The sequence below is a fragment of the Pseudomonas onubensis genome, from assembly GCF_965653655.1.
Taxonomy (GTDB): domain Bacteria; phylum Pseudomonadota; class Gammaproteobacteria; order Pseudomonadales; family Pseudomonadaceae; genus Aquipseudomonas.
In genome coordinates, this window is record NZ_CBFHAZ010000027.1 from 1 (window position 1) to 57,671 (window position 57,671).

Annotated in this window: 50 protein-coding genes and 2 pseudogenes (1 of these 52 running past the window's edge); 23 read left to right on the top strand and 29 right to left on the bottom strand. The window is 60.8% G+C overall.

The annotated features are described in order from the left end of the window. Window positions 1–95: 95 nt before the first annotated feature. From ACTD9P_RS11755 to ACTD9P_RS11795, 9 genes and pseudogenes are all read left to right on the top strand, one after another. Complete coding sequence (locus tag ACTD9P_RS11755; protein WP_438867852.1) at window positions 96–1,031, top strand: alpha/beta hydrolase; 936 nt, start codon at window positions 96–98, stop codon at window positions 1,029–1,031. Window positions 1,032–1,135: 104 nt separating this feature from the next. Next, window positions 1,136–2,107: a prolyl aminopeptidase gene (pip, locus tag ACTD9P_RS11760; protein WP_138817228.1), complete on the top strand. Its 972-nt coding sequence runs from the start codon at window positions 1,136–1,138 to the stop codon at window positions 2,105–2,107. Further along, a complete protein-coding gene (gene dtd / locus ACTD9P_RS11765; protein WP_438867853.1) occupies window positions 2,104–2,541 on the top strand; it encodes a D-aminoacyl-tRNA deacylase in 438 nt (145 codons plus the stop codon). The genes pip and dtd overlap by 4 nt, the downstream gene beginning before the upstream one ends. A gap of 324 nt (window positions 2,542–2,865) precedes the next feature. Further along, a complete protein-coding gene (locus ACTD9P_RS11770; protein ID WP_438867884.1) occupies window positions 2,866–4,554 on the top strand; it encodes a glucan biosynthesis protein G in 1,689 nt (562 codons plus the stop codon). After that, window positions 4,547–7,191, top strand: a pseudogene (gene mdoH, locus ACTD9P_RS11775) (glucans biosynthesis glucosyltransferase MdoH). Before ACTD9P_RS11770 ends, mdoH begins: the two are co-directional and overlap by 8 nt. Window positions 7,192–7,303: 112 nt before the next feature. Next, on the top strand, window positions 7,304–8,104 hold the full coding sequence (locus ACTD9P_RS11780) for a transporter substrate-binding domain-containing protein (protein WP_438867854.1): 801 nt from the start codon (window positions 7,304–7,306) through the stop codon (window positions 8,102–8,104). Between the two features lie 220 nt (window positions 8,105–8,324). Next, window positions 8,325–9,122 (top strand): transporter substrate-binding domain-containing protein, encoded by a 798-nt coding sequence (locus ACTD9P_RS11785; protein WP_056860639.1) that lies wholly within the window; start codon window positions 8,325–8,327, stop codon window positions 9,120–9,122. Window positions 9,123–9,249: 127 nt separating this feature from the next. Then, window positions 9,250–10,209 carry an amino acid ABC transporter permease gene (locus tag ACTD9P_RS11790; protein WP_219266444.1) on the top strand — a complete coding sequence of 320 codons (960 nt, stop codon included), beginning with the start codon at window positions 9,250–9,252 and terminating at the stop codon, window positions 10,207–10,209. Then, window positions 10,202–10,936 carry an amino acid ABC transporter ATP-binding protein gene (locus tag ACTD9P_RS11795; protein ID WP_438867855.1) on the top strand — a complete coding sequence of 245 codons (735 nt, stop codon included), beginning with the start codon at window positions 10,202–10,204 and terminating at the stop codon, window positions 10,934–10,936. Before ACTD9P_RS11790 ends, ACTD9P_RS11795 begins: the two co-directional genes overlap by 8 nt. A gap of 161 nt (window positions 10,937–11,097) precedes the next feature. Here the strand turns inward: ACTD9P_RS11795 and ACTD9P_RS11800 are convergent, their stop codons facing one another. From ACTD9P_RS11800 to ubiE, 12 genes and pseudogenes are all read right to left on the bottom strand, one after another. Further along, on the bottom strand, window positions 11,098–13,005 hold the full coding sequence (locus ACTD9P_RS11800; protein ID WP_438867856.1) for a methyl-accepting chemotaxis protein: 1,908 nt from the start codon (window positions 13,003–13,005) through the stop codon (window positions 11,098–11,100). Between the two features lie 135 nt (window positions 13,006–13,140). After that, window positions 13,141–14,013 carry a methyl-accepting chemotaxis protein gene (locus ACTD9P_RS11805; protein WP_438867885.1) on the bottom strand — a complete coding sequence of 291 codons (873 nt, stop codon included), beginning with the start codon at window positions 14,011–14,013 and terminating at the stop codon, window positions 13,141–13,143. Then, a pseudogene (locus ACTD9P_RS11810) lies at window positions 13,999–15,057 on the bottom strand (methyl-accepting chemotaxis protein); the annotation flags it as partial. The gene ACTD9P_RS11805 and the pseudogene ACTD9P_RS11810, both read right to left, overlap by 15 nt. A 123-nt stretch (window positions 15,058–15,180) precedes the next feature. Next, window positions 15,181–15,888, bottom strand: a complete 708-nt coding sequence (locus ACTD9P_RS11815; protein WP_438867857.1) for a 16S rRNA (uracil(1498)-N(3))-methyltransferase — start codon at window positions 15,886–15,888, stop codon at window positions 15,181–15,183. Then, window positions 15,885–16,676: a twin-arginine translocase subunit TatC gene (gene tatC, locus ACTD9P_RS11820; RefSeq protein WP_438867858.1), complete on the bottom strand. Its 792-nt coding sequence runs from the start codon at window positions 16,674–16,676 to the stop codon at window positions 15,885–15,887. Before tatC ends, ACTD9P_RS11815 begins: the two co-directional genes overlap by 4 nt. Further along, window positions 16,673–17,074, bottom strand: coding sequence for a Sec-independent protein translocase protein TatB (gene tatB / locus ACTD9P_RS11825; RefSeq protein ID WP_438867859.1), 402 nt, complete (start codon window positions 17,072–17,074; stop codon window positions 16,673–16,675). Before tatB ends, tatC begins: the two co-directional genes overlap by 4 nt. A gap of 10 nt (window positions 17,075–17,084) precedes the next feature. After that, window positions 17,085–17,363 (bottom strand): twin-arginine translocase TatA/TatE family subunit, encoded by a 279-nt coding sequence (locus ACTD9P_RS11830; RefSeq protein WP_056860633.1) that lies wholly within the window; start codon window positions 17,361–17,363, stop codon window positions 17,085–17,087. A 25-nt stretch (window positions 17,364–17,388) separates the two neighbouring features. Then, window positions 17,389–17,721 carry a phosphoribosyl-ATP diphosphatase gene (locus ACTD9P_RS11835; RefSeq protein WP_017138590.1) on the bottom strand — a complete coding sequence of 111 codons (333 nt, stop codon included), beginning with the start codon at window positions 17,719–17,721 and terminating at the stop codon, window positions 17,389–17,391. A 2-nt stretch (window positions 17,722–17,723) separates the two neighbouring features. After that, entirely contained in the window at window positions 17,724–18,116 is a 393-nt protein-coding gene (gene hisI / locus ACTD9P_RS11840; RefSeq protein WP_058423690.1) for a phosphoribosyl-AMP cyclohydrolase, read from the bottom strand. Between the two features lie 41 nt (window positions 18,117–18,157). Beyond that, window positions 18,158–19,762 (bottom strand): ubiquinone biosynthesis regulatory protein kinase UbiB, encoded by a 1,605-nt coding sequence (ubiB, locus tag ACTD9P_RS11845; RefSeq protein WP_138817217.1) that lies wholly within the window; start codon window positions 19,760–19,762, stop codon window positions 18,158–18,160. Beyond that, window positions 19,759–20,382: a ubiquinone biosynthesis accessory factor UbiJ gene (locus tag ACTD9P_RS11850; RefSeq protein ID WP_219266449.1), complete on the bottom strand. Its 624-nt coding sequence runs from the start codon at window positions 20,380–20,382 to the stop codon at window positions 19,759–19,761. Before ACTD9P_RS11850 ends, ubiB begins: the two co-directional genes overlap by 4 nt. Continuing rightward, window positions 20,382–21,152, bottom strand: a complete 771-nt coding sequence (ubiE, locus tag ACTD9P_RS11855; protein ID WP_003171186.1) for a bifunctional demethylmenaquinone methyltransferase/2-methoxy-6-polyprenyl-1,4-benzoquinol methylase UbiE — start codon at window positions 21,150–21,152, stop codon at window positions 20,382–20,384. The genes ACTD9P_RS11850 and ubiE overlap by 1 nt, the downstream gene beginning before the upstream one ends. A 145-nt stretch (window positions 21,153–21,297) precedes the next feature. Between ubiE and ACTD9P_RS11860 the strand changes: the two genes are divergently transcribed. The 3 genes from ACTD9P_RS11860 to ACTD9P_RS11870 all read left to right on the top strand — a co-directional run bounded on the left by ACTD9P_RS11860 (window position 21,298) and on the right by ACTD9P_RS11870 (window position 23,103). Beyond that, window positions 21,298–21,573: a polyhydroxyalkanoic acid system family protein gene (locus ACTD9P_RS11860; protein WP_017138585.1), complete on the top strand. Its 276-nt coding sequence runs from the start codon at window positions 21,298–21,300 to the stop codon at window positions 21,571–21,573. Between the two features lie 105 nt (window positions 21,574–21,678). Next, complete coding sequence (locus tag ACTD9P_RS11865; protein WP_017138584.1) at window positions 21,679–22,101, top strand: phasin family protein; 423 nt, start codon at window positions 21,679–21,681, stop codon at window positions 22,099–22,101. Window positions 22,102–22,113: 12 nt separating this feature from the next. Beyond that, window positions 22,114–23,103: a phasin family protein gene (locus ACTD9P_RS11870; protein WP_438867860.1), complete on the top strand. Its 990-nt coding sequence runs from the start codon at window positions 22,114–22,116 to the stop codon at window positions 23,101–23,103. An 86-nt stretch (window positions 23,104–23,189) separates the two neighbouring features. Here ACTD9P_RS11870 and ACTD9P_RS11875 read toward each other — a convergent pair whose 3' ends face one another. From ACTD9P_RS11875 to ACTD9P_RS11900, 6 genes are all read right to left on the bottom strand, one after another. Continuing rightward, window positions 23,190–23,705, bottom strand: coding sequence for a fimbrial protein (locus ACTD9P_RS11875; RefSeq protein ID WP_438867861.1), 516 nt, complete (start codon window positions 23,703–23,705; stop codon window positions 23,190–23,192). 17 nt (window positions 23,706–23,722) lie between these two features. Continuing rightward, window positions 23,723–24,670, bottom strand: coding sequence for a fimbrial protein (locus ACTD9P_RS11880; protein WP_438867863.1), 948 nt, complete (start codon window positions 24,668–24,670; stop codon window positions 23,723–23,725). A gap of 28 nt (window positions 24,671–24,698) precedes the next feature. After that, the gene (locus ACTD9P_RS11885; protein WP_438867864.1) at window positions 24,699–27,230 is read right to left on the bottom strand and encodes a fimbria/pilus outer membrane usher protein; all 2,532 of its coding nucleotides are present in this window, start codon (window positions 27,228–27,230) and stop codon (window positions 24,699–24,701) included. A 160-nt stretch (window positions 27,231–27,390) separates the two neighbouring features. Further along, window positions 27,391–28,158: a fimbrial biogenesis chaperone gene (locus ACTD9P_RS11890; protein ID WP_438867865.1), complete on the bottom strand. Its 768-nt coding sequence runs from the start codon at window positions 28,156–28,158 to the stop codon at window positions 27,391–27,393. Continuing rightward, window positions 28,155–28,937, bottom strand: coding sequence for a fimbrial biogenesis chaperone (locus ACTD9P_RS11895; protein WP_438867867.1), 783 nt, complete (start codon window positions 28,935–28,937; stop codon window positions 28,155–28,157). Before ACTD9P_RS11895 ends, ACTD9P_RS11890 begins: the two co-directional genes overlap by 4 nt. Window positions 28,938–28,992: 55 nt before the next feature. Continuing rightward, on the bottom strand, window positions 28,993–29,571 hold the full coding sequence (locus tag ACTD9P_RS11900) for a fimbrial protein (RefSeq protein ID WP_438867868.1): 579 nt from the start codon (window positions 29,569–29,571) through the stop codon (window positions 28,993–28,995). Window positions 29,572–29,910: 339 nt separating this feature from the next. Here ACTD9P_RS11900 and ACTD9P_RS11905 point away from each other — a divergent pair, with 339 nt between their 5' ends. Then, window positions 29,911–30,606: a response regulator gene (locus tag ACTD9P_RS11905; RefSeq protein ID WP_438867869.1), complete on the top strand. Its 696-nt coding sequence runs from the start codon at window positions 29,911–29,913 to the stop codon at window positions 30,604–30,606. Between the two features lie 7 nt (window positions 30,607–30,613). On the opposite strand, the gene ACTD9P_RS11910 is transcribed toward ACTD9P_RS11905, so the two are convergent. From ACTD9P_RS11910 to ACTD9P_RS11955, 10 genes are all read right to left on the bottom strand, one after another. Further along, window positions 30,614–31,234 (bottom strand): TetR/AcrR family transcriptional regulator, encoded by a 621-nt coding sequence (locus ACTD9P_RS11910; protein WP_438867870.1) that lies wholly within the window; start codon window positions 31,232–31,234, stop codon window positions 30,614–30,616. Window positions 31,235–31,261: 27 nt separating this feature from the next. Next, entirely contained in the window at window positions 31,262–32,944 is a 1,683-nt protein-coding gene (gene phaC / locus ACTD9P_RS11915) for a class II poly(R)-hydroxyalkanoic acid synthase (RefSeq protein ID WP_438867871.1), read from the bottom strand. An 88-nt stretch (window positions 32,945–33,032) separates the two neighbouring features. Next, window positions 33,033–33,878: a poly(3-hydroxyalkanoate) depolymerase gene (phaZ, locus tag ACTD9P_RS11920; RefSeq protein WP_017138580.1), complete on the bottom strand. Its 846-nt coding sequence runs from the start codon at window positions 33,876–33,878 to the stop codon at window positions 33,033–33,035. Window positions 33,879–34,053: 175 nt separating this feature from the next. Beyond that, window positions 34,054–35,733 carry a class II poly(R)-hydroxyalkanoic acid synthase gene (gene phaC / locus ACTD9P_RS11925; RefSeq protein ID WP_438867872.1) on the bottom strand — a complete coding sequence of 560 codons (1,680 nt, stop codon included), beginning with the start codon at window positions 35,731–35,733 and terminating at the stop codon, window positions 34,054–34,056. A gap of 249 nt (window positions 35,734–35,982) precedes the next feature. Next, the gene (locus ACTD9P_RS11930) at window positions 35,983–36,360 is read right to left on the bottom strand and encodes a gamma-butyrobetaine hydroxylase family protein (RefSeq protein ID WP_438867873.1); all 378 of its coding nucleotides are present in this window, start codon (window positions 36,358–36,360) and stop codon (window positions 35,983–35,985) included. A gap of 149 nt (window positions 36,361–36,509) precedes the next feature. Next, complete coding sequence (gene hslU, locus ACTD9P_RS11935; protein ID WP_138817210.1) at window positions 36,510–37,847, bottom strand: ATP-dependent protease ATPase subunit HslU; 1,338 nt, start codon at window positions 37,845–37,847, stop codon at window positions 36,510–36,512. Window positions 37,848–37,884: 37 nt separating this feature from the next. Then, window positions 37,885–38,415 carry an ATP-dependent protease subunit HslV gene (gene hslV / locus ACTD9P_RS11940; protein ID WP_010563201.1) on the bottom strand — a complete coding sequence of 177 codons (531 nt, stop codon included), beginning with the start codon at window positions 38,413–38,415 and terminating at the stop codon, window positions 37,885–37,887. Between the two features lie 295 nt (window positions 38,416–38,710). Further along, complete coding sequence (locus ACTD9P_RS11945) at window positions 38,711–39,412, bottom strand: SPOR domain-containing protein (RefSeq protein WP_438867874.1); 702 nt, start codon at window positions 39,410–39,412, stop codon at window positions 38,711–38,713. Window position 39,413: 1 nt separating this feature from the next. Further along, window positions 39,414–41,150 carry an arginine--tRNA ligase gene (argS, locus tag ACTD9P_RS11950; RefSeq protein WP_438867875.1) on the bottom strand — a complete coding sequence of 579 codons (1,737 nt, stop codon included), beginning with the start codon at window positions 41,148–41,150 and terminating at the stop codon, window positions 39,414–39,416. A gap of 186 nt (window positions 41,151–41,336) precedes the next feature. Further along, the gene (locus tag ACTD9P_RS11955; protein ID WP_438867876.1) at window positions 41,337–43,556 is read right to left on the bottom strand and encodes a primosomal protein N'; all 2,220 of its coding nucleotides are present in this window, start codon (window positions 43,554–43,556) and stop codon (window positions 41,337–41,339) included. A 228-nt stretch (window positions 43,557–43,784) separates the two neighbouring features. On the opposite strand from ACTD9P_RS11955, the gene rpmE reads away from it, so the two are divergent. Continuing rightward, window positions 43,785–44,018 (top strand): 50S ribosomal protein L31, encoded by a 234-nt coding sequence (rpmE, locus tag ACTD9P_RS11960; RefSeq protein WP_005784030.1) that lies wholly within the window; start codon window positions 43,785–43,787, stop codon window positions 44,016–44,018. Between the two features lie 288 nt (window positions 44,019–44,306). Beyond that, on the top strand, window positions 44,307–45,575 hold the full coding sequence (locus tag ACTD9P_RS11965) for a malic enzyme-like NAD(P)-binding protein (RefSeq protein ID WP_138817205.1): 1,269 nt from the start codon (window positions 44,307–44,309) through the stop codon (window positions 45,573–45,575). Window positions 45,576–45,738: 163 nt separating this feature from the next. On the opposite strand, the gene ACTD9P_RS11970 is transcribed toward ACTD9P_RS11965, so the two are convergent. Then, a complete protein-coding gene (locus ACTD9P_RS11970) occupies window positions 45,739–48,201 on the bottom strand; it encodes a penicillin-binding protein 1A (protein ID WP_438867886.1) in 2,463 nt (820 codons plus the stop codon). 219 nt (window positions 48,202–48,420) lie between these two features. Here ACTD9P_RS11970 and pilM point away from each other — a divergent pair, with 219 nt between their 5' ends. The 8 genes from pilM to gltB all read left to right on the top strand — a co-directional run. Continuing rightward, window positions 48,421–49,077, top strand: coding sequence for a type IV pilus biogenesis protein PilM (gene pilM, locus ACTD9P_RS11975; RefSeq protein WP_438867877.1), 657 nt, complete (start codon window positions 48,421–48,423; stop codon window positions 49,075–49,077). Then, complete coding sequence (locus ACTD9P_RS11980; protein WP_438867878.1) at window positions 49,074–49,625, top strand: PilN domain-containing protein; 552 nt, start codon at window positions 49,074–49,076, stop codon at window positions 49,623–49,625. Before pilM ends, ACTD9P_RS11980 begins: the two co-directional genes overlap by 4 nt. Continuing rightward, window positions 49,622–50,608 (top strand): pilus assembly protein PilP, encoded by a 987-nt coding sequence (locus ACTD9P_RS11985; protein ID WP_438867879.1) that lies wholly within the window; start codon window positions 49,622–49,624, stop codon window positions 50,606–50,608. The genes ACTD9P_RS11980 and ACTD9P_RS11985 overlap by 4 nt, the downstream gene beginning before the upstream one ends. Window positions 50,609–50,677: 69 nt before the next feature. Continuing rightward, a complete protein-coding gene (locus ACTD9P_RS11990; RefSeq protein WP_438867887.1) occupies window positions 50,678–52,006 on the top strand; it encodes a type IV pilus secretin PilQ in 1,329 nt (442 codons plus the stop codon). A 4-nt stretch (window positions 52,007–52,010) separates the two neighbouring features. Then, a complete protein-coding gene (aroK, locus tag ACTD9P_RS11995; RefSeq protein WP_017138567.1) occupies window positions 52,011–52,529 on the top strand; it encodes a shikimate kinase AroK in 519 nt (172 codons plus the stop codon). A gap of 123 nt (window positions 52,530–52,652) precedes the next feature. Next, window positions 52,653–53,753, top strand: coding sequence for a 3-dehydroquinate synthase (gene aroB / locus ACTD9P_RS12000; RefSeq protein ID WP_438867880.1), 1,101 nt, complete (start codon window positions 52,653–52,655; stop codon window positions 53,751–53,753). Window positions 53,754–53,763: 10 nt separating this feature from the next. Next, window positions 53,764–55,332: an AAA family ATPase gene (locus ACTD9P_RS12005; RefSeq protein ID WP_438867881.1), complete on the top strand. Its 1,569-nt coding sequence runs from the start codon at window positions 53,764–53,766 to the stop codon at window positions 55,330–55,332. 349 nt (window positions 55,333–55,681) lie between these two features. Beyond that, window positions 55,682–57,671: the beginning of a glutamate synthase large subunit gene (gltB, locus tag ACTD9P_RS12010; protein ID WP_438867882.1), read on the top strand. Its footprint extends 2,456 nt past the window's final position; the window shows 1,990 of its 4,446 coding nt (coding positions 1–1,990); it begins with the start codon at window positions 55,682–55,684; its stop codon lies beyond the right edge, outside the window.

Here is a 57,671-nt window from a genome sequence, read left to right on the forward strand (position 1 = left end):
CGGTGTATCAGTCAACTGATGAGTTGGTTGACCCACCGCATTCGCGAGCAAGCCCGCTCCCACAGGTTGATCTCCATTGTTAGAGAAATTTATGTATGTCCGAATACCCTATTTCTTCGCCGATGCGCGACTTCATCGCCAAAACCGAATCCTTCACCAGTGACGACTCGTCGCTGGCAGGCTTGCGCCACAACTACGACCGTATGTGCCAGGCCTTCACGCCACCCAAGCCAGAAGGGTTGCAGCTGTCGGACTTTTCCTTGGGTGGCGTCGGCGTGCGCAGTTACCTGCCCACGGCTCCAGCGCCGACTGAAGGCTGGCCCTGCCTTCTTTATATGCACGGCGGCGGTTGGGTGGTCGGCGGGTTGGGCTCCCACGACTTCATCTGCTTCGAACTGGCCAACGCGCTGCAAGTGCTGGTAATCGCCATCGACTATCGCCTGGCGCCTGAGTACCCGTTCCCGGCGGCCTACGACGACTGTCGCGCCGTGTGGCAGGCAATCCAGGCCGGGCAGGGGCCGCACGCCGTCAACCGGCAACGTCTGGTTGTGATGGGCGACAGCGCGGGCGGCAATCTGGCGGCGGCGCTGTGCCTGGGCCTGCGCGACGATGGCCAGCCGCTGCCCGTGGCCCAGGTGCTGATTTACCCCGGTTTGGGCGGTCCGGCCGATTTGCCCTCGCGCCGTGACTGCATGGACGCGCCGCTGCTCAGCACGGCCGACACCGACTGCTACCTGGCGCTGTACCTGCAAGGTACGGGCGCGCCATCGGCCTATGCCATGCCTTTGCTGGCGGAGTATTTCGGCGGTTTACCCAAGGCGTTGATCGCCGTGGCCCAGTTCGACCCGTTGCGCGATGACGGCATGCTCTATGCCGAGCGGCTGCGGGCGGCGGGCGTGCAGGCTGTGCTGTATCCCGGCAAAGGCCTGGTCCACGGTTGCTTGCGCGCGCGCGGCCAAGCCCCGGAGGTGGATCAGCTTTATAACTATCTGCTGCATTACCTCAGGAGCGAAGGGCTGACACAGGTCTAAGTATTCAAGGACATGCTCATTGCACAATTCGGGTTTATGATGCCAGACGGCAAGAATAATAGACGTCCCCTCAGGGATGAACCCGACACCCTACGGAGCGCGCAATGCAGACTTGGTACCCGCAGATCAAACCCTACGCCCGGCACGATCTGGCAGTCGATGACACCCACACGCTGTACGTCGATGAAAGTGGCTCCCCCGAAGGCTTGCCTGTCGTCTTCATCCACGGCGGCCCCGGCTCCGGTTGCGACGCCCAGAGCCGCTGCTATTTCGACCCGAACCTGTACCGCATCGTTACCTTCGACCAGCGTGGCTGCGGGCGTTCTACGCCGCGCGCGAGTCTTGAAAACAACACCACCTGGGATCTGGTCGCCGACCTTGAGCGCATCCGCGAACACCTGGGCATCGACAAATGGGTGCTGTTTGGTGGCTCCTGGGGCTCGACCCTGTCGTTGTCCTACGCGCAAACCCACCCCGAGCGTGTGCTTGGCCTGATCCTGCGCGGTATTTTCCTGGCCCGCCCGCAGGACATTCACTGGTTCTACCAGGAAGGCGCCAGCCGCATGTTCCCGGATTACTGGCAGGACTACCTCGCCCCGATCCCGGCAGACGAGCGCCACGACCTGGTTGCCGCCTACCACAAGCGTCTCACCGGCAACGACCAGATCGCCCAGATGCACGCGGCCAAAGCCTGGTCCGGCTGGGAAGGGCGCATGCTCGGCCTGTGCCCGAGCCCGCAGCACGTTGAGCGTTTCTCCGAGCCGCAGCGCGCCCTGTCGATCGCGCGTATCGAGTGCCATTACTTCACTAACAACTCCTTCCTGGAGCCCAACCAACTGATCCGCGATATGCACAAGATCGCCCATCTGCCTGGCGTAATCATCCATGGCCGCTACGATATGATCTGCCCGCTGGATAACGCCTGGGAGCTGCATCAGGCCTGGCCCAACAGTGAGTTACAAGTGATTCGCGAGGCCGGCCACGCCGCGTCCGAGCCGGGCATCACCGATGCGTTGGTCCGCGCGACCGGCGAAATGGCACGGCGCCTGCTTGATCTGCCGCCAGAAGAAGCATGAAGGGCCTGTTGCAGCGGGTGCGTGGCGCCCGGGTCGAGGTCGCGGGTGAAATCGTAGGCTCGATAGACCAGGGTTTGCTGGTGCTGGTCGCCGTCGAACCTTCAGATACACCCGAGAGTGCCGATAAACTGCTGCACAAGCTGCTTAATTATCGGGTGTTCAGCGACGATGAGGGCAAGATGAACCTGTCGTTGAAGGATATCGGCGGCGGTTTGCTGCTGGTGTCGCAGTTCACCCTGGCGGCGGATACCAAAAGCGGGTTGCGGCCGAGCTTCTCCACAGCGGCCCCACCGGCCCTGGGAGCGGTGCTTTTTGAGCACTTGTTGTTACAAGCGCAACAATTGCATGGCAAGGTGGCGTCAGGGCGTTTTGGCGCGGATATGCAGGTGCACCTGGTCAATGATGGCCCTGTGACATTCCTCTTACAGACATGAATGTATTAAAAACGACTTTAATGCCTAAAAACGCAGGGTTTCACTACAAATACTTCGTTGTCCCTGATGCGTTGTATCGCGGGCTACTAGATAATCGCGCGCTATGGGGATCAGCGTAAATTGGTCCATTTTTGACTTAGGTAGAGACTTGTCCGACAAACCATTGGGGAATCATTTTGCCCCAGGGGAGTCGGAACAATGCTCGCCAACCTGGCATATAGATAGCTGGCCGTTGGTTTTTTGATCTGTTTTCGGCGAGGGTTGCTCGTGATTGTTAGTCCCTGTAATGCACCAAAATTGTCTGCCAAACGGTTACGAAACGCACTGGTAACGGGCTCTGCCCTGTTTTGCCTGTTCGGCGCGGGTCAACTGTGGGCATTCAGTCTGGATGATGTGTCGGCCAAGGCAAAAGAGCTGGCCGGGCAGAAATACGAAGCTCCGCGCAGCAATCTGCCGAACGAATTTCGCGAAATGAAATTCGCGGACTACCAGAAGATTCGTTTCCGCAACGAAAAAGCCGAGTGGGCCGATCAGAACACACCGTTCAAGCTGTCCTTCTATCACCAGGGCATGCACTTCGACACGCCGGTGAAAATCAACGAAGTGACCGCCGACAGCGTCCAGGAAATCAAGTACGACCCAAGTCGTTTCGATTTCGGCGACGTGAAATTTGATCCTAAAGCCACCGAACAACTGGGTTATGCCGGTTTCCGTGTGCTGTACCCGATCAACAAGGCCGACAAGCAAGACGAAATCATGACCATGCTCGGCGCCAGCTACTTCCGCGTCGTCGGCAAGGGCCAGTCCTATGGCCTCTCGGCCCGTGGCATGGCAATCGATACCGCATTGCCGTCCGGTGAAGAATTCCCGCGTTTCACCGAGTTCTGGATTGAGCGTCCAAAACCGGGCGAGAAACAGTTGGTGATCTTCGCCCTGCTGGATTCGCCACGCGCCACCGGCGCCTATCGCCTGACCCTGCGCCCTGGCAGCGACACCATTGTCGACGTCAAATCCCAGATGTTCCTGCGTGACAAGGTCAGCAAACTGGGGATCGCCCCGCTGACCAGCATGTACCTGTTCGGCGCGAACCAGCCGTCCAAGGTGCTCAACTACCGCCGTGAACTGCACGATTCCAGCGGCCTGTCGATCCATGCCGGCAATGGCGAGTGGATCTGGCGCCCACTGAACAACCCTAAACACTTGTCGGTCAGCAACTTCGCTGTCGAAAACCCGCGTGGTTTCGGCCTGCTGCAGCGTGGCCGCGACTTCAGCCACTACGAAGACCTGGACGACAACTACGACAAGCGCCCAAGCGCCTGGATCGAGCCTGAAGGTGACTGGGGCAAGGGTTCTGTCGACCTGGTAGAGATTCCGACCGCCGACGAAACCAACGACAACATCGTTGCGTTCTGGAGCCCGGCCGAGCTGCCGAAAGTCGGCGAGCCGCTGGATGTCAGCTATCGCCTGCACTGGACCATGGACGAGAAAGAGCTGCACCCGGCCGACAGCGCCTGGGTCAAGCAGACCTTGCGTTCCACCGGTGATGTGAAGCAGTCGAACCTGATCCGCCAGCCTGACGGCAGCGTGGCCTACCTGGTCGACTTCGAAGGCCCGTCCCTGAAGAACCTGCCAGCGGATGCGCCAGTGCGCAGCCAGGTGAGCGTGGGCGACAACGCCGAAATCGTTGAAAACAGCGTGCGCTATAACGAGCACACCAAAGGCTGGCGCCTGACCCTGCGCATGAAGATCAAGGACGCAGGCAAGCCTACCGAAATGCGTGCTGCACTGGTCGAAGACATCGTGAAAGCTGAGCCTGAGAAGGTCTCGACCCAGGTGCTCAAGGCCGACAAGCTGCTGGCCAAGCAACACGAAAAACAGGCCAGGAAAGACGCCAAGGAAGCGAAAGACAAGGACGCCAAGCAGCCAGAGGCTGCCCCTGCCAATCCGGAGCCGGAAAAGACCGAACACGTCCTGACCGAAACCTGGAGCTATCAGTTGCCTGCCGATGAGTAATTCTCAAGCCACGCCAGAGACTCTGTCCGAGTACCTGGCGCACCTCCCGATGACCGCAGAGCAGCGCGCCGAACTGGCGGGCTGCAGCTCCTTCAGCGAGCTGCACGAACGCCTGTCGTCAAAGACGTTCGACGCACCCACTGAGGCTGCCCAAGCTTCGGTCGGCCGTCGGTTGACGCTCAATACCGCCGAGGAACTGCAAGACGCCGAGATGCTGGCGCTTGACGCCAACGGTCGGGTTTGCCTGAAGGCCACGCCGCCGATCCGTCGGACCAAAGTGGTGCCGGAGCCGTGGCGCACCAATATCCTGGTGCGCGGTTGGCGCCGGATGACCGGTCGCACCAACCCTCCGGCGCCGCCGAAGGACGAGCGTGTACTGCCGGCCGCGCGCTGGCGTACCGTGGGTTCGATCCGCCGTTACATCCTGTTGGTGCTGATGCTCGGCCAGACCATTGTTGCCGGCTGGTACATGAAAGGCATCATGCCGTACCAGGGCTGGTCGCTGGTCGACTTCGACGAAATCCGCAACCAGACCCTGCTGCAAACCGCTACCCAGGTGCTGCCTTACGCCCTGCAAACCAGCATCCTGATCATGTTCGGGATTCTGTTCTGCTGGGTCTCGGCTGGCTTCTGGACTGCGCTGATGGGCTTCCTGGAGCTGCTGACCGGCCACGATAAATACCGGATCTCCGGTAAAAGTGCCGGTGACGAGCCGATTCCAAAGGACGCCCGCACCGCGCTGGTGATGCCGATCTGCAACGAAGACGTGCCCCGGGTATTTGCCGGCCTGCGCGCTACCTTCGAATCGGTGGCCGCCACTGGCGACCTGGACCGTTTCGATTTCTTTGTGCTCAGCGACAGTAACGAAGCCGATATCTGCATCGCCGAACAGCAAGCCTGGCTCGATGTGTGCCGCGAAGCCGGTGGTTTCGGCAAGATCTTCTATCGCCGCCGTCGCCGTCGCGTAAAGCGCAAGAGTGGCAACCTCGACGACTTCTGCCGTCGTTGGGGCGGTGAATACAAGTACATGGTGGTACTCGACGCCGACAGCGTGATGAGCGGCGAATGCCTGACCAGCCTGGTGCGCCTGATGGAAGCCACGCCGGATGCCGGGATTATCCAGACCGCGCCGCGTGCGTCGGGCATGGACACCCTGTATGCGCGCATGCAGCAGTTCGCCACCCGTGTTTATGGCCCGCTGTTTACCGCCGGCCTGCACTTCTGGCAGCTGGGTGAATCCCACTACTGGGGCCACAACGCCATCATCCGTATGAAGCCGTTTATCGAGCACTGCGCCCTGGCGCCGTTGCCGGGTAAAGGCGCGTTTGCCGGTGCGATCCTCTCCCACGACTTCGTTGAAGCCGCGCTGATGCGCCGTGCCGGCTGGGGTGTGTGGATTGCCTACGACCTGCCGGGCAGCTACGAAGAACTGCCGCCGAACCTGCTCGATGAACTCAAGCGTGACCGTCGCTGGTGCCACGGTAACCTGATGAACTTCCGCCTGTTTCTGGTCAAAGGCATGCACCCGGTGCACCGTGCGGTGTTCCTGACCGGCGTGATGTCCTATTTGTCGGCGCCGTTGTGGTTCTTCTTCCTGGTGCTGTCGACGGCGTTGCTGGCGGTGAACACCTTGATGGAGCCGCAGTACTTCATGGCGCCGCGCCAGTTGTACCCGTTGTGGCCACAATGGCACCCGGACAAGGCGGTGGCGCTGTTCTCCACCACCATCGTGCTGTTGTTCCTGCCTAAATTGCTCAGCATCATCCTGATCTGGGCCAAGGGCGCGAAAGAGTTCGGTGGCAAGTTCAAGGTGACCCTGTCGATGCTGCTGGAGATGCTGTTCTCCATGCTGCTGGCGCCGGTGCGGATGATCTTCCACACCCGTTTCGTGCTCGCCGCGTTCCTGGGCTGGGCCGCGACCTGGAACTCGCCGCAGCGTGACGACGACTCCACGCCATGGAGCGAGGCGGTCAAACGCCACGGCCCGCAAACCCTGCTGGGCTTCCTGTGGGCGCTGCTGGTGGTGTGGTTGAACCCAAGCTTCCTGTGGTGGCTGATCCCTATCGTCGGCTCGCTGATGCTGTCGATTCCGGTGTCGGTGATCTCGAGCCGGGTCAAGCTGGGCCTCAAGTCTCGCGACGAGAGCCTGTTCCTGATCCCTGAGGAATACAACCCGCCGCAAGCCTTGCTGTCGACCGAGCAGTACACCCACGAAAACCGTTGGCACGCCCTCAATGACGGGTTTGTGCGCTCGGTGGTCGACCCGCAGCAAAACGCCCTGGCCTGCGCCTTGGCGACCTCGCGTCACCGTGAGGCGGAGCCGATCGAACACTTGCGTCAGGAACGTGTGCGCCACGCGATGAAAGTCGGCCCGGCCGGCCTCAACAATGGCGAGCGCCTGGCGTTACTCAGCGACCCGGTAGCCCTGGCTCGTCTGCATCAGCAGGTATGGAGCGAAGGCCACGCCGAGTGGCTCGGTGCCTGGCGTGCTTCGGTCAAGGCTGATCCGCACGCGCCATTGCTGCCGCTGCAACCGCTGTCTTCCCGGGCCCAACCGGCCTGATTCCGACGCCCCCGAGGGCTCACCTCGGGGGCGTTAGATGCGCTGTTCCTACAGCGTTCAGAACATCCTCCTAATTCCACTAACCCCTTGTTATTTCGAAACAAAAGTCCTTTGTTCGAGGCGTATTGCCGTGCCTGTCGCTGGGGTAGCATCGCCCTCCAAATTGACTAGGTCGCAGGGGAATTCATGATCAAAAGGTATTGTTTGGCAGTGCTGACCGGCATCGTCGTACTGGTTTACGCCGGCTGGCTGAGCGCCGGTGCCCTGGATGATGCGGTTCGGCGGGGCGTGCTTAAAGTCGGCACCACGCCCACCTATGTGCCTTTTGAAATGAAGGACAAGCAAGGCCGCATCGTCGGCTTCGAAATCGACTTGTTGCAGGCGATGAGCCGCGCCCTGGGCGTCGAGCTTGAACTGGTCGCCGTGCCTTACACCGAGTTGTTGCCGGGGCTGATGGCGAAGAAATTCGACCTGATCGGCAGCGGCATGACGGTGACGCAGGAACGCAACCTCAAGCTGAACTTCAGCGACTCCTTTATCGTGGTCGGCCAGACCGTACTGCTGAACCCCAGCCTTGCCGGCAAGATTGCCAGCATCGAAGACCTGGACGAGGCGGGTTACCGCATCGCCGCGACTGAAGGCACCACCGGCGAAGCGGCGGCGCAACGGTTTCTGGGCGCCGCGCGCCTGAGCAGTTTCGCAACGCCCGAAGAAGGCGTGCGCCAAGTGGTGGAGGGCAAGGCCGACGCTTTTGTCCATGACGCGCCCTACAACCTGATCGCGATGGCCAGGCCGGAAAACCATCAGCTCTTTGCCCTTGAGCAGCCATTTACCTTTGAACCCCTGGCGTTCGGCCTGAAAAAAGGTGACTACGACAGCCTCAATTGGATCAACCACTTCCTCAATCAAATTGCCCAGGATGGCACCTACGATCGGTTGCACGACAAGTGGTTCAAGGACACCGACTGGATGGCGGAGATCGACTGAGCGTCATAAATGCTTACACATCAATCAATTGCCGAGCTTTTACGCTGATGTGTCTAGTTCCTGCACTGTGCTGCACCGTTGTGGGGCTTTTCCGACATACGCCGATAACATTTGCCCGTGAAACCTTTGTGACGGGCAACGAGTGGGTTAGGATCGCACCCCGAATGGGTGCAGCCCTTTTGCGCGCCGGCCTTATAAGAATCTTTCAGGGGACTTGATGATGAAAAAGTATCTTTCGATGCTGATGCTTGGCGTCACCGCGCTGGTCGCGGCCACTGCGGCGCATGCTGGCGCCATCGACGATGCGGTCAAGCGCGGCACGCTGAAAGTCGGCATGGACCCGACCTACATGCCGTTCGAAATGACCGACAAGCGCGGTGAAATCATCGGCTTTGAAGTCGACATCCTCAAGGCCATGGCCAAGTCCATGGGCGTCAAGCTGGAGTTGGTGTCCACCGGTTATGACGGCATCATCCCGGCCTTCCTGACCGGCAAGTTCGACATGATCGGCAGCGGCATGACCCTGACCCAAGAGCGCAACCTGCGCCTGAACTTCAGCGAACCCTTCATCGTGGTCGGCCAGACCCTGCTGATTCGCAAAGACCTGGAAGGCACGATCAAGTCCTACAAAGACCTCAACGACGAGAAGTACCGCCTGACCTCCAAGCTCGGCACCACCGGCGAGATGGTTGCCAGGAAGCTGATCTCCAAAGCCAAGTACCACGGCTATGACAACGAGCAGGAAGGCGTGCTGGACGTGGTCAACGGCAAGGCCGATGCCTTTGTGTATGACGCGCCGTACAACGTGGTCGCCGAGAAGAAAGTCGGCAACGGCAAGCTGGTGTTCCTGGAAGAACCCTTCACCTTCGAGCCCCTCGCGTTTGGCCTGAAAAAAGGCGATTACGACAGCCTCAACTACATCAACAACTTCCTGCACCAGATCCGCAACGACGGCACCTACGATCGCATCCATGACAAGTGGTTCAAGAGCTCCGAGTGGCTCAAGGACATGGAATAAGTTCGGCGTAGTACCGAGTCGCGCCCTTCGCGAGCAAGCCCGCTCCCACATTGGAATGCATTCCAATGTGGGAGCGGGCTTGCTCGCGAAGGCGGCATGACAGGCGACACAAATCCTGGAAAGTGAAATGAAACAGAAAAAAGCCCAATGGCCCTGGCACCTGCTGACCGTGGTCGTGCTGGTTGGCCTGGCCGGCGCGTTGTACTACGCCACTTCGTTGATGTCCTACGAGTGGCGCTGGAACCGCGTGCCGCAGTACTTCGCCTATCAGGCCGAAACCTCCCAGCGCGCCGCCGACATCTCCACTGTCATTGAGCTGGTGCGTAACGGCGACGTCGCCGAAGTCACCTTGCGCAACGACGCAGGCACCGAGCAAAAGCTGACCGTGGCCGACAACAGCCTGCAAGTGTCGCGTGGCGACGACGTGGCTGAAGGCGATGTTATCGGCGTCACCCGGCATTGGGCGCTGGGCCCGCTGATGTGGGGCTTGTGGACCACCTTGTGGTTGTCGGTGGTCTCCGGAATTCTGGGCTTGGCGATTGGTCTGGCAACCGGCTTGTGCCGCCTGTCGAGCAACCCTACCTTGCGCGATCTGTCGACGATCTACGTCGAACTGGTGCGTGGTACGCCGCTATTGGTGCAGATTTTCATTTTCTACTTCTTCATCGGCACCGTGCTCAACCTGTCCCGCGAATTTGCCGGGATTGCGGCGTTGTCGCTGTTCACCGGCGCTTACGTGGCGGAAATCGTCCGTGCCGGCGTGCAGTCCATCACCCGTGGCCAAAACGAGGCCGCTCGCTCCCTGGGGCTGAGCGCCAGCCAGTCGATGCGTCACGTGGTGTTGCCGCAAGCGTTCAAGCGCGTGCTGCCGCCGCTGGCCGGGCAATTTATCAGCCTGGTGAAAGACACTTCGCTGGTTTCGGTGATCGCGATTACCGAGCTGCTCAAAAGTGGCCGTGAAGTGATCACCACTTCGTTCTCGCCCTTTGAAATTCTGTTCTGTGTGGCAGGCCTGTACCTGCTGATCAACCTGCCGCTGTCGAAAATGGCCAGCCGGCTTGAGCGGAGGCTCGCGCAAAGTGATTGAAGTCCGCGATCTGGTAAAAGTCTTCGACACCCGTGGCCAGGTAGTGCGCGCGGTAGACCACGTGACCACCCAAGTCGCCAAGGGCGAAGTGCTGGTGGTGATCGGCCCGTCGGGTTCGGGCAAGTCCACGTTCCTGCGCTGCCTTAACGGCCTGGAAGCATTCGACTCGGGCTCGGTGAGCATCGACGGCTTGCAACTGGCCGACCCCAAAACCGACGTGAATGCCTATCGCCGTGAAGTCGGCATGGTGTTCCAGCACTTCAATTTGTTCCCGCACATGACTGTGCTGGAAAACCTGTGCCTGGCGCAAAAAGTCGTGCGCAAGCGTGGCAAGCGAGAGCGTGAGGCCAAGGCTTTGGCGCTGCTGGAAAAGGTCGGTATTGCGCAGAAGGCCAACGAGTTTCCATCGCGCTTGTCCGGTGGCCAGCAACAACGGGTAGCCATTGCCCGCGCGTTGGCCATGGAGCCCAAGGTGATGCTGTTTGATGAGCCCACCTCGGCGCTGGACCCGGAAATGGTCGGCGAAGTGCTGGACGTGATGAAGACCCTGGCCCTGGAAGGCATGACCATGGTCTGCGTCACCCACGAGATGGGCTTTGCCCGTGAAGTGGCAGACCGCGTGCTGTTCTTCGACCACGGCAAATTGCTCGAAGATGCGGCCCCGGCCGAGTTCTTCGATGCGCCCAAAGACCCGCGCGCCCAGACCTTCCTGCGCCAAGTCCTGTAATGGAAGTATGAGCTTCCTGTGGCGAGCGAGCTTGCTCGCGCTGGGGCGCGAAGCGGCCCCAAAAAATCACCGCGATTTATCCAGCAGAACGCGTTGGCAGGGTTCAGGGCTGCTTCGCAGCCCAGCGCGAGCAAGCTCGCTCGCCACAAGGGCCGTGAGTATCAAAGCCTGAATTTACCCACCAACGTCTGCAAATCCAGGCTCAACCGGGTCAACTGAACACTCGCCGCGGCCGTTTCTTCACTGGCCGCGGCGGTTTGTTCGGTTACATCCCGCACTTTCAGCACACTGCGATTGATCTCCTCTGCCACCGCGCTTTGCTGCTCGGCGGCGGCGGCAATTTGCGGGTTCATTTCCTGGATGATCGACACCGTGCGGGCAATCGCTACAAGTGCCTCGCCTGCGTCGCGGGTCAAGCCGACGCTGTTGTCGGTCAAGCTGCGGCTGTTATCCATGATGTCTGCGACCTGCTGAGTGCCGTTATTCAAGCCTAGGATCAGCCCCTCGATTTCTTCGGCCGACTCCTGGGTGCGCTGGGCCAGGCTTCGCACTTCGTCGGCCACCACCGCGAAACCCTGGCCGGCGCTGCCTGCGCGTGCCGCTTCGATGGCGGCGTTCAGGGCCAGCAGGTTGGTTTGCTGGGACACTGACTTGATAACGTCGAGCACGCTGCCGATCTTCTGGCTTTCGTGTTGCAGCGCAATCATCGCTTGGCTCGAACGTGCCATCTCGTGGGCCAGATGGCCGATTTGCTGCACCGCCTGGGTCACCACTTTTTCGCCGGCGCTCGCCTCCTGGTCCGCTTCATTGGCCGCGACGGACGCCTGCTCGGCGTGCCGGGCGACTTCCTGGGCGGTGGCGAGCATTTCATTCATTGCTGTGGCGACCTGATCGGTTTCATCCTTCTGGTCGTTGACCCCGGCGCGGGTCTGCTCGGTGACGGCCGATAGCTGCGTTGCGGCACTGGCGATCTGCCGTGCACTGTCGCCGATACCGCTGATCAGGTTGCGCAGGTTGCGGGTCATTTGCCCGATGCTTTGCTGTAACTGGCCCAGCTCATCACGGCGGTCCTCTTGAATGTCCCGACTCAGGTCGCCGTCAGCGATACGGTGGGCGGCCGTAAGGATGGCGCGCAGTGGCACGACTATTTGCCGGGCGATCCACCACGCGGCCAGTACACCGAGCAGCAAGGCCGCCACGGTGACGCTGATCAGCCGTGTGCGGGTCTGCTCGGCTTCGCCGTCACGCTTGGCGTTCTGGCCTTCGCTCAGTTGATGGCTTTGTTCGCGCAGCTCATTGAGTTGCTGCTCAAAGCGGTTTTGCATGGTTTCGGTGTTGAGCTGAGCCTCCTTGAGTGTGGTCAACTGTTGGCGATAGCTGGCCAGGTCAGCCTTGAGCAGCGCCGCGTCCACGGGCAGTGCGGTCACCGCCGCTTGTGCCACATTCAGGGCTTCGAGCGCCTGGGTGAGTGCGTCGGTGTAGGCTTGTAGCGACTCGGCCGCCCAGGCAGGGCTCTGGGCGCGATCCTCTGCCTGTTCCATGGCCTGGCGCAGGTTCTCGATGGCATCCAGGGCCCTTTCGTCTTCCTGGTTGGGCAAGTCGCTGGCGAACTGAGCAAGCGTGTCGCTGGCCTGCAGCGCGGTTTTCTTGAGGGCCGGGCGGACGTTCTCACGTTGCTCGATCAACGCAGGCAAGGTCGCCAAAGCTGTCTTGAAGTTTGCCACCAGGCGTGTGGCGTCCTGTAACCGCTGCAGGTCGGCCGGGTCCTTCAGGCGGTTTGAAAGGTCGGCCAGGTGTCGGTCGATCTTTTCAATCTGCGTGGTCATTTTGGCCAGGCTGGCGGCGTCCGTCAGGGTGCGGTACACGATCCTGTCGGCGCGCATGGCCTCGGCGTCCAGGGCCAGTTGCCCCAGAGTCGTCAGGCTGGTTGACCGATAAAGCACGTCGTTCAAGGCCTGCCAGCCGGTCGCGGCGATCAGGATGCTTAATATCAGCACTTGGCCAAAACCCAGTGCGAGCTTGAGGCGGATGCTGGCATTGACCAGCAGGCGGGTCAGCCGAGGGAACATGGTGAACCTCCAAATCAGATAGCGTTTCGCAACAGCTGAAACGCTAAATCGATTCGAGGTTGGGGCGGGCTGATAACCGTGTAGGAAATTTCACAAGTTACGGCGGCCTTGGTCCGGCCGCCGCGTAGGTGCGGGTCAGATGCGGAAGCGCCCGACCAGAGACTGCAAATAGATCCCCAAACGTGCCAGTTCGGCACTCGAGGCGGCAGTTTCCTCGCTGGCCGAGGAGGTCTGTTCAGACACGTCGCGCACATTCAGCACGCTGCGGTTGATTTCCTCGGCCACCGCGCTCTGTTGCTCGGCAGCGGTGGCAATCTGCGAGTTCATCGCCTGGATAGTCGAGACCGTGCGCGTGATATTGCTCAGCGCGTTGCCGGCGCGACGGGTCAACTCGACGCTGCTGTCGGTGAGGCCACGGCTGTTGTCCATGATGGTCGCCACCTGCTGAGTGCCGTTTTGCAGGCCGACGATCAACTCTTCGATCTCTTCGGTGGACTTCTGCGTGCGCTGGGCCAGGCTGCGCACCTCATCGGCCACCACCGCAAAGCCGCGACCGGCCTCACCGGCCCGCGCTGCCTCAATCGCCGCGTTCAGCGCCAGCAGGTTGGTTTGTTGGGCCACCGACTTGATCACATCAAGCACGCTGCCGATCTTGTCGCTTTCACGCTTGAGGTCGCCCATGGCCACCGTGGAATTACCCACCTCAGTGGCCAGGCGCTCAATCTGCGCGATGGCTTCACCGACTACCTTGTCGCCTTCACGGGCTTGTTGGTCTGCCGCCACGGCGGCTTCGGAAGCTTCTTCGGCGTTGCGCGCCACTTCCTGCACAGTGGCGGCCATTTCGTTCATGGCGGTGGCCACTTGATCGGTCTCGACCTTCTGGCTGTTGACCCCGGCGCTGGTCTGTTCGGTCACGGCCGACAGCTGCTCGGCGGCGCTGGCGATCTGAGTGACGCCGTCACTGATCCCTCCGATCAGCTCGCGCAGGCCGACGGTCATGCTTTGCATGGCGCGTTGCAACTGGCCCAACTCGTCCTGGCGGGCGGAATTGAGGTTATGGCTCAGATCGCCCGAGGCCACGCGCTCGGCGACTTTGAGGGTTTGGTTGAGCGGGATCACGATCTGGCGGGTGATGGCCCAGGCGGCGACCATGCCGAAGATCAGCGCCAGTACCGTGGCCAGCAGCAACAGTTGTTTAGCGTGGGCGGCATCGGCATCGCGCACGGCGGTCTGGGAGGTGGTGAGTTTTTCGCTGTGCCCCAGCAGGATATCGCCCTGGGCAGTCATGACTTTCAGCGCGGCCGCGCTGGCCACTTGGGAGTCGCGGTACTGGCTGACGGCGGCGCGGTAGGCTTGCAAGGACACGCCAGCCTCTTGCAGGTTGGCCTGGTATTGCTCAGGCAGCTTGCCTTGCAGGTCGGTGATTTTCTTCAGGGCATTGTCGATGGCATCCAGCGCCGGTTGCTCGGCCTCGGTCTTGCCGCTGTAGGTGTAGCCGCGTACCTGGAAGCGCGATTGCTGGATCAACTTGCTCAGGTCGACCACGCTGTTGAACTGCGTGACGCTGTCGCCTTGCAGCAGGGCCGCTTCGATTTCGTTGATCTTGGCCACGGCGTTGTCGGCGGTGTCGCCGAGCTTGCTGCGTGCGCCCTCGCGCTTGAGGCCGGCCAGCACCATGGCGCCGAAGGCCTTTTTGTATTGGCCCAAGGCTTCCAACTGTTGCTCGACCAAGGCTTTGTCGTCGGGTTGCTCGATCAGCGTTTCGGCGGTTTTGAGGCCATCGTCCAGTTGCTTCAGCAGGCTGTTGACCGCGTCGGTGCCTTGTTCGCCCCGGCGCATTTCAAAGTCCAGGCGCGCCAGGCGCAGGTCTTTGGTCAGGCCGTTGAGGCTGGAGATAAAGCCCAGCTTGTCGCCGCGACTGATCACGTCGCCCAAGCCGGTCCAGCCGGTGAAGGTGGTCAACAGCGTCAGGATCAACACCAAGCCAAAGCCAATGCTCAGCTTGCGATTGACGCTCACATTCCCCAGTTTTTCGGCTAACCAACGATACATGCTGCGATCTCCTTTGGAACAAGGCTTGGACTTATTCAGAGGCTATCGGCTGCGCAGGAAGTTTCTGTAGGAGTTGATCGTTCCCACGCGGAGCGTGGGAACCATCGGGGTCTGTAGGTCGTGTCAGAACAACCGGGCGAGCAGGGCGGTCACGGCGGTTTCTACGCGCAGGATGCGTGCACCCAACTGCACCGGTTGCAAGCCGGCCTTGGCCAGCAGCTCCACCTCGTAGGGAATCCAGCCGCCTTCGGGGCCGATGGCGAGGGTCACCGGCTCATCCAGGCCACGCGGGCAGGCCGGGTAATCGCCGGGATGGCCGATCAGGCCCAGAGTCCCTTCGGTCATGGCCGGCAGGCGGTCTTCGACGAACGGCTTGAAGCGCTTTTCGATGACGATCTCGGGCAGCACCGTGTCCCGCGCCTGCTCCAGGCCGAGGATCAGTTGCTCGCGCACCGCCTCCGGCTCCAGAAACGGGGTTTGCCAGAAGCTCTTTTCGACCCGGTAACTGTTGACCAGTACCACCTTTGGCACGCCCATCGCCGCCACGGTTTGCAGCACCCGGCGCAGCATCTTCGGGCGTGGCAGGGCCAGCAGCAGGGTCAGCGGCAGTTTGGTCGGTGGTGGCTGGTCGAAGCTCACGTGCAGCTCGGCTTCACCGGCTTCCAGGCGCAGCAGTTGCGCATTGCCCATCAGCCCGCCAATCCGGCCGACCCGCAGGTTGTCGCCCACCACAGCGCGGTGGACTTCCTGCATATGCACCAGGCGCCGATCACGCAGGACCACCCGGTCGGCCGCGATAAAGTCGGCCTCCTCAAGCAACAGCAGGTTCACGGTTGCGTCGCTGGCGGCTGGTCGTCGTCGGCGGGTTGGTCATCCGGGTGATCGCCGCGCCTGGTGATCAAGCTGCTGAACAGGATGCCGATCTCAAACAGCATCCACATCGGCACCGCCAGCAAGGTCTGCGAGAAGATGTCCGGCGGCGTGAGAATCATGCCGACCACGAAGCAGCCGATGATCACGTACGGGCGCACTTTCTTCAGGTATTTGACATCGACCACGCCGATCCACACCAGCAGTACCACGGCCACCGGGATTTCGAAGGCCACGCCAAAGGCGAAGAACAGCGTCATCACGAAGTCGAGGTAGCTGGTGATGTCGGTCATCATTTCCACGCCGGCCGGGGTGGCGGCGGCGAAGAATTTGAAGATCAGCGGGAACACCAGGAAATACGCGAAGGCCATGCCGGTGTAGAACAGCAGGATGCTCGACACCAGTAACGGCACCGCAATGCGCTTCTCATGCTTGTACAGGCCCGGTGCAATAAAGCCCCAGATCTGGTGCAGGATCACCGGGATCGCCAGGAACAGCGAGACCATCATGGTCAGCTTCAATGGCGTCAGGAACGGCGACGACACGTCGGTGGCGATCATCGTCGCGCCGGCCGGCAGGTACTGGCGCAAGGGCGTGGAGACGAAGGTGTAGATCTGCTGGGTGAAGGCGAACAGCCCGGCAAAGATGATGAAGATGGCCGCTACGCAACGCAGCAGGCGAGTCCGCAGCTCGGTGAGGTGCGAGACCAGCGGCATATGCTGGTCGTTTTCCGGTTTATCAGCGCTCATGGGGCTCGCGGCGGCAATGAAGGGTCATGGGGAGCGGGCGACGCCACAGGCGTCGGCGCTGGCTCAGTCGGGACGGGCGCGGGTGGCGGCGCTTCGGCGGCCGGAGCAATGCTGTTTTCGATCACAGGTTCCACCGGTTTGGCGGGTTCCTGAACCGGCGATAGAATTTTGCGCGCCTCTTGCTCCAACGACAGGATATGTTCGTTGTGCAACTGGCGGCGGATCTCGTCGGCGCCGATTTCCCGTTCAACTTCCTGTTTGATGGCGTTGAAACTGCGTTTCAGGCGCCCGATCCACAGGCCGGCCGTGCGTGCGGCACCGGGCAGGCGTTCCGGCCCGAGTACCAGCAAGGCCACGAGGCCGACGAGCAGCAGTTCAGAGAAGCTGATACCAAACATTAGTCAGTGCTCACGAGTCTTTGCGGGTCGGCTCTTGGACTTTCTCAGCCTGCACGTCGAAGGTGCGACGCTCGGTGATCGGCTGGGTGGCCTGCGGGTGAACTGGCTGGGCCGGAGGCACTGGGTTGGCCATTGGGTCGGCCGGCTTTTCATCGTCGTTCATGGCTTTACGAAAGCCCTTGATCGACTCGCCCACGTCAGTGCCCAGGTTCTTGAGTTTCTTGGTGCCGAACACCAGTACCACCACCACCAGAATGACGATCCAGTGTTTCCAGTCAAAAATGCCCATGCTGCAATTCCTCTGTAAAAGTTATTCAGGCGGACGGGCGCGAGGCCTTTTCGGCGTGCCCGGACAAGCCGAAGCGACGGTCCAGTTCATCCAACACGGCCTGTGGGTGCTGCCCGAGTTGGGCGAGCATGACCAGGCTATGGAACCACAAGTCTGCGGTCTCGTAGATTACATCACTGTAATCACCGCTGATTTGCGCATCCTTGGCGGCAATAATCGTCTCGATCGACTCTTCGCCAAGTTTTTCCAGAATCTTGTTCAAGCCCTTGTGGTACAGGCTGGCGACATAGGAGCTGTCGGCGTCCGCGCCTTTGCGGTCTTCCAGCACCTGGGCCACTCGGTTCAGGGTATCGCTCATGTTCAGTGTCCTGCGGAGTAAATGGCGTGCGGGTCTTTGAGCACCGGCTCCACAACCTTCCACTCGCCGTTCTCGAACACGCGATAGAAGCAGCTGTGACGGCCGGTATGGCAGGCTATATCGCCGATCTGCTCGACCATCAGGATCACCACGTCGGCGTCACAGTCGATACGCATCTCGTGCAGGGTCTGCACGTGCCCGGACTCTTCGCCCTTGCGCCACAGTTTGCCACGCGAACGTGACCAGTAAATGGCGCGCTGCTCAGTGGCGGTGAGGCTCAAGGCCTCGCGGTTCATCCAGGCCATCATCAGCACGCGCCCGGTCTTGTAGTCCTGGGCAATGGCCGGCACCAGGCCGTCACTGTCCCACTTGATCTCGTCCAGCCAGTCTTTCATGTTCGGCTCCGGCAATTTGCGACAGTGTATAACCGGATCGGCTATCGGCGCACGATCAGATAAACACCCACGGCGACCATGATGCCAGCCGGCCAGTGGCCCAGCTGGTTCAACGGCCCGCCAATCGCCAGCATCACACCACCGACCAGGTGCGCGGCGCCCAGCAGGCGCAGGAACCAGTCGTCCTTGCGCTTCTGCCACGGCGGCGCCGGGTCTTTGGCGTGGGGCTGGGACATGCGCTCCAGCAGGTCGCGGGTCATGTTGGCCAGGTGCGGCAGTTGTTCGAACTGGCTGTGCAGGTTGCCCAGCAGGGTTTTCGGGCTGACGCGCTCGCGCATCCAGCGTTCCAGGAACGGCTGCGCGGTGTTCCACAGGTCCAGGTCCGGGTACAGCTGGCGGCCCAGGCCTTCGATGTTTAGCAAGGTTTTTTGCAGCAGCACCAGCTGTGGCTGCACTTCCATGTTGAAGCGCCGCGCGGTCTGGAACAGGCGCATCAGCACCTGGCCGAAGGAAATATCTTTTAACGGTTTTTCAAAGATCGGCTCGCACACGGTGCGGATCGCCGCTTCGAATTCGTTGAGCTTGGTTTCGGCCGGCACCCAACCCGAATCGATGTGCAATTGCGCCACGCGGCGGTAGTCGCGCTTGAAGAAGGCGAACAGGTTACGCGCCAGGTAATCCTGGTCTTCCGGTGTCAGGCTGCCGACGATGCCGCAGTCGATCGCAATGTACTGCGGGCTCCACGGGTTGACGGTGCTGACGAAAATGTTGCCCGGGTGCATGTCGGCGTGGAAGAAGCTGTCGCGGAACACTTGGGTGAAGAAAATCTCCACGCCGCGCTCGGCAAGCATCTTCATGTCGGTACGCTGGTCGGCCAGGGTCGCGAGGTCGGTGACCTGCACGCCGTAGATGCGCTCCATCACCAGTACTTTGGGGCGGCACCAGTCCCAATACACTTGCGGCACGTACAGTAATGGCGAGCCTTCAAAGTTGCGCTTGAGCTGGCTGGCATTGGCCGCTTCGCGCAGCAGGTCGAGCTCGTCGTAGATGGTTTTTTCGTAGTCGGCGACCACATCCACCGGGTGCAGCAGGCGTGCGTCGGCGCTGAAACGTTCGGCGGCGCGGGCGAGGATAAACAGCCACGCCAGGTCCTGGCCGATGATCGGCTTGAGGCCGGGGCGAATCACCTTCACCACCACTTCTTCGCCGGTCTTCAATTGTGCAGCATGAACTTGCGCCACCGAGGCCGAGGCCAGTGGCTCGACGTCGAAACGGCTGAACACCTCACTGATTTTCTGGCCCAGCTGCTCTTCGATCAGCTTCATCGACTGCTGGGAATCAAACGGCGGCACGCGATCCTGCAACAGCATCAGTTCGTCGGCGATGTCTTCGGGCAGCAAGTCGCGACGCGTGGAGAGGATCTGCCCGAACTTGATAAAGATCGGCCCCAGGTCCTGCAACGCCAGGCGCAGGCGCGCGCCACGGCTCAGCTCCAGCGGTTTGCGCGGGAACCAGCGCCACGGCAGCACATAACGCACGGCCAGCAGGAACCACGGCAACGGCAGGGCGAACAGCAGGTCATCGAGGCGGTAGCGGATTACGACGCGCTGGATACGAAACAAACGGCGGACGGCGAGCAGCTTCATGCGTTATCGCTTGGATCAAGGGAACGGCTCAGGCGCTCGAAGCGTGCCTCAAGGCGTTCCAGGTCGATTTTGGCCTTGTCGAGTTCGCGAAAGCGCGCTTGCGCTTCCCGTTCTCCGACCAGGGTGCGCGATTCTTCGCTCAGGTATTCGGCAAGGTTCTGGTTGAGGCTGGCGAACCCTTGCTGGTACCAGCGCGAGCGGCTGCGCAGGTGCCCGCTGATCAACTGGGTGGCCACCGGGCCGATCCAGCGTGACAGCTCGTATTCCCAATCCAGTTCCAGGTCTTGCAGCACGGCGGCCAGGTCCATCAGCACGGCGCTGTCGCCTTCCAGCTCCACTTCGGGGCTGTGCAGGATGGCGGTCTTGTTGCGGCTCAGCGCCAGGTGCAAGAGGCTCGAGGCGGGCGCGCGCAGGGTGCAGTCGGCCTCGGCGGCCCAGGCGCCGGCGAGCAGCAGGCCTTCATCGCTGGGCAGGATAAACAGCTGCAAGGCAGGGCTGGTGCAGTCGACGGCAATGACTTTGCCGTTCAAGTGCGCGAGCCGCGCCAGGGCGGTGCTGTCCAGGCGCAGGACACGGTTGATGCCGTGTTCGACGCTGGCGAGGAGGCCGGCGAACAGCATCAGGGCTTGATGCCGCGGTGCAGGGCGACGATGCCCGAGGTCATGTTGTGGTAGGTCACGCGGTCGAAACCGGCCTCTACCATCATCGACTTCAGGGTTTCCTGGTCGGGGTGCATGCGGATCGATTCGGCCAGGTAGCGGTAGCTCTCGGCGTCATTGGTGATCAGCTTGCCCATCAACGGCATGAAGGCGAACGAGTAGGTGTCGTAGACCTTGGACATCAGCGCGTTGGTCGGCTTGGAGAACTCCAGCACCAACAGGCGACCGCCCGGCTTGAGTACGCGCAGCATCGAGCGGATCGCGTCCTCTTTATGGGTCACGTTGCGCAGGCCGAATGCGATGGTCACGCAGTCGAAATGGTTGTCCGGGAACGGCAGCTTTTCAGCGTCGGCCTGTACAAACTCGATATTTCCGGCCACGCCTTTATCCAGCAGGCGATCACGGCCGACCTTGAGCATTGAACCGTTGATGTCCGCCAGCACGACCTGGCCGGTCGGGCCAACCAGCTTGGAGAACTTGGCCGCCAGATCGCCCGTGCCGCCGGCGATATCGAGCACGCGGTTGCCGGTGCGTACACCCGACAACTCGATGGTGAAGCGCTTCCACAGGCGGTGCATGCCGCCCGAGAGCACGTCGTTCATCAGGTCGTACTTGGCCGCAACGGAATGGAACACCTCAGCGACTTTTTCCGCTTTCTGGCTTTCCGGAACGTTCTTGAAGCCGAAGTGAGTGGTGGGTTCGGCATCGCTGCCTTTGCGCTGATCAGTCATATCGCTGTCACCAAAAGAGAATGCGGGACATGATAATCCCCACCGCCTGCTTTGTCTTGGCAAGGCTGAAGGTAAGATAGGTGTTCATCGAGACCTTTTGCCGCATGGCAGGTGTTCTGAGTCGATATAAAGAGGAGTCATTGCGATGGCCCGTATTACCGTTGAGCGTGCACATTCCCTGGGTAAAGAAGGCGCGCGCGCGAAGGCCGAGAAGTTGGCGCACAAACTCAAGGAGCAATATGGCCTTGAGTCATCATGGTCGGGCGATAGCCTGAACCTCAAGCGTTCGGGGGTTAAAGGCACGGTGTTAGTCGCCGATGAATCGCTGCGTATCGATGTGGAACTTGGCCTGTTGATGTCGGCCATGAGCGGCACCATCAAGTCCGAAATCGAGAAAGCCCTGGATAAGGCGTTGGCCTGATCGATGTGTTCTTAGGGTGCCGATTCTAATTTTCCAGCCTACTTTGTGCCCAAGCCCTCAACTCCTGCGGGCCGTTCCTCGACCCTAATCTGCGTGAGGTGCACCATGGCCAAAGTTATTTTGAAGAAAAAAATCGACCTTCAGTCCACTGCCCTGAGTGACGTTAAAAGCTATGCCCGCAAGATCTGGCTGGCAGGACTTGGCGCCTATGCCAAGGTCGGCAGCGAAGGTGGCGAGTACTTCAAAGAGCTGGTCAAGACCGGTCAACATGTTGAAAGTAAAGGCAAAAAAGTTGTGGTTGAACAACTTGATGCCGCCAACAGTCAGATTGACCAAGTAAAGAGTAATGTCTCCAGCGTCAAAGGTTTGGTTGAAGTTCAACTGGATAAAGTTGAAAAAGCTTTTGACACACGTGTTGCAAGTGCCTTGAATCGGATCGGCATTGCGTCTAAACATGACGTGGAGACACTCTCTGCTAAGCTCGAAGAGCTGACGACATTGCTAGAACGTGTCGCGCGTAAACACTAAGGAGACATCGGGATGGCTGTTAAAAAGACTACTCAGAAAGAAGGCAGCTCGTGGATCGGGGAGGTTGAAAAATATTCCCGTAAGATCTGGCTTGCTGGTTTAGGCGTGTACTCGAAGGTTAGCAGTGACGGCGGCAAATACTTCGAGACCTTGGTCAAGGACGGCGAAAAGGCCGAGAAGTTGACCAAGACCACGGTTGGTAAAAAAGTTGAAGCGGCCAAGGCCACTGCCGGCTCCGCCAAGTCGAGCATTTCTGACACTTGGGGCAAGTTGGAAGAAACCTTCGACAAGCGTCTCAACAGTGCCATTTCGCGACTGGGCGTGCCCAGCAAAGCGGAACTGAAGACGCTGCACAGCAAGGTCGATACCCTGACCAGGCAAATCGAAAAACTCACCGGCGCTAAAGTGGCTCCGGCCAAAACCGCCGCCGCTAAACCGGCTGCCAAACCTGCGGCTAAAACTGCGGCGGCTAAACCGGCGGCCAAAACCGCTGCCAAACCACTGGTTAAAGCGGCCGCCAAGCCAGCTGCCAAACCTGCGGCCAAGGCCCCGGCTAAAGCAGCGGCAAAACCCGCTGCCAAAACTGCCGCTGCCAAACCGGCCGCCAAGTCTGCAGCAAAACCCGTTGCCGCTAAGGCCGCCGCCAAACCTGCGGCTAAACCTGCTGCCAAAGCCGCAGCAAAACCTGCTGCCAAGCCAGCGGCTAAAACCGCAGCTGCCAAGCCGGCCGCTGCCAAACCAGCAGTCAAGCCAGCCGCCGCTAAAGCTGCTGCCAAGCCTGCTGCAGCAAAACCAGTGGCTGCCAAGCCTGCGGCAAAACCTGCCGCCGCGAAGAAGCCAGCCGTTGCCAAAAAGCCTGCAGCGCCCAAGCCTGCTGTTGCGGCCAAGCCTGCAACCCCAGCGTCAAGCGTTTCGACAGCCAACTCGGTGTCCGCACCGACCCACGCTGCCACTGCCCCGACTGCAACGCCGGTAACCCCGACGCCATCCAGTCAGTCCTGATTTTCTCAGGGCACAAAAAACGCCCGGCCTGTGAAGGTCGGGCGTTTTTTTGTGCATTTACACCGTGGCCATGACGCCGGGCATTATCAGTTGTAAGTGATCGAGACGGTCACAGCACTGGCGAGTGTTCCCTGGGTAATGGCAGCACCGGTTTTGTTGTAAGCCGCCTTGAGCGCCAGGATGGCCTTTTTGTTGTTCGTCGCAACCGTTCGACTGCGCTGCGCCACCGTGCCGTTGGCCGGGATGGCTGCACCGCTCGACAGCCCGAGGGCGGTACCAGCCGAAGTCCCCGTGTTGGCAAAAAGCGCAGCGTTGTCGGCAGCCGGTGTACCTGCGAACAGGAAGATTACGTTTTTGACGTCCGAGTCGCAGTCGGCAGCGAGCTCAAAGTCGTGCGTGCCTGCGGCGTCGGCGCTGTCAAAATCCGAAACCTTGACTGGCGGTAGTTTGATGGCGCGGTTTACATCGCCCGCAATCAGGTTACACGTTCCGGCGTTGACCACGCCTTGAAAGGTCAGGTTGCCGCTGATGGCGGCCTGGGCAGCAGGCGGAGCCAGGCTCGCCGTGATTGCCAGCATCAGGGGCAGTGTTCGCAAAATCATCTTAAGTCCTTAGTGTTTCAGTTATAGGTAATGTTGACGGTGGCGGTGCTGACGAGCGTGCCTTGGCTGACAGTGCCGCTTTTGTGATACGCCGCGCTAAGCGGCAATACCGCACGATTGCCGGTTACAACCAGCGTGCGTTCGTTGTCGCTGCCATTGGCAGGAATGGTTCGGGTGGCCCCGTTGATACGCGAATACAGCCATAGCCCCACACCGCCGGCGGTGCCGGTATTGGCGAAGAGCAACGTATTCTCGGGCGTCGGGGTGCCGGAAAAGCGAAAGGTGACGTTGGCCGCATCGCTGCAATTGGCGGTCAGCTCGAAGTCGCGTTTGCCGGCAAACGGGCTGTTGTCGAAGGCGCTGACTTGCACCGGGTCGAGCGTGATGGTGCGGTTGACGTCACCTGCTGCGAGGTCGCAGGTCGCCGAAGGCCTTACAAAGCGCACCGGGTTACCCAGGCGCAACAATATGTTCGGCACGTTTTGCCAGGCGACCTGGAAAATATCCGCGCTGGGCATTACCCCATCGGTCACGGGGCCGATTTTGTAAAAGTACGCCTCAGCGTTCGTGAAGGTGACCCAGGTCCCGGCGTATTGGTAGTGGCTTTGATTGTGCAGGGCGAAGGAGTTAGTCACCCCGCGGGCATCCCTGATGTCCACGCGGATGCCGATACCCGGTACTTCGGTGTGATAGCTGCCTGTGGCCGCGTCCTTTTTGCGTGGGTATTTACCGGTGACTGTCAGCTTTGTGGGGGTGGGGCAGCGGATATAGAGCCCGGGCGCCGTGCCGCTGAAGGGCTGACGGGTAATCAGGCTGCCATTGGGAAGACTGTCCGGTACGGTAATGGTCGCCGGCAAGGTCAGGGTGTGCGTGGTGGCGCTGGGATAACTGTCGCAGTCGGCTTGCGCGGCAATCGGCAGGCCCAGGCCCAGCAGTGTCGAAACGAGTGTGAGGAGATGCTTCATGCTGTGTCTCGTAAAGTAGAGGTTACGCTCAAGGAGCGTGCTGGGCCTTGCAAATGCCCGCGTTCAGTTGATGTAAACGCGTGCCTCCATCTGGTTTGGCGCGCAGGTCGTAGTTGAACCGGCATGAAGCGCCCGCCTGGCTGCCCCACTTCACGGTCAACTGACCTTGCGTATTCGCAACGCGCACAAATGCCTTACCGGCCTGGCCGACAATCCCGACGCTGGCGCCGTTTTCGTCAAACACATCGGCACCAAACGGCAACGGGCCGCCGCCCTCGCGCACCGCTGTGATCAGTGCTGCCTGGCCGCTGACTGTTTCGAACTGCAACTGCACCACCGCGCCTGATCGAGGGGCGACGTTCTGAGCGGCGGTCTTTAACTCCACGTCGACCGACAAGTCCTTAGGGTCCAGCTCGACAACGTTCTGGCGGTAGGGCGTAAGGTGAGGGACTACGGCAAAGCCGCTTTTGCCGATTTGGGCGCTGTGATGACCATTGATCCGCGCACCCAGGGCGTCGGGCGCCCGGACGATGCCGATGGTGTCGCCCAACTCCGGTGCGAACGTCACGCCGCCGGCATGGGCGACAATGCCCCCCGTGATTCCAAATGATGTCGAGCGGTAGGCATTGCTCTGGCCGTAGCCCGCCGACAACATGCCGTGACTGGTCTGGTATTTAAGGTCGGCGCTGGTGGCGTTGCCGGTGCCCTGGGCCCGACTGCTGCTCACGCCATAACCCAACTCACTGCGCTCGCCAAGACTGCCACCCAGGCTTGCACGCTCGCCGTTGCTTTGGTCGCCCCGATAGGCGGTGGTGGTCAAGGTGGGAGAGCGTGCGCCACTGCCCAGTGGCAAACTCACGGTGAAATCGACCTGCTTGTCGACGCGTTCACTGAGCAGGTCACGGGTACGCTGCGCACTGACGGTGTAGTGCAGCCCCTGCCAGGTGCCGCTGTATCCGGCGGTGAAAGTCAGGTTACCGTTGGTACGGTTCCAATAGTTTTGCGAGGAGCCGGTCAGGTACAGCGAGGCGTCGCCCACGCTCTGATTGAGGCTGATGTCCATGCGGTCGCGCAGGCGCGAGACACTGTCGAGCTTCAACCCGTCGATGGCGAGGTCGCGAACGTGGGCAGCATCACTCACGCTCAAAAAACCTTCGGTGGAATACCGGTACGCACCGAGGGCGAAGTGAGTACCGGTGTGCGCAAAATTTTTGCTGTAGCGCAGTTGCAGGCTTTGCCCTTCACGCGAGGAGTGGCTCGGCAGGTGGGCGTTTGAGTGGGTCAGGTCAAGAGACAGCGCCCCGATGGGCGTGTTGAAGGCTGTTCCCACCAATTGCGACCGGTAGTCTTCGCCCATAACGGCGCCCGTGTAGGCTGTGAGCAGGTTGCTCAGTCCGTGCTGATAGGTGGCCTGCATCAGCGAGGGAGGGTGGTGCAGGCCAATTTCATCCAGCTGGCCGATACTCAACGAATGGCGGCCATAACCGGGGCGCAGCAAATTGGCGTTGGCAGCGAACGGCACAATGAACTCGCGTGTGCGGCCATCGGCCTCGGTGATCGTGACGTTCAGGTCGCCACCGTAGCCGGTGGGGAACAAGTCGCTGAGCACAAACGGGCCTGGGGCGACGGAGACTTCATCCAGTAACACGCCACGTTGGCGTACGCTGACTCGGGCGTTGGTCTCGGCAACGCCGCGTACCACCGGCGCAAAGCCGGTCAGCGAGTCGGGCAGCATCCGGTCATCGCTGAACAGGCTGGCGCCCCGCAGGCGCACGCTGTCGAACAGCTCGCCGGGGGTGTAGATCTCTCCCATCATCAACTGCGAGTGCAGCGGGCTCAGTTCACGTTGTGCATAGGTGGCGCTGCTTTGGTAACCCGAGGCGAGGTGGGTAGTGCTGTAGCTGCCGTTGTGGCGCCAGTGCCAATCGCCAAGGTTGAGCCCGGTGTTCAAACCCAGGTAGCTGGAGCCCAGCGAGCGGCCACTGGCTCGCGTGGCAAACGTATTGGCGTTGTAGCGCACAAATGCCGCGTTAATGCCGCTGTCCCAATGCTGTGGGTCAACATAGCCGCGTGGCTGACGCGCCAGGTAGATCTGCGGAATCTGCAGGTCCAGGCGGTTTTCACCCGCGTCGAATTGGCTGCCGGCACCGGGCAGGTAAGTCGCGATGTCGGCACAGTTGGCCAGTGCAGAGGTTGCAACGCCGTCCAGCGTGATGCCAAACCTGAGCAGCGCCTCGCGTGCCAGGCACAATTGCGCGCTGCGCTGGCCTTCGACGTTGGCGAACCACACAGTCTCGCGTCCGATCCATTGGCTGTTGAGGTGGACGTCGGCGCGGTAGCTGCCCGGCAGTACGACGTTGCCTTGGTTGAACCTGGAAATATCGACTTGCAGGCCACTCGCGCCGCCCGGAAAGAACGCCGGGTTGAACTCGACCTGCTCGGCAGCTGGGGCGCCGAGGGTATAAGCGCTGCTTGCCAGCAGCAGGCTATGCATCGCGAGCTTCAAGCGACGTTGTGCCTGGGGGCTGTTTTTCAGGCCGGCTGGCGTGTTCAAACTCATGGTTACCGCTCTCAAAAACAGGTGTCAGCCGAATGTCGGCATAGGAGGGCCCTGCCCGCATAAATGGGCATCGACACACAGGTGTGGGGTGAGGTGAATGGCGTGGCCGACTGACCACAGGCGACCTTCGGTTACGGTAGACGCCAGCGTGTCCTGTCGGTCATGACGCGACCTTGCTGCTATGGGCGACCTTCACCCCAAAGTCGTCGAGCGTCTGGAATTCCACGGTTACCGGGGTGCTGAACGACGACTTGAGCGTGGGCAGCTCAAAGCGATTGCGACCTGCGGGTATCACCATGTTTTCGCTGCCTGATAAGGCGCTTTTGCGGGCATGGCGCTGCCCGGCTTCCAGCACTTCGATGGTCTCGAACGTCACGTGATAAGGCGTGGGGTTGAAGACTTCCAGCGCTTGGCCTTGCGCGGTCGATATGCGACGCCATTGCAATTTTCCAGGCGCGGCCTCAACGGCATAAGGCAGCTTCGCCGGGCGCAAAAACAGTTTGATTCGAGAGCGGAAGGCGAGCTGCAGCTGATTGCTCTGCTGGGCTTCCAGCGATTGTGCGGGCACCTCCAGCACGTTGAACCAGAACATGCTCTCCTGGGTGGAGGGCAAGGTTTCGCCCGTATAGGCCACGCGCACCACCTGTTGTTTCCCCGGCTCCATGCGAAAGATCGGCGGCGTGACGACGAAGGGTATTGCCGTACTTTCAGGGGGTGCGTGCTCGTCGCCATTGTCCAGCCATGTCTGGACCAGCACTGGTGCCTGATTCTTGCTCTCCAGCCGGACTATCACTTCCTTGTCCTGCTGCGGGTAAATGATACGCGTGCTGCTGATCACGACACTGGCCTGCAGCGTGGTCGCGCCCAGTAGTGTCAGTGCCAGTACCGTGAGCCTCATCAGCCGATGTGAAATCGAAGGAGTGTTCATACAGGGGGGCATCCGGCGCTGGAAATAAGGTCAGCCGAGTGGCGCACGCGGGCACCGAAGTCGCTGACGGTGGTGAACTCAACCCTCGCAGCAGCGTTCGGGCGCTCTCGCAGCAGGGGGAGCGCGAACAGCTTTACGTCGCCGGCGGGCAGCAGCAGGCTATCGTTGGCCGCCTGATTGGGGGCTTTGCTGAACCGTTTGCCGGCGCTGAGCAATTCGACCGAGGCGAGTGAAATATGGTACGGCGTAGGGTTGGTGACGCGCAGGGCGAAACCCTGGTCGTGGGCCACCAGTTGCCATTGCAGTTTTGATGCGGCCTTGCCGACTGGGTACGGCAACGCCTGTGGGCGCAAAAACACCCGCAAACGGGTACGGAACGACAATTCGATCTGATTGTTTTGCGCGCTTTTGGTACTTGGGGGTATTTCCAGGACGTTCAGCCAGAAGAGCCTTTCGCGGTCGACAGGCAGCGACTCGCCGCTATAGCGCAGGCGCAACGCCTGTTGCTGGAGGGGCTCGATACGGAAAATCGGTGGCGACAGGGTGAACGGTGTGTTTGCCGTCGCAGGTGTTGAGTGACGGTCGCCGTTATCGAGCCAGGCTTGTACCAGTGCGGGGTGGTTGCCCTTGTTCTCCAGGCGCACAACAACCTCGTGGCGTTCGGCGGGGTATATCACGCGAGTGCCATGAATAATCACGCCGGCATCGGCGGGAAACGCCAGCAGTGCCAATACGGCAAAAACACAGCAGGCAAACCCAAGGCAAATTTTTCCTTTCATCGTCGTTGGTCTCTTCTCATCAGGATGGAGCCTGCTGTGCAGGCCCGCTCGCTCCTTATTCGGCGTACTCGACCATAAAGCCGACCCGCGTGTTGACCTTGCCTTCGGTGGCGGGGCCATTCGCATACAACTGCGCTGCCAGTGGGATGATTGCCTGGTTGTCGGCAATCACCACGCCTTCCGATTTCTCGGTGTAGACATTGATGGGCGTGCCGTTGCGGCCGGTGACTTCGACTTGCACATTTTTGGCGGTGGTGGAGTCCGAAGGGTCGTCGTAACCATCGATGTTCAACCGCCCGGTGGCCACGTCGATGGCCGGGCTGGTCGGGTCAAAGGCAATCATGGCGGTACGCCCGTTAGTGCAACTACCCTCGCCGGGGGCGCCAATGCGAATGGTAAAACCGGTCAGGTTGGCCCGGCTACCGGCGGTAGCCAGGCGTGCAGCGGACACGCCGCCCAAATTCACGTCCTTGACCACTGCACCGGTGCCAGGCGCCGCGCCTTCGATGGTGCACGTCACATCCGTCACCAGGCCGCTGAAGTTGATAACGCCATCGGTGGCGTAGACCGATGGCGATACAGCGGCGGCCAAGGCCAGGGCAGTTGCAACAGTAGATAAAACGTTGAATTTCATTGTCTACTCAGTCGTAAGTTATGGGTGTTGCCCGCCATCAGTCGAAGCGCAGCCTCTGTGGTTCTTGTCGATATTTTTGTGCTTGGCGGGTGGAGGTAATTTGTATCTAAAAGTGAATATTCTCTATAGAGAACTCGCGAGTTTTAGTTCGTGATTGTTCGAAAGGGTATTGTTTTGTTTTGGTTTTTTGGGGCGAGGCTAGTCACTGAGAAAAGTCTCTCAGAAGTTTCTGTAGGGGGTTACTGTAAGTAAGCGTGGTAATGTTGTGTACGTATATTGAACCCTGTGCCCGGCTGGGCTATAGCGTGCAGTTCTGCATTTATTTATGCGGGTGCTGTGATGCTGACTTCAATGGCTACTCTTTATACCGTCATGCTGTTAGATGACCACGAGATGGTTCGGCAGGGAATCGAGTTGGGTGTGGCCAAGGAGGCTGACATCGAAATCATCGGCTCCTTCGCAACGGGGAGGGAATTGCTTGAAGCGCTGGCGCGCCGGCCATCGGATGTCGTGGTCATGGACTTCATCCTGGCCCCGTCAGACATTGATGGCCTTAGCCTGTTGCAACTACTGCATCGGCGTTTTCGCAAGTGCAGGCCGTTAATTGTGTCGTCGCACTACACGCCTGCAACCGTTTCACTGTCTTTAAAGGCGGGATGTTGGGGGATAGTGAGTAAAACCCAGACCCTGGCGGAGTTGATCATCGCAATTAGAACAGTGGCCCAGGGGCGAATTTACCTGCAACCCTCTATGGTGCCGGCACTGCAGGATATGCAGCCCATTCTGGATGTGGCAAAGATCAACTCGAACATGAGTGTGTCTGCGCCCTTGTCGTTGCGCGCCAGGCTTACTCCCAAAGAACAGGAAGTATTGCGCTGTTTTCTGGATGGCATGTCCGTGAACTCAATTGCGGCCAAGTTCTCACGCAGTGCCAGTACGATCAGTACGCAAAAACAGTCGGCCTACCGAAAGTTGGGTATCAGCAGCGACAGCGAACTGTTTAAGTTCACTCAGCAGTTCGGAGAGCCCGGTTGAGGATCCTTCAGGTGTGATCATCCAGATAGCGCAGTGCCAAGCGCTCCGTCGCCTGCCGCGCCGGTAACAGCAGGTGTGGCGCTACCAGCATCATGATCTGGTACACCACCACACGCACCTCGCCCTCGCGGTCGAGAATCCGTTGGTAATCCAGGGAGAACAGCAGCGTCATGGTGATTTGCTCCACCAATTGCCCCAATGCCTGGGTGTCACTGACCAATTGCCCCGCGGCCTTCAATCGCGCCAACAATGAGGCCAGGGTACGTTTGAGCGCTGTCAGCAAGTTGCGAATGCCCTTGGCCAGCTTTGGCAGACGCCCGGCCAGGTTTGACAGGTCCTGGAACAGAAACCGGTAATGGGCCAGGCGCTCGATGATCAGGTGCAGGAACAGCCAGTAATCCTCGGGTCTCAGTTGCGCATCCGCCGGTGGGTCGAGCAATGGCGCCAGTTCATTCTGGAAACGCTCGAACAACCCGAGCACCAAGGGCTCCTTGCCATGGAAGTGGTAGTAGAGGTTACCGGGGCTGATCCCCATTTCATTGGCCACCTCCATGGTCGACACGTTCGGCTCGCCCTTTTGGTTGAACAACTGCAGGGCACATTCAAGGATACGGTCGCGGGTCTTCATCCAGTCTTCTTAATCTGATCGTTGAGCTCAGCGCACCCGCACGTAAGTGCCCGGCGCCGCTTCCATCGGTGGGTAATTCTGGTTGCCCAGGGCGGTGAGGGTTTCGCGTTGCACGCCCGAACGCTGCTGGATCCACGCCAGCCACTGCGGCCACCAGCTGCCTTCGACGTGGCTGGCGTCGTAGTACCAGGCGCGCGGGTCGCTGCTCAGCTTGAGGTTTTCGACGTAGTTGGCCTTGGGGTTGCCCGGCGGGTTGAGGATGCTCTGGATATGCCCGCTGTTGGACAGTACAAAGCGCCGCTCGCCGCCCAGCAGTTGCGTGGAGCGATACACCGCGTCCCACGGCGTGATGTGATCGTTGATGCCGGCCACGCTGAAGCTGTCCACCGTGACTTTTTGCAGGTCGATAGGCGTGCCGCACACCTCCAGGCCGCCAGGGTGGCTGAGCGGGTTGTGCTTGAAGAAGTCCAGCAAGTCGCCATGCAACGCGGCGGGCAGGCGCGTGTTGTCGTTGTTCCAGTAGAGGATATCGAACGCCGGCGGCTCTTTGCCCAGCAGGTAATTATTGATCCAGTAGTTCCAGATCAGGTCGTTGGGGCGCATCCAGGCGAAGACCTTGGCCATGTCGCGGCCGTCCAGTACGCCTTGCTGGTAGGAGCGGCGCTTGGCGGCTTCGAGGGTCTGTTCATCGGCAAACAAGGTGGCCGGGCTGTCGATCTGGCTGTCCAGCAGGCTCACCAGGTAGCTGGCGCTGGAGATGCGCCGCAGCTGACGCTTGGCTTGCAGGTGGCCTTGCAGCGCGGCGATGGTGAGGCCACCGGCGCAGGCGCCCATCAGGTTGACCTCACGGGCTCCGGTAATCGCCCGGCACACATTCAGCGCTTCCTCCAGCGCCGCCACATAGGTGGACAGGCCCCATTCGCGGTGACGCACATCCGGGTTGCGCCAGCTGACCATAAAAGTCTGCAGGCCGTTTTTGAGGGCGTATTGCACAAAGCTGTTGGTGGGGCTGAGGTCGAAGATGTAGTACTTGTTGATTTGCGGCGGCACGATCAACAACGGCTTGGCGTACTGCTTTTCGCTCATGGGCTTGTATTGGATCAGCTCCAGCAGCTCGTTGCGAAACACCACGGAACCTGCGGTGGTTGCCACCGTTTTGCCCACTTCAAAAGCGTGTTTGCTGACCTGGCTGGGCAGGCCGTTGTTGTGCAACAAGTCGTTAAACAAATTGCTCACGCCGCGTACCACACTGTTGCCGCCGGAGTTGAGCAGCTCCTTGATGGCCAACGGGTTGAGCAAGGTGTTGGAGGGCGAGACGGCATCGTTGATCAGCGAGAAGGCAAAGTGCGCGCGGGCGCGGTCATCGGCGCTCATCGAGCTGTCGTCGATCCAGTGACGGGTCTGCTTCTGCCAGCTCAAATAGGCTTGCAGGCTGCGCCGGTACAGCGGGTTAAGCGCCCAGGTGGGGTCGGCGAAGCGGTTGTCGGCGGGGTTGGGGGCATGCACGGTTTCACCCAGCAGCACGCGGCCGAGTTGGCCGCCCAAGGCCAGGGCGTGCCGAGCGGTGTACAGCGGGTTGCGCAAGCCATGGTCGGCGACGCTGCGCAGGGTCGCCAGCAAATCCCGGCCTCGCAGGCCACTGATCGCGTTTTGCGCGTTGATGAACGCGGCTGGGGTGGGCGCCGGGTTCGTCACGGGTCTTTCTCGCATGAGCCAACACTCCTTCGTCAAGCCATCAACAGGCACGCCAATTCAGAACCATAGTCGGTTCCTGGCAAGTTGCGCGGCGGCGTAGTCCTTACACCGCGGGTCGGGGGTGAATCACCGCGCGCAGGCGCTCCTCCTCAAGAAACTTCATGATGATTGGCGCCACGGCTTCGGCGCGGGTAATCAGGAACAAGTGGCCATCATCGATGATGTGCAGCTGTGCGTTGGGGATGCGCCAGGCGAGCATGCGCATATTGATCAGCGGGATCAGCGGGTCGTCATCGCCGGCCAGCACCAGGGTCGGTTGGCGGATCTTGTGCAACCAGTGAATGCTGGTCCAGCCAAGGCCGGCAAACAGCTGCCAGTAATAACCGAGCTTGCCCGCCGAGCGCACTTTGCTCGCGTGTTCGGCGGCCAGTTTGGAATCGCGGCGGAACGAGCCGCCATAAATCATCGGTGCAATGCGCACTACGTGGGATGGTTGGATATAACGCCTGGGGCTTGCCATCAGCCATAGCACCTTGGGTTTGCCCGGCACCATAAAGGCCCCGGCTGCCGTCGCCGCCAGGATCAGTTTTTTGCAGCGCTCGGGGTAGTCATAGGCAAACTGTTGCGCCAGCGCGCCGCCCCAGGACACACCCACCGCATTCACCTGGCCATAGTCCAGGTAGTCGAGCATGCGTGCGGTGAGCTTGGCCAAACCGGGAAAGCGATAGGGCACGCTGGGCGTTGAGGAGCCCCCCACACCTGGCACATCGAAGGCGATCACTTCCAGGTCCGGGTCCAACGCCTGGACGAACGGAAACACCAGCTCCAGGTTGGCGCCGATGCCGTTGAAGATCAGCAGCGGCGTCAAGTGCGGCTTGCCTGGGCGTACCGCCGTACGGATGGTCTGGCCATCCAGGTCGATGGTACGGAAGATGAACGGTTGCGGCATGGGCTTACCCTGCGAAATGGCGCGATATTTCCCTGTCGGAACCCGATCAATGTGGGAGCGGGCTTGCTCGCGAAAGCAGTGAGTCAGTTGATGCATTCGGTGGCTGACACACCGCCTTCGCGAGCAAGCCCGCTCCCACAGTTGAACGCATTCCAGCTACAAAACAGTGTTTCGTTTATCGTTCGTGCACATAAGTACCCGGTGCCGCCTCAGCTGCGGCATAGGCTTTGCTACCCAAGCTTGTAGGTGCTTTCTTCAATTTGCCCGCCCGTTCTGCCTGCCACGCCTGCCAATGCAGCCACCACGAGTCAGTGTGCTTGGTGGCATTCTCCTGCCACTCCAGCGGCTTGCCGGCCAAACCGTCGCTGGTCTGGTAACGCGCCTTGGGGTTGCCTGGCGGGTTGAGGATGCTCTGGATATGCCCACTGCTGGACAGCACAAATTCCACTTTGCCACCAAACAACTGCGCCGACTTGTAGCACGACTGCCACGGCGTGATGTGGTCGTTGGTGCCGGCCAGGGAATAGATATCGGCGGTCACCTGCTTGAGGTCGATCGGCGTGCCGCACACTTCCAGGGCATTGGCGCGCACCAGCGGGTTGTTCTTGAACAGCTCAATCAAATCGCCATGGAAGGCGGCCGGCAAACGTGTGGTGTCGTTGTTCCAGAACAGGATGTCGAACACCGGCGGCTCGTTGCCGAGCAGGTAGTTATTGACCCAGTAGTTCCAGATCAGGTCGTTGGGGCGCATCCAGGCGAAGACCTTGGCCATGTCGCGGCCCTCCAGCACACCGGCCTGGTAGGAGTGGCGCTTGGCGGCTTCCAGGGTCTGTTCGTCGACAAACAGCGCCACCTGGGTGTCCAGGGTGGTGTCCAGCACACTCACCAGCAGGGTCAGGGCGTTGACCTTCTTCTCGCCCAGCGCCGCGTAGTGGCCCAGCAGCGCGGTGCAGGTGATGCCACCGGAGCAGGCGCCAAGCATGTTCACGTCTTTGCTGCCGGTAATCGCCGTGACCACATCCACCGCTTCTTTGAGCGCCTCGATATAGGTCGACAGGCCCCACTCGCGCTGCGCCTTGGTGGGGTTGCGCCAGCTGACGATAAACGTCTGCTGGCCATTGCGCAGGCAGAAGCGCGCCAGGCTCTTCTCCGGGCACAGGTCGAATACATAGAATTTGTTGATCTGCGGCGGCACCACCAGCAGCGGGCGCTCGTGCACCTGTTCGGTGATGGGCTTGTACTGGATCAGCTCCAGCACGTCATTGCGAAACACCACGGCGCCTTCAGTGGTGCCCAGGGTCTTGCCGACTTCAAAGGCCCCCATGTTGACCTGGCTGGGCATGCCGCCGTTGTGCACCATGTCTTTGGCCAGGTGGGACAGGCCATCAAGCAGGCTTTTGCCGCCGGTTTCAAAGAAGCGTTTGACCGCCGCCGGGTTGGCCGCGCTGTTGGTCGGGGCCATGGCTTCGGTCATCAGGTTGATCACGAAGTGGCCGCGGCTGATGTCCTGTTCGGACAGGTTGCTGTCGCCGATCCAGTCGTGCAGTTCCTTGCGCCACGCCAGGTAGGTTTGCAGGTAGCGCTTGTAGAGCGGGTTCTGGCTCCACGCCGGGTCGTTGAAGCGACGGTCATCGCCTTCGGGGGCCAGTGCGGACTTGCCGAACATCACGTTCTTCAATTCCACGCCAAAATGCGCGACGTGTTTGACGCTGTGCAACGGTTGCTTGATGGCTTGGGTCAGCACCATCTTCGCTGAGGCCAATAAATCCTTTTTGCGTAACGCGATGATCGGGTTCAGCCCCAGGGTGTTTTCCGAGGCCTGGCGTTTCAAGTCATCGTTATTCTTGTTACTCATCTACGACGCTCCATTGTCCGAAAGACGAGTACCGGCGATTGCTGCGCACCCAATTTCGATACACGACACCAGCCTGGTACTGCGACTCGGGTGACCGTTGATACCGCATCGTCAAATGCAGGGAACTTGCCAGTTCCATTGGTTACCCGAGTTTAATTTTTTTCGCAAGCGGGCCAATCATTGACCACGCGACAGGGCATTCAAGCAGATGAAATTAGAAAATGCCCTCTAAAGAGCAAGACGCCCGAGTTAGAGCATCAGCCGCACGACCGATGCGCTCGGGTCGCGGGTTTTGCCGGCGGCTTTGAGTTCAGCGAGGTAGTCGGCCCACAGGTCTTCCTGGCGCACGGCCAATTGGTAGAGGTAGTCCCAGGTGAACAGTCCGCTGTCATGGCCGTCGTCGAAGGTCAATTTCAGTGCGTACTGGCCGGCGGGTTCTATCTTGGTCAGCCGCACGTTGAGCTTGCCGAATTGCAGGATGGGTTTGCCGTGGCCCTGGACCTCGGCGGAAGGCGAGTGGGTGCGTAGCAGCTCGGCGGGGAGCTGGTAGACCTCGCTCGGCCCGTAGGTGAGGCCGAGAGTGTTGGAGGTTTTGTGCAAATTTACAGCGGTGGGGAATTTGGTCATGGCGCAAGTCGTCCAGTATGGCTGCTATGTGTGGCGAGGGAGCTTGCTCCCGCTGGGCTGCGTAGCGGCCCCAAAATCTTGGGAGCGCTTCGCTCTCCAGCGGGAGCAAGCTCCCTCGCCACAAAAGGCCGCTGTCACAGATAGATGACTTACAGGATATAACGAGACAGATCTTCGTTCTGCGCCAATTCGCCCAGGTGGCTATTGACGTACTCAGCATCAATCTTGATCGCTTCGCCATTCTGCAAGCCAGCCATGTCGCCCGCACTGAAGGACACTTCCTCCAGCAAGCGCTCAAGCAGGGTGTGCAGGCGACGGGCACCGATGTTCTCGGTCTTCTCGTTGACCTGCCAGGCAATCTCCGCCAGGCGTTTGATGCCGTCCGGCTGGAACTCGATGCCCAAACCTTCGGTTTTCAGCAGTTCGCGGTATTGCTCGGTGAGCGAAGCATGCGGCTCGCTGAGGATGCGCTCGAAGTCGCCAGGGGTCAGCGCCTTGAGTTCCACGCGAATCGGCAGGCGGCCTTGCAGCTCCGGCACCAGGTCGCTTGGCTTGCTCAGGTGGAACGCGCCCGAGGCGATAAACAGGATGTGGTCGGTCTTGACCATGCCCAGCTTGGTGTTCACGGTGCAGCCTTCGATCAACGGCAGCAGGTCGCGCTGCACGCCTTCGCGGGACACATCGACGCCGCCGGAGTTGCCGCGCTTGGCCACCTTGTCGATCTCGTCGATAAACACGATACCGTGCTGCTCGACCGCTTCCAGGGCTTTGGCCTTGAGTTCTTCCTCATTCACCAGGCGCCCGGCTTCTTCGTCGCGCACCAGTTTCAGCGCGTCCTTCACCTTGAGCTTGCGGCTTTTCTTCTTGCCCTTGCCCATGTTGGCGAACAGGTTCTGCAGCTGGCTGGTCATTTCTTCCATGCCAGGCGGTGCGGAGATGTCGACGCCGGACACTTCGGCCACTTCGATCTCGATTTCCTTGTCGTCCAGCTGGCCTTCACGCAGGCGCTTGCGGAACAGCTGGCGGGTGTTGGAATCCGAGCTTGGCGCGGCGTCTTCGTTGAAGCCCATGCGTGCCGGTGGCAGCAGGGCATCCAGAATACGTTCTTCGGCGGCGTCTTCAGCGCGATGGCTGACCTTGGTCACTTCCTGTTCGCGCAGCATCTTCAACGCGGCATCGGCCAGGTCACGGATGATCGACTCGACGTCACGGCCGACGTAGCCCACTTCGGTGAACTTGGTGGCTTCGACCTTGATGAACGGGGCGTTGGCCAGCTTGGCCAGGCGCCGGGCGATTTCGGTTTTACCCACGCCTGTCGGCCCGATCATCAGGATGTTCTTGGGCGTTACTTCAACGCGCAGTTCTTCGGGCAGTTGCATCCGGCGCCAGCGGTTACGCAGCGCAATGGCAACGGCGCGCTTGGCATCGTCCTGGCCGATGATATGGCGATTAAGTTCATGGACGATTTCGCGGGGAGTCATGGACATAGTGTTTGGCGGCCTCAAGCGGGAATAAGCCTACGGCTTACTCGGCGAGGTCCTGCTCCTCAATGGTGAAGTTGTGGTTGGTGAACACGCAGATATCGCCGGCGATACCCAGGGCGGTCTCAACGATTTCGCGGGCCGACAGGTCGGTTTTCTTCAACAGGGCGCTGGCTGCCGCCTGGGCGTAGCCGCCGCCGGAACCCATGGCGATAAGGCCGTGCTCGGGTTCAACCACATCGCCGTTACCGGTGATGATCAAGGACGCGTCTTTGTTGGCGACGGCCAACATGGCTTCCAGGCGGCTGAGGGAGCGGTCGGTGCGCCATTCTTTGGCGAGTTCGACAGCGGCGCGAACGAGGTGGCCCTGGTGTTTTTCCAGCTGGCCTTCGAAGCGTTCGAAGAGGGTGAAGGCGTCGGCAGTGGCGCCAGCGAAACCGGCGAGCACCTGGCCGTGGTACAGGCGACGCACTTTTTTGGCGTTGCCTTTCATCACGGTGTTGCCCAGGGAAACCTGGCCGTCGCCGCCCATGACAACTTTGCCGTGGCGACGTACTGAAACGATGGTGGTCAAGGGGAGAGTCTCCACGCAGCGGGGCGAAAATGCCCTGATGGATTCTCATATGGGGGTGGCGGGGGGGATTTCAACCGTAGGACGTGTGTGCGGACGAGTGGCGGTTATGTGTCGAACGCGGCTCCGAGAGCGCTGAAAATCAAATGTGGGAGCGGGCTTGCTGTGGCGAGGGAGCTTGCTCCCGCTCGACAGCGCAGCTGGAGTCGGCTTTTTGGGGGCGCTTCGCACCCCAGCGCAAGCAAGCTTGCTCGCCACAGCAAGCCCGCTCCCACATTGGTTAGGTTTTGGCTTTAAGTCAGCGACTCTGGCGTTGTTGTAACAACAAATTGCTAAAGCCTGCGCCCGCCAGTTGTTTCTGCGCCACGGTCAGCTGTTCACGGTTGCTGAACGGCCCCACCAGCACGCGATACCAGGTCGCATCCTTGACCGTGCCGGACTCAACCGTCACCGACTGGCCCAACAAAATGATCTGCGCACGCACGCGATCCGCATCCGCCTGTTTCGGGAACGAGCCCGCTTGCAGGAAGAACCTGGTCACCGGCGCCGCCTTGGTGGCCGCTACCGGTGGCGCTGGTGGCGGGGTAATCCCGGCCAGCGCAGCCTGGGCACGTGCAGTGTCGATTTTCGCCGCTTCTGCTGGCGTCACCGGCGTGGTCGGCACTTGCGGCGTCGGCAGGGTTTTCTCCGGCACGGCATCAGGCGGCACGATCACTTCCGATTCCGGCAGCAGCGTGTAGAAGTCGTATTTCGGCTTCACGGGTGCGGTCGGGCTTGGCGCTGTTTTATTGGCCTCGGCGATTTTCGTGGCCTTCTGCTGTTCTTGCTTGACCCGTTTGACGTCATCGCCCTTGCCGGGCTCCAGCTTCATCAGGATCACCACAAACGCGCCGACCGCCAGGCCGATAGCCATCCACAGCCAGCCCGGGATTGGTTTCTTCGCCGGTGCCTGATAGCGGCTGGCGCCGCGCTTGGGTGCAGGTTTTTTCTTGGCAGCCAACTTACATACGCTCCAGGGTTTCCAGGCCTAACAGTTCCAGGCCTTGCTTGAGGGTCCGTCCAGCCAGTGCGGCGAGGCGCAGGCGACTTTGCTTTTGGGCTTCATCGTCGGCAGTGAGGATCGGGCAGTTCTCGTAGAAGCTGGAGAACAGGCCGGCAACTTCGTACAAATACGTGCAGAGGATATGCGGCGTGCCTTTTTCGCCGACGCTGTTCAGCACTTCGCCGAATTGCGCCAGTTTGGCCGCCAGGTCCTGTTCGTGCGGGGCATCCAGCACGATCTGGCCTTCAACCTGGCTGAAGTCCTTGCCCAGCTTGCGGAACACACCGGCCACACGGGTGTAGGCGTACAGCAGGTACGGCGCGGTGTTGCCTTCGAAGTTGAGCATCAGTTCGAAGTTGAAGCTGTAGTCGCTGGTGCGGTGCTTGGACAGGTCGGCGTACTTCACTGCGCCAATGCCCACTACGCGGGCGATGTTGCGCAGGTCGGCCTCGGCCAGCTCCGGGTTCTTTTCCTTCACCAGGCTGTAGGCACGTTCCTGGGCTTCGTTGAGTAGGTCGATCAGTTTCACGGTGCCGCCGTCGCGGGTCTTGAACGGGCGGCCATCCGCGCCGTTCATGGTGCCAAAACCCATGTGTTCCATGTGCATCGGGTGGGTGACGAAACCTGCGCGGCGCGCCACTTCGAACACCTGCTGGAAGTGCAGGGCCTGGCGCTGGTCGACAAAGTACAGCGCGCGGTCGGCTTTGAGCACGCCGCTGCGGTAGCGCACGGCTGCCAGGTCGGTGGTGGCGTAGAGGTAGCCGCCATCGGCCTTGACGATGATCACCGGCAGCGGCTCGCCGTCGGCGGTCTTGAATTCTTCGAGGAACACGCACTGCGCGCCGTTGCTCTCAACCAACAGGCCTGCGGCCTTGAGGTCGTTGACCACGTTGATCAGGTCGTCGTTGTAGGCGCTTTCGCCCATTACGTCGGCCATGGTCAGCTTCACGTTGAGCAGCTCGTAGATTTCCTGGCAGTGCGACAGCGAGATATCCCGGAAACGCGACCACAGTGCCAGGCATTCAGGGTCGCCGGCTTGCAGCTTGACCACCAGGCCACGGGCGCGGTCGGCAAACTCTTCGGATTCGTCGAAGCGCTTTTTGGCGGCGCGGTAGAAGTTTTCCAGGTCGGCCAGCTCGTTGCTGGTGATCGGGTTTTCCTGCAGATACGCCATCAGCATGCCGAACTGGGTGCCCCAGTCGCCCACGTGGTTCTGACGGATCACGGTGTCGCCGAGAAACTCCAGCACCCGCGCCACGCCATCGCCAATGATGGTCGAGCGCAGGTGGCCCACGTGCATCTCTTTGGCCAGGTTGGGCGCCGACAGGTCAATTGCCACACGCTCCACGGGGCCAGCCTTGCGCACGCCGATCCTGGCGTCGGCCAGGGCCGCGTCCAGGCGCGAAGCCAGGGCCTGGGTGTTCTGGAAGAAGTTGATAAAGCCCGGGCCGGCGATTTCGGCCTTGGTCACACTCTCGTCGGCCGGCAGCGCAGCGATGATTTTCTCCGCCAGGTCGCGCGGTTTCATGCCCGCAGGCTTGGACAGCATCATCGCGATGTTGCTGGCGAAGTCGCCGTGGGTCTTGTCGCGGGTGTTTTCCACCTGGATCGCCGGCGACAGGCCTTCAGGCAACACACCTTCGTTGACGAGTTGGGTGAGGGCTTGTTGGATCAGCTGGCGAATGGTGTCTTTCATGGTGTTCTCTTTCGACCGCAAGCGGCGGCGCGCGATGCGCAGGTGGAAAAACTGGGCATTATCCGTGGCGAGGGCGGGCTTGCCAACCGTTCAGACAGGTTGGTAGACCTGCGGGCCTCATCGCGGGCAAGCCCGCTCCCACATTTTAATGGGTGAATACTTCTACATGTGTGGGTTGGCTTGCTATCAATACAGGTCCACTGGATCCACATCCAACGACCATCGCACTTGGCGGCCGCTGGGCATTTGCTCCAGAGCAAGCATCCAGCTACTTAACAGCCGATGCAGCGGTGCACGCGACGTTGCCTGCAAGAGTAGCTGAGCGCGATACCGCCCGGCGCGGCGCTCCATCGGTGCGGGCACCGGGCCGAGCAATTCGATGCCGGTCAGACCCAGTTCGCCGAGCAAACGTTCGGCGACGCTGCAAGCCTCGTCGAGAAAACTTTCGGCCTGCCCTGGCTTGTGCGCTTCGGCGCGCAACAGCGCCAGGTGGGCAAACGGCGGCAGGCCGGCGGAGCGGCGTTCGCTCAGGGCCTGTTCGGCGAAAGCGAAGTAGCCTTGTTCTGTCAGTTGAATCAGCAGCGGATGGTCGGCCAGGTGCGTCTGGATAATCACTCTGCCCGGTTCTTCGGCCCGCCCGGCACGGCCTGCCACCTGCACGATCAACTGCGCCATACGTTCACTGGCGCGGAAGTCGCCGGAGAACAAACCACCGTCGGCATCCAGGATCGACACCAGCGTTACCCGTGGGAAGTGGTGCCCTTTGGCGAGCATCTGCGTGCCGATCAAGATGCACGGCTGGCCTTTCTGAATGGTCGCGAACAGCTGGTTCATCGCGTCTTTGCGTGAGGTGCTGTCGCGGTCGACGCGCAGCACCGGGTAATCCGGGAATAGAATGCCCAGGCGTTCCTCGGCGCGTTCGGTGCCCGCACCCACAGGGCGCAAATCCACTTTGCCGCATTGTGGACAGTGGCGCGGTACGCGCTCCACATGGCCGCAGTGGTGGCAGCGCAGTTCGCCGTGGCGCTGGTGTACGGTCATGCGCGCATCGCAGCGTTCGCACTCGGACATCCAGCCGCAGTCATGGCATAGCAGTGTCGGTGCAAAGCCTCGGCGGTTGAGAAATACCAGCACTTGCTGGCCGGCGGCGAGGGTTTGGCCGATGGCTTGCTGCATCGGCCCGGAAATCCCGCTGTCCAGCGGGCGACTTTTTACATCCAGGCGCAGAAAGCGTGGTTGCTTGGCGCCGCCTGCGCGCTCGTTGAGGCGCAGCAGGCCATAACGGCCGGTGTAGGCGTTGTGCAAACTCTCCAGCGAAGGCGTGGCCGAACCCAGCACAATCGGGATGTCTTCCTGGCGCGCGCGCACCAGCGCCAAGTCGCGGGCGTGGTAGCGCAGGCCTTCCTGCTGTTTATAAGAGCCGTCGTGCTCCTCGTCGATGATGATCAGCCCGGGATTTTTCATCGGCGTGAACAGTGCCGAGCGGGTGCCGATAATAATGTCGGCCTCGCCGTCCCGTGCCGCCAGCCAGGCTTCCAGGCGCTCGCGGTCGTTGACCGCCGAATGCACCAGCGCGATGCGGGCGTTGAAGCGCTGTTCGAAGCGCGCCAGTGTTTGCGGGCCGAGGTTGATTTCCGGGATCAGCACCAGCGCCTGTTTGCCGGCCTGCAGGGTTTCGCGGATGAGCTGCAAATACACTTCGGTCTTGCCGCTGCCGGTGACGCCGGCCAACAGGAAGGCATGGAAACTGTCGAAACCGGTGCGAATGGCCTCATAGGCGGCGCGTTGCTCGGGGTTCAGCGGTAATTCTGGCTGGGCCAGCCAATGGTCGTGGCGCGGGTCTGGCGCGTGTTTGCGGATTTCCACCTGCACCAAGCCCTTTGCCAGCAGCAGGTCGAGGCTGTCTTTGCTTAGCATCAACTTGCTTAACAGCTGGTGGGCCACGCCGTGGGGGTGTTGGGCCAGGGTTGCGAGGGCTTCACGCTGGCGTGGGGCGCGGGCGATGCGCGGGTCATCCAGGCGCGCGCCGGGCACCATCGACCAGAAACGCTCCTGGCGTGCTTCAGCCAGTTCGCCCTGGCGCAGCAGCACCGGCAGCGCCCAGCTCAAGGTATCGCCGAGGCTGTGCTGGTAATACTGGGCGGTCCACAGGCACAGCTTGAACAGCGCGGGCGGCAGTGGCGGCGTGGCGTCGAGGACGGCCAGGGCCGGCTTGAGCTTTTCGGCGGGGACTTCACTGTGGTCGGCCACTTCGATCAGGATGCCGATCATCTCGCGACGGCCAAACGGCACGCGCACACGCATGCCCGGCTGCAACTGCGCCCGCAACACACCGGCCGGGGCCCGGTAGTCAAACAGGCGGCGCAGGGGCGAGGGCAGGGCTAGGCGCAAAATGGCGTCGGGCACGCGGGGAGTCTCATATAAAGGCAGGCGGTGGCGCAGGGGCGGGAGCCTAGCAGACAGGGGCAGCCTTGGGTATGCCGGGGTTTTTCTGATGAAAGGGGCTTTTATGTGGGTAAACCACGGGAGGCGCCGCTTGCGCGTTTAAAAAGGTCTGGTAGAATGCGCGGCCTAATTACGTGCGGTATTCGACAATAGTGTCGAGTGGCGGCACGCTAGCCCGAGGAAGTCACCATGAAAGCCGATATCCATCCAGCGTACGAAACCATCGAAGTAACCTGCAGCTGCGGCAACAAGTTCGAAACGCGTTCGAACCTGTGCAAGCCACTGGGTACTGACGTATGCAACGAGTGCCACCCGTTCTACACCGGTAAGCAGAAAACTCTGGACACCGGCGGCCGTGTACAGCGCTTCGCAGATCGCTTTGGTGCTTTCGGCAAGAAGCCTGCTGCTACTCCAGCAGAGTAAGGCTCAAAAGCCTTCCAGGCTTTTGTCAGCTGTTGAAAAAGGCGCCCCTTGTGGGCGCCTTTTTTGTACCTGCGATTTCACCGCGCTGCACTCAAAGCAATTTTAATAAAAAAATTGTAGACATTTTTTATCTCGATTGTGAACAGTTAAGCCCTTGTATCCCGTGGCTCTTGGCCAAAAGTCGTAGTGCGCGGCCCTTGACGGGAGTGACTGGCCAGTCTTGTGGGGACTTTCTCACACGCGTATCCTCGGCGGTCCGTCGACCAACAGTAAAAGCGGAATGCCGATATGTCTGATTTGAAAACTGCCGCTCTCGAATATCATGCCCATCCTCGTCCAGGAAAGCTGAGTGTAGAGCTCACCAAAGCCACTGCCACCGCCCGCGACCTGTCGCTGGCCTACAGCCCTGGCGTTGCCGAGCCCGTACGTGAAATCGCCCGCGACCCTGAACTGGCATACAAGTACACCGGCAAAGGCAACCTGGTTGCAGTGATTTCCGATGGCACCGCGATTCTCGGCCTGGGCAACCTCGGCCCATTGGCTTCCAAGCCAGTCATGGAAGGTAAAGGCGTGCTGTTCAAGCGCTTTGCCGGCATTGACGTTTTCGACATCGAAGTCGACTCCGAAAGCCCGCAAGCTTTCATCGACACCGTAAAGCGCATTTCCATCACCTTCGGTGGCATCAACCTGGAAGACATCAAGGCACCTGAGTGCTTCGAGATCGAAAAGGCCCTGATCGAACAGTGCGACATCCCGGTATTCCACGATGACCAGCACGGCACCGCAATCGTTACTGCGGCCGGCATGATCAACGCCCTGGAAATCGCCGGCAAAACCCTGGCTGACGCACAGATCGTCTGCCTGGGCGCTGGCGCTGCGGCCATCTCCTGCATGAAGTTGCTGGTGAGCATGGGCGCCCGGCTTGAAAACATCTTCATGGTCGACAGCAAGGGCGTTGTGCAGTCCGAGCGTACCGACCTGAACCAGTACAAGGCGATGTTTGCCCACGCTACCGACAAGCGCACCCTGGCTGACGCCCTCGACGGTGCCGACGTGTTCGTTGGCCTGTCCGGCCCGAACCTGCTGAGCGCCGAAGGCCTCAAGTCCATGGCGGCCAACCCGATCGTGTTCGCCTGCTCCAACCCGGACCCAGAGATCTCGCCTGAGCTGGCCCACGCCACTCGCAGCGACGTGATCATGGCCACCGGCCGCTCGGACTACCCGAACCAGGTCAACAACGTACTGGGCTTCCCGTTCATCTTCCGTGGCGCCCTGGACGTTCGCGCCAAGCGCATCAACGAAGAGATGAAAGTGGCTGCCGCCAACGCCCTGCGCGAACTGGCCAAGCTGCCGGTACCTCAGGACGTCTGCGATGCCTACGGTGGTGCCCCACTGGCATTCGGTCGTGAGTACATCATCCCGAAACCAATGGATAAACGCCTGATCACCCTGATCTCCGATGCCGTGGCCAAAGCCGCGATCGAGACCGGTGTGGCTACCCTGCCGTATCCGAAGCACTACCCGCTGCAAAGCGTGGATGACGTGTTCAACGGCTAAGCCGTTGTAGCGCACCAACAAAAAGCCCCGGCTCTTGCGAGTCGGGGCTTTTTTAATGCTTGCGATTGGCTTGAGCCTTGTGGAGATCCAAATGTGGGAGCGGCGGTGCGACGATTCGACTTGCTCGCTCCCACATTGGATCTGCGCTTACCCGCAGATCGGGTTAGAACAAATCGATCGGCGCCGCTTCATCCGCCGGCAGCGGGCTGCCCGGTGCAACGCCGTTGCCCAGCTCGTTGACCGACGGCGGAGTGTCTTCGCTTTTGAACAGCTCGAAGTACGCATTAGGCGTGCTGGGCGATGCCGCACGTCCGCTCACCGGGTCGATGCGCAGGCTGAGGATGCCTTCCGGCTCAGCCTGGGTGTGCAGCGGTTTGTCTTTCAAGGCTGCGCCCATATAGCTCATCCAGATCGGCAGTGCGACGGTGCCGCCAAACTCGCGACGGCCCAGGCTTTCCGGTTGGTCGTAGCCGGTCCATACGGTGGTCACGTAGTCGGCGTTGTAGCCGGAGAACCAGGCGTCCTTGGATTCGTTGGTGGTACCGGTCTTGCCGGCGATATCCGCACGGCCCAAGGCCAGTGCGCGACGCCCGGTGCCTTTCTTGATTACGTCTTCCAGGATGCTGTTGAGGATGTAGGTGGTACGGCCATCCACCACGCGCTCGGCCACAGCTGGCGCCTGTGGCTGGGTGGGCACGGCAGCATTGGTGGCCGGTGCTGCGCCTGGCGTCGGCTCAATGGTGATGCCGCCGTTGGTCGGCGCTGCGATGCCATCGGGTGCAGCCACACCGTTGACCACATCACCCGGCACGCGTGGCGGGTTGGCGGTGAACAGCGTGTCGCCATTGCGGCTCTCGATCTTGTCGATCAAGTACGGCGTGATCTTGTAACCGCCGTTGGCAAAGGTGCTCCAGCCGGTGGCGATTTCCATCGGCGTGAGGGTCGCGGTGCCCAGCGCCAGGGACAGGTTCGGTGGCAGATCCGACTTGGCGAAACCGAAGCGCGTCATGTAGTCGATGGTCTTGCCCACGCCCATCGCCTGCAGCAGGCGGATCGATACCAGGTTACGCGACTTGTACAGCGCCTCGCGGATGCGGATCGGGCCGAGGAAGGTGTTGGTGTCGTTCTTCGGACGCCAAACCTTGTCCAGGTATTCGTCGACAAACACGATCGGCGCGTCGTTGACCAGGCTGGCGGCGGTGTAGCCGTTGTCCAGTGCAGCGCTGTAGACGAACGGTTTGAAGCTCGAGCCCGGCTGGCGCTTGGCCTGGGTGGCGCGGTTGTAGTTGCTCTGCTCGAAGGCGAAGCCGCCGACCAGGGCGCGGATCGCACCGTTCTGCGGGTCCAATGACACCAGAGCGCCCTGGGCCACAGGCACCTGGCTGAATTTCAGGCTGTCGTCTTTCTGGCGTTGCACGCGGATCAAGTCACCCACCTGCGCCACGTCCGACGGCTGCTTGGGCATCGGGCCCATGCTGTTGGTGTTCAGGAACGGGCGTGCCCACTTCATGCTGTCCCACGACACATGGCCTTCGCCGCTGCGGGTGAGCACTTGCACGCCATCCTTCTTCACCTGGGTGACGATGGCGGGTTCCAGGCCGCTGATCGGTCGCTGTTTACCCAACTCGGTGGTCCAGGCGCTCAGGGTTTTGCCTGGCAGGCGCGATTCGGGGCCACGGTAGCCATGGCGCTGGTCGTAGGTCACCAAGCCGTCGCGTACCGAGTTGTTGGCAATTTCCTGCAGGTTGCTCGGAATGGTGGTGGTCACGCGGAAGCCTTCGGTGTAGGCCTCGCTGCCATAACGGCCGACCATCTCGGCACGTGCCATTTCAGCGATATACGGCGCATTCACTTCCGGCGTCGGCACGTGGTAGCTGGCGTTCAGCGGTTCGGCCACGGCGCTTTCATAAGCGGCCTGGTCGATTTTGCCCAACTTGTACATGCGCCCCAGGATCCAGTCGCGACGCTCCTTGCTGCGCGCCGGGTTGGCCAGTGGGTTGAAACGCGACGGCGCCTTGGGCAGGCCGGCGATCATTGCCATCTGCGCCAGGCTGGCGTCACGAATCGACTTGCCGTAGTACACCTGCGAAGCGGCCTCGATCCCGTAGGCGCGGTTGCCCAGGTAGATCTTGTTGACGTACAGCTCAAGGATCTCGTCCTTGGTCAGCTGGCGTTCGATCTGCAGCGCCAACAGAATCTCGGTGGCCTTGCGCGAAAAACTGCGTTCGCTGGTGAGGAAGAAGTTCTTCGCCACCTGCATGGTGATGGTGCTGCCACCGGATTGAATGTGTCCGCTTTTTACCAACTGGGTGGCTGCGCGCACCAGGCTGCTTGGGTCGACGCCGTAGTGGTTGGCGAAATTATCGTCTTCAGCCGAGAGCAGGGCGTTGATGAAATTGGGTGGAATGTCGGCGAAACGGATCGGTGTGCGGCGCATTTCGCCGAACTCCGCGATCAGTTTTTCATCGCTGCTGTAGACCCGCAAAGGAATCTGCAACTGGATACTTCTGAGTGCCTCTACTGAGGGCAAACCCGGACTAAGGTAGAGGTAGGCCCCGCTGAGTACGAGCAGCAGCCCGCAGACGATCGCGACAATGGAGTACCCGAAAAACTTCAGCAGACGAATCAAGGCTTTTGGATTTCCAGAGAAAAGAATGAGTTACGCGTCGGGGCATGCATGGCAAACGATGGATCGACCCGAGCAGCAGGAAAAAGCGGGAAAAAACGCTGGGCATTAAAGCATTTTCGGCCTGGGGCGTCATTCGTGGCGGCCAAACAAGTCGACCGAATGCACGATTCCCAGCCGCAATCAGGCGGTATGACAGGCAAAGTTTTAGGGAGTTTTATGAGAAAGGGATTTTTCAGGCACAAAGCCGACACCCTGCTGGGCGTCGACATCAATGACACCGGTATCAAGCTGATTGAATTGGACCACACTGCCGGCGCCTACAGCGTCAAGGCATACGTCACGCAGGGGCTGCCCGCCAATGCGGTCGTCGATGGCACGTTGTTGGACCTTGAAGGGGTGGGGCAGGCGCTGCAGCAGGCATTGTCCCGGTTGCACACGTCTGCTCGACAGGCAGCGGTGGCGGTGTCGGGCCCATCGGTCATCACGCGGGTGATCGACCTGGAGGCGGGGCTCAGCGATGAAGAGATGGCCTGGATGATTCAGATGGAAGCCGACCAGTACATTCCTTACCCACTGGATGACGTCGCCATCGACTTTCAGGTGCGCGGCCCTTCGCCTCAAGACTCGGCGCGGGTCGAAGTGGTGCTGGCTGCATGCCTGAAGGAACAGGTTGAGGCCCGCGCAGCGGTTTTGGCCCTGGCCGGGCTGGTTGCGCGGGTGGTGGACGTCGAAGGGTTTGCATTGGAGCGCGCTTGCCGTCAGGATTTCGCCAGCTTCATGCCGGGCCATCGAGTCGATGGCGCACAATGGGCCGTGGATGCCCACGGGATGGGAATTGCTTGCGGGCTGGCCCTGAGGAGTTTCGCTGGATGACACGAATCAATCTTTTGCCTTGGCGCCAGGCGCAGGCAGAGCGGCGGCGTAAATACTTCCTGGTGTTCCTGCTGGCGTTCGCCGCAGCAGCACTCGCAGCGGTGTGGCTGGCGGATCAGGTCATCGATCAGGCGATCGACCGGCAAGTGACGCGCAACAGCCACCTGAACAAAGACGTCGCCATTCAGGATTCGCGGCTCAAGACCATCGACGACTTGCAGGAGCAGAGCCAGCAATTGGCCGCACGTATGAAAGTCGTGCAGGACCTGCACGAATCCCGCTCGGCCAGCGCACAGCTATTGGATCAACTCGCCCGTGCGGTGCCCGATGGCGTGCACCTGCATGAGGTGGTTGCCAAGGGCAATACGGTGAGTGTCAGCGGCAGTGCCGAATCCAGCCAGGATATCGCTCAACTGATGCGCCGCCTGGAGGCTTCTGAGGGCGCGCATGCCACTCGATTGCAGCATGTACGTGCGCAGGGCCAAGGCGGCGGCAACGAATTCCAATTGATGGTGCGCCAAGGGGAATCCACCGAGGCCCAGCCTTGAGCCTGCCCAGGCTCGACTTTTCCACGCTCACTCACAACGCTGCTAAATGGCCCTTGCCGGGCAAGGTTCTGCTCGGCTGCGCGCTGGCGGGGCTGGTGTGGGTGGTGGGCGATGGATGGCTGCTGGCCCCGGCACGTGAGCAACTGAATGCGCTGCAAGCGCAGACGCTGGCTTTGCAGGAGCAACTTACGCAAAGGGCCGGATTGGCAGCCGATCTTGAGGCGCGTGCTCATCAGGCCCGCCTGACGCAGGCGCAGGTTGCCGGGCTTTTACGGCAGTTGCCGAGCGAATCGGACATGCCGGGCTTGCTCGAAGACATGGCGCGGCTGGCGGCAGCCAACGGCTTGGTGGTCGAAGGTGTCACGGTGTTGAACGAACAGCCGCAGCCGTTCTACATCGAGGAGCCGGTACAGGTCGGTGTGTTTGGCGCCTACCACGACCTGGCGAGCTTCGTGAGTGCCTTGGGCGGTTTACCGCGGATCGTCACGGTGCAGGATGTGGTGCTTCGCTCTGATGGAGCGTTATTGCGCCTTGATTTGCTGGCCAAGACTTATCGTGGCCTGGGCGCATCTGGCCAACCTGACCCCGCAGCCGAGCAGGGCGGGCGCTTTGTCTACGCTGCGGCAACCTTGCGTGATCCGTTCCAGCCGCCCACCGCGCAGATCGATCACCGGCCCGGCCGGCCCGCGCTTGCGCCGGACCTGGCACGCAAGCGGGGTCTGTTGGAAAGCCTGGCTGTCGATCAGTTTGAAATGGTGGGCACGCTTTCAATCAATACATTGCCCGGTAGCCCGCAGACCTTCGCCTTGCTGCGCGCACCTTCTGGCGTGTACCGGCTGGCGGTCGGCGACTACCTGGGGCGTAACCATGGCCGGGTCACGGCCATTTTCCCCAGCCACATCGAACTGGCCGAGCTATTCCCGGATGAACAAGGCGCATGGCTCGCGCGTTCTCGAACCCTGGTGTTAAACGTCAACTCATAACGGAATCAAACAATGAAAAGGACTTTCTCGTCCTTCGGTGTGGCGCTATGGATAGCGTTCACGGCACCGATGGCATTCGCTGTGCCCAATCGCGTCGATCTGATCCAGCTGCCGCCTCCCGGCAGCATGGTTCCGAGTGGCGCCTACAGCGGCGACAAGCTCACCCTCAACTTCCAGAACATCGATTTGCGCGCCGTCTTGCAGCAGATAGCGGATGTGGCCGGGCTTAATCTGGTGGCCAGTGACGAGGTGCAAGGCTCGATCACGTTGCGGCTCAAGGACGTGCCCTGGGACCAGGCACTGGATCTGGTGCTGCAAACCAAGGGCTTGGACAAACGGGTGAAGGCTGGTGTTTTGCTGGTGGCGCCCGCCGAAGAGCTGGCCGCCCGCGAACTGCTGGCCCTGGAGTCGCTCAAGCAAATGGAGGAATTGGCGCCCTTGCGTCGCGAGTTGCTGCAGGTCAATTACGCCAAGGCGGCGGACCTGGCCAAGCTGTTTCAGTCAGTGACCGGCGTTGACGGCTTTACCGATGAGCGCGGCTCGGTGGCGGTGGATGATCGCACCAACAACATCATCGCCTACCAGACCCGCGAGCGAATTGACGAGCTGCGGCGGATCGTGACGCAGCTGGATGTGCCGGTACGCCAAGTCATGATCGAAGCGCGGATCGTCGAAGCCAATGTCGATTACGACAAAAGCCTGGGCGTGCGCTGGGGCGGGCGGCTCAATCGCGGCAACTGGGGCGCGGGCGGTATCGGCAAGCCGTTGGCCGAAGGTGCGGAGCCACCGGCGAATCCGCCCAGCTCGCCGTTTGTCGACATGGGCTCGCTGACCGGTACGGCTGGCCTGGGCATCGCTTTTATTACCGACAACCTGCTGCTGGACCTGGAGCTGACGGCCATGGAAAAAACCGGCAATGGCGAAATTGTCTCGCAGCCCAAGGTGGTCACGTCCGACAAGGAAACCGCGCGCATCCTCAAGGGCACCGAGATTCCTTACCAGGAATCCAGCTCGCGTGGCGCCACCTCGGTGTCGTTCAAGGAGGCCTCGCTGTCGCTGGAGGTGACCCCGCAAATCACCCCGGATGGCTGGGTGATCATGGAGGTCAAGGTCACCAAGGACGAGCCGGACTACCTGAACAAGCTCAACGATGTACCGCCGATCAAGAAAAACGAGGTGAACGCCAAGGTGCGGGTCAAGGATGGCGAGACCATCGTCATTGGCGGGGTTTTCTCCAATACCCAAAGCAAAGTGGTAGATAAAGTGCCATTTTTGGGCGATGTGCCGTATCTTGGCCGCCTTTTCCGGCGCGATGTGCTGGCGGAGAAAAAATCCGAGCTGCTGGTATTCCTGACTCCGCGTATTATGAATAACCAGGCGATTGCTGTGAGTCGTTGATTCTGTGCGAAATTTGATTCTTGTAGGACCGATGGGGGCTGGAAAAAGCACCATCGGCCGTTTGCTGGCCAAAGAGCTGCGCCTGCCGTTCAAAGATTCCGACAAGGAAATTGAATTGCGCACGGGTGCCAATATCCCATGGATCTTCGATAAGGAAGGCGAACTGGGCTTTCGCGACCGCGAGCAGGCGATGATTGCCGAGCTGTGCGGCTGCGATGGCGTGGTATTGGCCACCGGCGGCGGTGCAGTGATGCGCGATGAGAACCGCCGGGCGCTGCATGCCGGGGGGCGCGTGGTGTATCTGCATGCGTCGGTCGAGCAGCAGGTGGGCCGTACCGCGCGCGACCGCAACCGCCCATTGCTGCGCACAGCGGACCCGGCAAAAACCTTGCGGGACCTGCTGACGCTGCGCGATCCGCTGTATCGGGAAATCGCCGATCTGGTGGTCGAAACCGATGAGCGGCCGCCTCGAATGGTGGTTCTCGACATTCTTGAGCGTTTGCAGCAGTTGCCACCCCGTTAAAGCCAGGCCCGAAATGCGCTATTCTCGGCGGCGTGCCATCACCCTTCGGGGTATGGCGCAGAGCCATCAGGCGACGAAAATCCGAGCGTTGCCGATCGTACATATTTCTTCACGCGGGGACACATGCAGACACTTAAGGTCGATCTAGGCGAGCGCAGCTACCCAATCCATATTGGCGAAGGTTTGTTGGACCTGCCCGAGTTGCTCGCACCGCACATTGCCGGTCGGCAAGTGGCGATCATCTCCAATGAAACGGTCGCGCCGCTGTATCTTCGGCGTTTGCGTAACAGCTTGAGCGGATACTCTGTGATCTCTGTAGTGTTGCCCGATGGAGAGATCTTCAAGGATTGGGAAACGCTACAACTGATCTTCGATGACCTGCTGACCCATCGCCATGATCGTCGGACCACCTTGATCGCCTTGGGTGGCGGTGTAATCGGTGATATGACCGGTTTCGCGGCGGCTTGCTACCAACGCGGTGTCAACTTTATCCAGGTACCGACCACCTTGCTGTCCCAGGTCGATTCGTCGGTGGGCGGCAAGACCGGCATCAACCACCCGCTGGGCAAGAACATGGTAGGCGCGTTCTATCAGCCGCAAGCCGTGCTGATCGACACCGCGACCCTTAACACCCTGCCGCCGCGTGAACTGTCGGCCGGTCTGGCGGAAGTCATCAAGTACGGGCTGATCTGCGACGAGCCGTTCCTCACCTGGCTCGAAGAACACATGGACGCCCTGCGTGCCCTGGACCAGGTTGCACTCACCGAAGCGATTTCCCGCTCCTGCGCCGCCAAGGCGCTGGTGGTGAACGCCGACGAGCGAGAGTCCGGAGTGCGCGCCACCCTGAACCTGGGCCACACCTTCGGCCATGCGATCGAAACGCACATGGGCTATGGTGTGTGGTTGCACGGGGAAGCCGTAGCGGCTGGCACGGTAATGGCACTGGAAATGTCGCAACGCCTGGGCTGGATCAGCGCCCAGGAGCGTGATCGCGGCATCCAGCTGTTCCAGCGCGCCGGCTTGCCGGTTATTCCGCCGGAGGAGATGACCGAGGCGGATTTCCTCGAACACATGGCAATCGACAAGAAAGTGATCGACGGTCGCCTGCGACTGGTGCTCCTGCGCCATATGGGCGAAGCGGTAGTGACCGACGATTATCCGAAAGAGATTTTACAGGCCACGCTGGGAGCGGATTACCGCGCCCTGGCCCAGCTTAAAGGTTAATAAGATCCCGATGACTAGTTTGCATGCCGACGAGGCGTTCCTCGGCCACTACCAGTTAAGCCACGACCCATTTGCTCCACGGGTGCCTGGCTTCAAATTCTTCCCTGCCCAGCGCAAGCCGGTGCTCGGTCAGTTGCACCACCTGGCGCGCTACAGCCAACTGCTGCTGGTAGTGACCGGCCCGTTGGGCAGCGGCAAGACCCTGCTGCGCCAGGCGCTGGTTGCCAGTACCAACAAGCAATCGGTACAGAGCGTGGTGGTGTCGGCCCGTGGCGCCGGCGATGCAGCCGGCGTACTGCGCCAGGTGGCCCAGGCGCTGGACGTTGCCAATGCCGAGCCGAACGCGATCCTCAAGCAGGTTGTGCAGTTGGGCCTGACCGGCCAGGAAGTCTACTTGCTGGTGGACGACGCCGAGCAGCTTGACGAATCCGCCCTGGAAGCGCTGCTGGCGCTGGCGGCGGGCACACCGGAAGGGCGCCCGCACGTATTCCTGTTTGGTGAGTCGTCGTTGATTGCCGATCTGGAGCAGATCAGCGGCGAGCAGGAGCTGTTTCACGTTATCGAACTGCAGCCCTATGAAGAGGAAGAAACCCGCGAATACCTGGCTCAACGCCTCGAAGGCGCCGGTGCCGGTATCGAACTTTTCACGGCAAATCAGATCTCTGATATTCACGAAAGCGCAGGCGGCTGGCCTGGCACCATCAACCAGGTTGCCCGCGATGCCTTGATCGAAGCCATGATTGCCAGCCGCTCTGCGGTTAAGCGTCCAAAGATGGGGTTTACTATGCCTAAGAAGCACGTATTGGCGATTTCTGCCGTTGTCGTGGTCGCTGTCGCCGCTGCCTGGTTGATCCCGGGTCGCAGCAAGGCACCCGCCACCGCCGGCGCGCCAACCGAACAGGCGCAGTTGCCACTGGGCAAACCCACGCCAAATGTCGAATTCGCCAACTCCGGCCAACCGACCAACCTGCCGATGGTCGGCCAGCCGGTCATGCGCGGCCCGCTCGCTGAAGCCGCCGGTGGTATCTCTGAAGGTGACGACGGTGTGCCGGTCGAGGGCTCCAGCGCCACGCCACCGACCGTGACCACCACCGCGCCGCCTGCCGGCGTTCCCGCTGGCCCGGCAGCCGCTCCAGTTGCCAAGCCGACGCCGGCTCCGACCGTCGCCACTGCCAAGCCTGCTCCAGTTGCCAAGCCGGTCGCGCCTGCGCCAGTGGCCAAGCCGGCACCGGCCGCCAAGCCTGCTGAAAAACCTGCCGCTGTTGCCAAGGCTGCTGCGCCTGCCGCCGCCGGCAGCAGCTGGTACACCAGCCAGCCAACGGGTAATTTTGTGGTGCAGATCCTGGGCACCAGCTCCGAAGCCAACGCTCAGGCGTTCGTGAAAGAGCAGGGCGGCCAGTACCGTTATTTCAAGAAAGTGCTCAACGGCAAGCCTCTCTACGTGATCACCTACGGCAGCTTCCCAAGCCGTGCCGCAGCTGATTCTGCGATCAAAACCTTGCCAGCGAAGGTTCAGGCTGGTAAACCTTGGCCTCGCACTGTTGCCAGCGTTCAACAAGAACTCGCAACAGCTCGCTGAAGGTTCGGCGGCCTTACCCAGGCCGCTCTCTCAGCACCTCAAAAAAAACAACACAGCGTGCAGCCCTGAAGGCCGCGCGCTTTGTGGTGTCTGCGTCACGTAGCTTTTGAGTCGTAGCGGTCAGAATTAAAAAAGTTTTGACTAGCACAGCATATCGCTTTAAACCTTTCATAAATGCGACATAGATTTGCGACATTTCGTCGCTAAATTTGTGAGCGTTCGTGTCGGTGTGTACAATGACCTCCCTTTTGCCCCCGCTAAGCCGGCGTACGTTCGGCGTGGAAGGTAACCGGTTGAATTGAAAAGAAATTTGCCTCGATATAAGAGGCAGCCTGGTGAGAAAGTGTCTATGAAAGCAGGTCTGTACCAACCCGATGAATTCAAGGATAACTGCGGTTTCGGCCTGATAGCCCACATGCAGGGCGAGCCCAGTCATACCCTTTTGCAAACGGCCATCGAGGCCCTGACCTGCATGACCCACCGCGGTGGGATCAACGCCGACGGCAAGACCGGTGACGGTTGCGGCTTGCTGATTCAAAAGCCCGACCAGTTCCTGCGCGCTGTCGCAAAAGAACAATTTGCGGTCGACCTGCCCAAGCAGTACGCCGTGGGCATGGTGTTTTTCAACCAGGACCCGGTTAAAGCCCAAGCTGCTCGCGAGAACATGAACCGCGAAATCGTCGCCGCCGGCCTGCAACTGGTTGGCTGGCGCAAAGTGCCGATCGACACCAGCGTGCTCGGCCGCCTGGCCCTGGAGCGCCTGCCGCAGATCGAGCAAGTGTTCATCGCAGGCGATGGCCTCAGCGATCAGGACATGGCGATCAAGCTGTTCACCTCGCGTCGTCGTTCGTCGGTCTCCAACGCCGCGGACACCGACCACTACATCTGCAGCTTTTCGCACAAGACCATCATTTATAAAGGCCTGATGATGCCGGCGGATCTGACCGCCTTTTATCCGGACCTGAGCGATGAGCGCCTGCAAACCGCGATCTGCGTGTTCCACCAGCGCTTTTCCACCAACACCCTGCCGAAATGGCCGCTGGCGCAGCCATTCCGCTTCCTCGCCCACAACGGCGAGATCAACACCATCACCGGCAACCGCAACTGGGCCGTGGCCCGTCGCACCAAGTTCGCCAACGATTTGATGGACCTCGAAGAGCTCGGCCCGCTGGTCAACCGCGTGGGTTCCGACTCCTCCAGCATGGACAACATGCTCGAACTGATGGTCACCGGCGGTATCGACCTGTTCCGTGGCGTGCGCATGATCATTCCGCCTGCGTGGCAGAACGTCGAGACCATGGACCCGGACCTGCGTGCATTCTACGAGTACAACTCGATGCACATGGAACCGTGGGACGGCCCGGCCGGCGTGGTCATGACCGACGGCCGCTATGCGGTGTGCCTGCTCGACCGTAACGGTCTGCGCCCGGCGCGTTGGGTCACCACCACCAACGGCTTCATTACCCTGGCGTCGGAAATCGGCGTGTGGGACTACAAGCCTGAAGATGTCATCGCCAAAGGCCGTGTAGGCCCAGGCCAGATCCTGGCCGTGGACACCGAAACCGGGCAGATCCTCGACACCGACGCCATCGACAACCGCTTGAAGTCGCGTCACCCGTACAAGCAATGGCTGCGCAAGAACGCCCTGCGCATCCAGGCGACCATGGAAGACAACGACCACGGTTCGGCTTTTTACGACGTCGACCAGCTCAAGCAGTACATGAAGATGTACCAGGTCACGTTCGAAGAGCGCGACCAGGTGCTGCGTCCGCTCGGCGAGCAAGGCTATGAAGCGGTCGGCTCCATGGGCGATGACACGCCAATGGCCGTGCTGTCCCAGCGCGTGCGCACGCCGTACGACTATTTCCGCCAGCAGTTCGCCCAGGTCACCAACCCGCCGATCGACCCGCTGCGCGAAGCCATCGTGATGTCGTTGGAAGTGTGCCTCGGTGCCGAGCGCAACATCTTCCAGGAATCGCCTGAGCACGCCTCCCGCGTGATCCTCAGCTCGCCGGTCATTTCCCCGGCCAAATGGCGCTCGTTGATGACCCTGGAACGTCCAGGCTTCGACCGCCAGATCATCGACCTGAACTACGACGAGAGCCTCGGCCTTGAAGCCGCTGTGCGTAACGTCGCCGATCAGGCTGAAGAAGCTGTGCGCGCCGGTCGTACCCAGATCGTACTGACCGACCGCCACATCGCGCCAGGCAAGCTGCCGATCCATGCCTCCCTGGCCACCGGCGCAGTGCATCACCGCCTGACCGAAAAGGGCCTGCGTTGCGACTCCAACATCCTCGTGGAAACGGCTACTGCCCGCGACCCGCATCACTTTGCGGTGC

Coding starts and splice junctions, on each gene's coding strand:
- ACTD9P_RS11755 (WP_438867852.1), top strand. CDS start 96: ATGTCCGAATACCCTATTTCTTCGCCGATGCGCGACTTCATCGCCAAA.
- pip (WP_138817228.1), top strand. CDS start 1,136: ATGCAGACTTGGTACCCGCAGATCAAACCCTACGCCCGGCACGATCTG.
- dtd (WP_438867853.1), top strand. CDS start 2,104: ATGAAGGGCCTGTTGCAGCGGGTGCGTGGCGCCCGGGTCGAGGTCGCG.
- ACTD9P_RS11780 (WP_438867854.1), top strand. CDS start 7,304: ATGATCAAAAGGTATTGTTTGGCAGTGCTGACCGGCATCGTCGTACTG.
- ACTD9P_RS11785 (WP_056860639.1), top strand. CDS start 8,325: ATGAAAAAGTATCTTTCGATGCTGATGCTTGGCGTCACCGCGCTGGTC.
- ACTD9P_RS11790 (WP_219266444.1), top strand. CDS start 9,250: ATGAAACAGAAAAAAGCCCAATGGCCCTGGCACCTGCTGACCGTGGTC.
- ACTD9P_RS11800 (WP_438867856.1), bottom strand. CDS start 13,005: ATGTTCCCTCGGCTGACCCGCCTGCTGGTCAATGCCAGCATCCGCCTC.
- ACTD9P_RS11805 (WP_438867885.1), bottom strand. CDS start 14,013: ATGCAAAGCATGACCGTCGGCCTGCGCGAGCTGATCGGAGGGATCAGT.
- tatC (WP_438867858.1), bottom strand. CDS start 16,676: ATGAGCGCTGATAAACCGGAAAACGACCAGCATATGCCGCTGGTCTCG.
- tatB (WP_438867859.1), bottom strand. CDS start 17,074: ATGTTTGGTATCAGCTTCTCTGAACTGCTGCTCGTCGGCCTCGTGGCC.
- ACTD9P_RS11830 (WP_056860633.1), bottom strand. CDS start 17,363: ATGGGCATTTTTGACTGGAAACACTGGATCGTCATTCTGGTGGTGGTG.
- ACTD9P_RS11835 (WP_017138590.1), bottom strand. CDS start 17,721: ATGAGCGATACCCTGAACCGAGTGGCCCAGGTGCTGGAAGACCGCAAA.
- hisI (WP_058423690.1), bottom strand. CDS start 18,116: ATGAAAGACTGGCTGGACGAGATCAAGTGGGACAGTGACGGCCTGGTG.
- ubiB (WP_138817217.1), bottom strand. CDS start 19,762: ATGAAGCTGCTCGCCGTCCGCCGTTTGTTTCGTATCCAGCGCGTCGTA.
- ACTD9P_RS11850 (WP_219266449.1), bottom strand. CDS start 20,382: ATGCTGTTCGCCGGCCTCCTCGCCAGCGTCGAACACGGCATCAACCGT.
- ubiE (WP_003171186.1), bottom strand. CDS start 21,152: ATGACTGATCAGCGCAAAGGCAGCGATGCCGAACCCACCACTCACTTC.
- ACTD9P_RS11860 (WP_017138585.1), top strand. CDS start 21,298: ATGGCCCGTATTACCGTTGAGCGTGCACATTCCCTGGGTAAAGAAGGC.
- ACTD9P_RS11865 (WP_017138584.1), top strand. CDS start 21,679: ATGGCCAAAGTTATTTTGAAGAAAAAAATCGACCTTCAGTCCACTGCC.
- ACTD9P_RS11870 (WP_438867860.1), top strand. CDS start 22,114: ATGGCTGTTAAAAAGACTACTCAGAAAGAAGGCAGCTCGTGGATCGGG.
- ACTD9P_RS11875 (WP_438867861.1), bottom strand. CDS start 23,705: ATGATTTTGCGAACACTGCCCCTGATGCTGGCAATCACGGCGAGCCTG.
- ACTD9P_RS11880 (WP_438867863.1), bottom strand. CDS start 24,670: ATGAAGCATCTCCTCACACTCGTTTCGACACTGCTGGGCCTGGGCCTG.
- ACTD9P_RS11885 (WP_438867864.1), bottom strand. CDS start 27,230: ATGAGTTTGAACACGCCAGCCGGCCTGAAAAACAGCCCCCAGGCACAA.
- ACTD9P_RS11890 (WP_438867865.1), bottom strand. CDS start 28,158: ATGAACACTCCTTCGATTTCACATCGGCTGATGAGGCTCACGGTACTG.
- ACTD9P_RS11895 (WP_438867867.1), bottom strand. CDS start 28,937: ATGAAAGGAAAAATTTGCCTTGGGTTTGCCTGCTGTGTTTTTGCCGTA.
- ACTD9P_RS11900 (WP_438867868.1), bottom strand. CDS start 29,571: ATGAAATTCAACGTTTTATCTACTGTTGCAACTGCCCTGGCCTTGGCC.
- ACTD9P_RS11905 (WP_438867869.1), top strand. CDS start 29,911: ATGCTGACTTCAATGGCTACTCTTTATACCGTCATGCTGTTAGATGAC.
- ACTD9P_RS11910 (WP_438867870.1), bottom strand. CDS start 31,234: ATGAAGACCCGCGACCGTATCCTTGAATGTGCCCTGCAGTTGTTCAAC.
- phaC (WP_438867871.1), bottom strand. CDS start 32,944: ATGCGAGAAAGACCCGTGACGAACCCGGCGCCCACCCCAGCCGCGTTC.
- phaZ (WP_017138580.1), bottom strand. CDS start 33,878: ATGCCGCAACCGTTCATCTTCCGTACCATCGACCTGGATGGCCAGACC.
- phaC (WP_438867872.1), bottom strand. CDS start 35,733: ATGAGTAACAAGAATAACGATGACTTGAAACGCCAGGCCTCGGAAAAC.
- ACTD9P_RS11930 (WP_438867873.1), bottom strand. CDS start 36,360: ATGACCAAATTCCCCACCGCTGTAAATTTGCACAAAACCTCCAACACT.
- hslU (WP_138817210.1), bottom strand. CDS start 37,847: ATGTCCATGACTCCCCGCGAAATCGTCCATGAACTTAATCGCCATATC.
- argS (WP_438867875.1), bottom strand. CDS start 41,150: ATGAAAGACACCATTCGCCAGCTGATCCAACAAGCCCTCACCCAACTC.
- rpmE (WP_005784030.1), top strand. CDS start 43,785: ATGAAAGCCGATATCCATCCAGCGTACGAAACCATCGAAGTAACCTGC.
- ACTD9P_RS11965 (WP_138817205.1), top strand. CDS start 44,307: ATGTCTGATTTGAAAACTGCCGCTCTCGAATATCATGCCCATCCTCGT.
- pilM (WP_438867877.1), top strand. CDS start 48,421: ATGAGAAAGGGATTTTTCAGGCACAAAGCCGACACCCTGCTGGGCGTC.
- ACTD9P_RS11980 (WP_438867878.1), top strand. CDS start 49,074: ATGACACGAATCAATCTTTTGCCTTGGCGCCAGGCGCAGGCAGAGCGG.
- ACTD9P_RS11990 (WP_438867887.1), top strand. CDS start 50,678: ATGGCATTCGCTGTGCCCAATCGCGTCGATCTGATCCAGCTGCCGCCT.
- aroB (WP_438867880.1), top strand. CDS start 52,653: ATGCAGACACTTAAGGTCGATCTAGGCGAGCGCAGCTACCCAATCCAT.
- ACTD9P_RS12005 (WP_438867881.1), top strand. CDS start 53,764: ATGACTAGTTTGCATGCCGACGAGGCGTTCCTCGGCCACTACCAGTTA.